The organism is Kitasatospora sp. NPDC097691 (assembly GCF_040302665.1).
Taxonomy (GTDB): Bacteria; Actinomycetota; Actinomycetes; order Streptomycetales; family Streptomycetaceae; genus Kitasatospora.
The window spans coordinates 1-57,671 of record NZ_JBEORY010000044.1; the positions used below are offsets into that span (position 1 = coordinate 1).

Sequence of the window (57,671 nt, forward strand, 5' to 3'; positions counted from 1 at the left end):
GAGAGGGTGATCGCGGCGTCGCGCAGCCAGGTGTAGCGGTAGTCCCAGTTGCGCTCGCCGCCGATGTCCTCGGGCAGCGAGGTGGTGGGGGCGGCGACGATGCCGCCGGTGGGGGCGTAGGTGAGGCCCTTGAGGGTGATCAGGGAGCGGACCACGGCCTCGCGGTAGGGGCCCTGGTAGGTGCACTGGTCGGCCCACTCGTGCCAGAAGTCGGCGGTGGCGTCGAGCAGCACCTCGGCGTCCGGGGTCCGGGGCGCGTCGAGGTGGGAGGCCTGCCAGGTGAGGGCGAAGGCGATCCGCTCGCCGGCGGTGACGGTGAAGTCGGCGTAGGTGGTGAGGTTGCGGCCGTAGGTCTCCGAGACGCCGTCCAGCCAGACGGAGTCGGGTCCGGCCATGGCGACGGTGCGGTGGGTGCCGTCGGCCTGCTCGACGCGGTGCACCCAGGGCACGATGCGGCCGTACGAGAAGCGCATCCGCAGCGCCGAGCGCATCCGGACGGTGCCGGCCACGCCCTCGACGATCCGGATCACCTGGGGGACGGCGTCCTTGCCGGCCAGCGGGCGCGGCGGCATGAAGTCGATCACCCGGACGGTGCCGCCCTGGGCGTCCCACTCCTGTTCGAGGATCAGCGAGTCGCCCCGGTAGCGGCGCCGGTCGGCGGGCACGGCGGGGGCGGCGGCGGTGGGCGGCGGCACCCGCAGGTCGGCGGTGTCGGCGATGCGGACCCGGCCCGCGGGGGTGGGGGCGGTGGCCGTGGCGGGGGCGGGGACCTCGGTCGGGACGGCTTCGGCGGGGCCGATCCGCCAGAAGCCGTGTTCATCGGTGCCCAGCAGGCCGGCGAACACGGCCGGCGAGTCGAAGCGGGGCAGGCAGAGCCAGTCCACTGCCCCGTCCCTGCTGACCAGGGCAGCGGTCTGCATGTCCCCGATGAGTGCGTAGTCCTCGATACGGCCGGCCACGTGGATCTCCAGTTCGCAATGTGGTCAGGGCATCGGCGAGACGAGGGAGCGGTCTGCGGGGCCGGAGGTCCACCCCGGGACGTCCGGTCTGCCGGGGGGTGGTGGCAGGCCTTGCTGGAGTGTCCGCGCGGGGCTTTTCGGGCCCCTGGAGTGGGTGGGGAGGAGCTGCAAATACGGGGAGGTCCGGTCGCGCATCGGGGACCGGGAGTGTCCTGACCCTCCCACGCCCTCCGCGTGCTCGTGCTGTCGGCGATGCGTCCGAGCAGCTTACGACGGACGAAAGGGGCGAAGCACGCGGGCGCCGCTCGGTGTGGCGCCGCAATTCGGCGGAAATGCCGTGCATCGCGGGGGCGCGGCGCAGGATGGTCCGGAAGGATCACCTCCGGGTGGTCCTCGCGGAGGAGTCGCCATGACCCGGACGGATACCGTCGGCTGGCCCGGTCCGGCGGGTCGTGCGACCGGTGTGACACGTGCGGCGGATGATGCGCCGGTGGTGCGCCCGGCGTGCGCCCCCGGTGCGGTGCGCGCGGCCCGAACGGCGTCCGGGTCGGGTCACTGTTACCCTGGTATCCCGTGGACCGGCGGGATCAAACGCCCCGGACCAGCCGAACCGGCGACTCTTCGAGCGCGGTGCCCCGCACCCGCCACCGTCGCCCGGCGAACCCCGAGCCTCCCGCCCACGTCTCCTTCGACACGCGACCCACGGGAGCCCCCTCTTGGCACAGCCCCATTCCGGCAAGGCAGCAAACGGCCGAGCCGTGACGACCAAGCACCTCTTCGTCACCGGGGGTGTCGCCTCTTCGCTCGGCAAGGGGCTCACCGCCTCCAGCCTCGGAGCCCTGCTCAAGGCCCGCGGCCTGCGCGTCACGATGCAGAAGCTCGACCCGTACCTCAACGTGGACCCGGGCACCATGAACCCGTTCCAGCACGGTGAGGTGTTCGTCACCGACGACGGCGCCGAGACCGACCTGGACATCGGCCACTACGAGCGGTTCCTGGACACCAACCTGCACGGCTCGGCGAACGTCACCACCGGCCAGGTGTACTCGACCGTCATCGCCAAGGAGCGCCGCGGCGAGTACCTGGGCGACACCGTCCAGGTCATCCCGCACATCACCAACGAGATCAAGTCCCGGATCCGCCGCATGGCGACCGAGGACGTCGACGTCGTGATCACCGAGGTCGGCGGCACCGTCGGCGACATCGAGTCGCTGCCGTTCCTGGAGGCCGTCCGCCAGGTCCGCCACGAGGTCGGCCGGGACAACGTGTTCTTCGTGCACGTCTCCCTGCTGCCCTACATCGGCCCCTCGGGCGAGCTCAAGACCAAGCCCACCCAGCACTCCGTCGCCGCGCTGCGCAACATCGGCATCCAGCCGGACGCCATCGTGCTGCGCGCCGACCGCGAGGTCCCGCAGGCCATCAAGCGCAAGATCTCGCTGATGTGCGACGTGGACGAGGAGGCCGTGGTCGCGGCCATCGACGCCAAGTCGATCTACGACATCCCGAAGGTGCTGCACGGCGAGGGCCTGGACGCCTACGTGGTGCGCCGCCTGGACCTGCCGTTCCGCGACGTGGACTGGACCACCTGGGACGACCTGCTGCGCCGCGTCCACGAGCCGCAGCACATCGTCAAGGTCGCCCTGGTCGGCAAGTACATCGACCTGCCCGACGCCTACCTGTCGGTGACCGAGGCCCTGCGCGCCGGCGGCTTCGCCAACAACGCCCGGGTCGAGATCAAGTGGGTCACCTCCGACGACTGCGAGACGCCCGAGGGCGCCCGCGAGCAGCTGGGCGACGTGGACGCGATCTGCATCCCCGGCGGCTTCGGCGACCGCGGCGTCAACGGCAAGGTCGGCGCCATCACCTTCGCCCGTGAGAACAAGGTCCCGCTGCTCGGCCTGTGCCTGGGTCTGCAGTGCGTGGTCATCGAGGCCGCCCGCAACCTGGCCGGCCTGCCCGAGGCCAACTCCACCGAGTTCGACGCCGCCGCCAAGCACCCGGTCGTCTCCACCATGGCCGAGCAGCTGGCCATCGTCGACGGCAAGGGCGACCTGGGCGGCACCATGCGCCTGGGCCTCTACCCGGCCAAGCTCGCCGACGGCTCCATCGTCCGCGAGGTCTACGGCGGCGAGCAGTACGTCGAGGAGCGCCACCGCCACCGCTACGAGGTCAACAACGCCTACCGTGCGGACCTGGAGAAGACCGGCCTGCAGTTCTCCGGCCTCTCGCCCAAGGGCGACCTGGTCGAGTACGTCGAGTACCCGCGCGAGGTGCACCCCTACCTGGTGGCCACCCAGGCCCACCCGGAGCTGAAGTCCCGCCCGACCCGCCCGCACCCGCTGTTCGCGGGCCTGGTCAAGGCGGCCATCGAGATCAAGACCGCGGCCTCCGAGTAGTTTTCCTCTCCTCGGCCTCGGTCGTTCACCGGACGGCGGCCCCGCGATTCCCGCGGGGCCGCCGTCCGGCGTTAGATTGTGTCGTACTGACGAAAAGGGGAGAGCGATGGACGAGCAGAGCGACCGGGTGATCGCCGACGTGGCCGAGGAGTGGGAGGTCCGGGCGAGCGGGACGCCGTTCCAGGGCAAGGTCACCGGCGTGCGCAGCGAGGAGGTCCGGATGCCCGACGGCAGCTGGGCCCGCCGCGACTACCAGACCCACCCCGGCTCGGTCTCCGTGCTCGCCCTGGACGACGAGCAGCGCGTGCTGATCCTGCGCCAGTACCGCCACCCCGTGCGCCAGCGGCTGTGGGAGCTGCCGGCCGGCCTGCTCGACGTCCCCGGCGAGAACCCCTGGCACGCCGCGCAGCGCGAGCTGTACGAGGAGGCCCACTGCAAGGCCGGCACCTGGCGGGTCCTCGCCGACTACTACACCTCCCCGGGCGGCACCGACGAGGCGCTGCGGATGTTCCTGGCCACCGACCTCGCGGCGGCCGAGGGCGAGCGCTACGCCGCCGAGGGCGAGGAGCAGGAGATCGAGGTCGCCTGGGTGCCGGTGCCGGAACTGATCAGGCTGATCCAGGCCGGACGGCTGCACAACCCGACCCTGGTCACCGGCACCCTCGCCGTGCACGCCGCGCTCACCGGCCCGGACGGGCTGGACGCGCTGCGCCCGGCGGACTCGCCCTGGCCGGCCCGGCCCTTCGAGGCGTGAACGAACCTCCCGGCGAACCCTCCGACGAACATCCCGGCGAAGCTCCCGGTGGACCTCCTGGTTGATTCGCCCGGGTGATTCGCCGGTTCGTACGACCGGATGTCACCTCGGCTCAGCCGGACGGTCGAACTACGCTTCGCAGACAGGGCGCCCGTCCCGGGCCGCCTCCGCTGAGCACCGGGCACCGCGTCCGGATGCCGAGCGCCGGATGCCCAGCTCCGGATGCCGAGCGCGGGATGACGTCGGGAGTGGCACGGGTGGCGAGGAAGACGGCGACGATGGACCCCGGCCCCGACGTGCCCGCCGGGGCCGTCCCCGGCCTGGACCGACTCCCGGCCGGGCCCACGCTGTTCGTCGGGCGGCGCGCCGAGCTCGCCGCGCTGCGGGCGGCCGCCACCCGTCCGGTGAGCGGCCGCTGCCCGGTCCTGGTCCTGGCCGGGCGCCCGGGCTCCGGGCGGACCGCACTGGCCGCACGCTTCGCCCGCACCGCGGCCGCCGACTACCCGGACGGCGTGCTGTTCGCCCGGCTGTCCGCCCCCGACGGCGGTCGGGTCCCGCCCGCGCGGGCCGCCCGGCTGCTGCTGGAACAGCTCGACCCGGAATCGGCCGTACCGCTGCCCGGGGCGGTCGAGGACGGACGGGACGAGCCGGGCTGCGTCGCGCTGCGCGAGGCGCTGGCGGGGCTGCGGGTGCTGCTCGTGCTGGACGACGTGCGGGACGCCGGGCAGGTGTGGCCGCTCCTCGCCGACGAGCCCGGCTGCCTGGTGCTGGCCACCACCGCCGGGCCGCTCACCGGGATCGAGGACATCGACCCGGTGATCCTCGGCGGGCTGGACCGGACGGCCTCCGGCGAGCTGCTGGCCGACCTGGTCGGCGGCACCCGGATCTCCTGCGACCCGGTCGGCGCGGCCGACCTCGCGGAGGCCTGCGCCGCCCGGCCGGCCGCGCTGCGGCTGATGGCGGGGTGGCTGCGGGGGAACGCGAAGACCGCGGTCACCGACGCGGCACTGGAGCTCAACCGGGTGGTGGGCGAGGAGATGGGGACGGCCACGGGGGCCAAGGGCGCCGCGGACGACGCCGCGAAGGCGGGGGCGGAGCAGGCGAAGCCGCCGACGAACGCCCGGAGGGACGCGTCGGGGAACTCGTCAGGGAACTCGTCACGAAGCACCGCGCGGAACGCGTCGCGGAGCACCTCCCGGAACGCGTCGGGAAACGCGCACAAGAAGAAAGAGGAGGACGGGGTCGCGCCGGGCGTCGAGGCGGCCGCCCCCGGTGTCGGGCCGGCGGGTGACCGGGCGGCCTGGGTGAGGCCCGGCCCGGAGCCGGCCGAGCCGGTGCCCGTTCCCGACAACGACCCGCTGCTCGGCGCGTTCACCCTGCTGTACCGCGGGCTACCGGCCGCCCAGGCGCGGATGCTGCGCACCCTCACCCTGGCCCCGGCGCAGACCGCCGACCCGCGCACCGCCTCCGCCCTGGTCGGCTGCCCGGTGCCGGACGCGGCCGTGACCCTGGCCGCGCTCGCCGAGCGGGAGCTGCTCGGCGCCGAGGCGCCGGCCGCCGACGGCACCCCCCGTTACCGGGTGCCCGGGCGCCTCTACCCCCGGCTGGTCCGGCTGCGCGAGCAGGAGGACCGGCCCGCCGAGACCGAGCTCGCCCGGGCCCGGCTGCTGGAGCGGCTGGTCCGGCTCACCGAGTCGGCCCGCGCGCTGCTCGACCCGGAGGGCGGCCCCGCTCCCGACCCGCTGCCGGCTCCGTTGCGGCTGCACTCGCCCGAGCACGCCCGCGAGTGGCTGCTCGGAGAGCGGGAGCTGCTGCTCGGCGCGGTGGCCGACGCGATCGGCCAGGGCGATCTGGACGGCTCGGCCGGGCGACTGGTCACCGCGCTGCTGCGGGCACTCCCGCTGACCGGCGCCCCCGCCCCCGCGGACCTCTACCGGCTGCACGAACTGGTGCTGACCGTCGCCGAGCGCAACGGCCGGCCCCGCCGGGCCTCGGCCGCCCTGCTCAACCTGGGCGACCTGCAGGTCGCGGCGGGCCGCTGGGAGCAGGCGGCCGCGCACTACCGGGCCGCCCTGGAGCACGCCCGGAAGGCCGACGACGAACCGCTCTGCGCGCGCGCCCTGGAGGGCGCGGCCGGCTGCCACCGGGCGCTCGGTGACGCGGTGCGCGCCGCCGACTGGTACGGGCGGGCGCTCGGGCTGCGCCAGTCGCTCGGGGACCACGCGGCCGAGGCCCGGCTGCTGGCCCGGGTCGCCGAGGCGCACACCGCCCAGCGCCGATTCGACGAGGCGGACCGCGAGTACCGGGCGGCCCTCGCGGTGCTGCGCCGGCTCGGCGACGAACGTGCCCGGGAGGCCGTCGGGGCGGCCCTCGCGGACCTGCGGGAACGCGTGGACGCCGGGTTGTGACGGGCGTTTCAGAGGTATTGTCGAAGATGCCCGGTTGAGGCGTCTTTGGTAGGTAAGTCGCAGGGGAAGCCTACGAACCTGCCAATGTGTGCGGGAAAATTATTCACTTTGGAAGGCTGACACGCCGACTGGGCTTCATTACACTCGGACCTAGTCGCGCAGCGATCCCCGCCCCGGGCTGCCCGGAGGCTTCCCCACGTGCGCGTCGCCCACCGGTCTTCTCCGGTCGGGACCCCCATGGCAAGAGGACGTGTTCAGTCGTGAAGGTCGGCATCCCCCGCGAGGTCAAGAACCACGAGTACCGCGTGGCCATCACGCCCGCCGGCGTGCATGAGCTGGTCCGCAACGGACACGAGGTCTACATCGAGGACAACGCCGGTCTCGGCTCCTCGATCCCGAACGAGGAGTACGTGGCCGCCGGCGCCACCATCCTCCCCACCGCCGACGAGGTGTGGGCCACCGCGGACCTGCTGCTGAAGGTCAAGGAGCCCATCGCCTCCGAGTACCACCGGCTGCGCAAGGGCCAGACCGTCTTCACGTACCTGCACCTGGCGGCCGACCGGGCCGGCACCGACGCGCTGATCGCCTCGGGCACCACCGCCATCGCGTACGAGACCGTGCAGCTGGCCAACGGCGCGCTGCCGCTGCTCGCCCCGATGTCCGAGGTCGCGGGCCGCCTGGCCCCGCAGGTCGGCTCGTACCACCTGATGCGTCCGGCCGGCGGCCGCGGCGTGCTGCCGGGCGGCGTGCCCGGCACCCACCCGGCCAAGGCCGTCGTCATCGGCGGTGGCGTCTCCGGCTGGCACGCGGCCACCATCGCCATCGGCATGGGCTACGAGGTGACCCTGCTGGACCGCGACATCAACAAGCTGCGCGAGGCCGACCGCATCTTCGGCACGAAGATCAAGGCCATCATGTCCAACTCCTTCGAGCTGGAGAAGGCCGTCATCGAGGCCGACCTGGTCATCGGCGCCGTGCTGATCCCGGGCGCCAAGGCCCCGAAGCTCGTCACCAACGAGCTGGTCTCCCGCATGAAGCCGGGCTCCGTGCTCGTCGACATCGCCATCGACCAGGGCGGCTGCTTCGAGGACTCGCACCCGACCACGCACGCCGAGCCGACCTTCGAGGTCCACAACTCGGTCTTCTACTGCGTGGCCAACATGCCGGGCGCCGTCCCGAACACCTCCACCTACGCGCTGACCAACGCCACCCTGCCGTACGTGGTCGAGCTGGCGAACCGCGGTTGGAAGGAGGCGCTGCGCCGTGACCCGGCGCTCGCCAAGGGCCTGAACGTGCACGAGGGCCAGATCACCTTCCCGGCCGTGGCCGAGGCCTTCGGCCTGGAGTCGGTCTCCCTGGAGAGCGTGCTCGCCTGAAAGCCCTGACCGCACTGCGGTCGTTCGCCCCCGACCCGATCCCTTCGGGTCGGGGGCTTCGCCGTGCCCGTGAACAGCGGATCGACCGGGTAGGTCGCTCTGTCGTCAATTTCCGTCGGTCGTGTCACCCGCCCGCAGAAACGTCGGGGTCGATGACCCACTCATCCCTTGACAGCAGCCCGCCCGATAGTCGACACATCCTGCCCACTACCGTGGATTGTGTTGCTGCGAACGCCTTGAACGGCCTAGAGTCGCAAACCGTCGGCATGCTGCCACGCTGACGAATCGACATAGAGTCCTGGATGCCCAAGGAGGTAAGACGACTTGTGAATGAGTCGACAATTGCTCCCGGGGGTGGTCAGCCAGGACTGGCGGAGCACACCGCCGGCCAGCCGAGTGTGGAGCCCGGGGCCCGGCAGCCCTCCGTGGGTTCGGCCGAGGTCGGCTCGGTCGCGCTCCGCACCTTCGAAGCACGCCAGAACACAGCGCAGGTGACCACGGTGACCGATCACGACGCCGACTTGGCGGCCTACGGCCTGGCCTACGGCGACTTCGCCTACGGCGCCTACGACGACCCGGACGCCGAGTACGAGCCGGACCCGGAGTACGCCGCCACGCTGGCCCCCGACGCCGCGCGCCAGCGCCGCGAGCGGGTGGGCCCGACCGGCCGTCCGCTGCCGTACTTCCCGATCCCCGCGCCGGTCGCCGAGCACGGCCCCGCCCAGATCATCGCCATGTGCAACCAGAAGGGCGGCGTCGGCAAGACCACGTCGACCATCAACCTGGGTGCGGCGCTGGCCGAGTACGGCCGCCGGGTGCTGCTCGTCGACTTCGACCCGCAGGGCGCGCTCTCGGTCGGCCTCGGCGTCAACCCGATGGAGCTCGACGTCACCGTCTACAACCTGCTCATGGAGCGGGGCCTGACGGCCGATGAGGTGCTGCTGAAGACCGCGGTCCCGGGCATGGACCTGCTGCCGTCCAACATCGACCTCTCCGCCGCCGAGGTGCAGCTGGTCAGCGAGGTGGCCCGGGAGTCCGCGCTGGCGCGCGCCCTGAAGCCGCTGCTGCCCGACTACGACTACGTCATCATCGACTGCCAGCCCTCGCTGGGCCTGCTGACGGTCAATGCGCTGACGGCCGCTCACAGCGTGATCGTCCCGCTGGAGTGCGAGTTCTTCGCGCTGCGCGGTGTCGCGCTGCTGACCGAGACCATCGAGAAGGTGTGCGAGCGGCTCAACCCCGAGCTGCGCCTGGACGGCATCCTCGCGACCATGTACGACTCGCGCACCGTGCACAGCCGCGAGGTGCTGGCGCGCGTCGTCGAGGCGTTCGGCGAGCACGTCTTCCACACCGTCATCGGGCGGACCGTGCGCTTCCCGGAGACCACCGTCGCCGGCGAGCCCATCACCACGTACGCCACCAACTCGGTCGGTGCCGCCGCCTACCGCCAGCTCGCCAGGGAGGTGCTCGACCGGTGCCGCCCCGCCGAGTGAGTCTCCCGGGTGCCGACGAGCTGTTCCGGACCACCGGCGGGATGGCGCTGTCGCCGTCCCTCGCGTCGCGTCCGGCCGCCGAGGCATCCAGACCGGAGACCGCGCGGACCGTCAACGGCTCGGACGGCGCCGAGGGCGCCGAGTCCGCTCAGGGGGCCCAGGGTCTTCAGGGCCACCAGGGTGCTCAGGGCTCCCAGGGCTCCCAGACCGACCGGCAGCTGACGCCGGAGCAGCAGTCGTCCGGCGTCGTGCCGGCGCCCGCGCAGCCGCCCGTCCAGCGGCCGGGCGGGGCCCAGGTCGCGCCGGGTGCCCAGACCGTCGGCCAGACCGTTCCGGGAGGCCGAGGCGCCGCCGCCGCTCCGGGGGCGCGGGCGCACGCGGGTGCCGCCGAGGAGCAGGCCGGTGCCGCCGGGCGCGCCCGGCCGCGCGGTCGCGCGCCGCGCCGCCCCAGTGGGCGCGAGCGGCACGACGAGAAGATCACCGTGTACGTGTCCGCCGAGGAGCTCATGGACCTGGAGCACACCCGGCTGGTGCTGCGCGGCGAGCACGGCCTGGCCGTGGACCGCGGACGGATCGTCCGGGAGGCCATCGCGGTCGTCCTGGCGGACCTGGAGCAGCGCGGCGAGGCCTCCATCCTGGTCCGGCGCCTGCGCGGACGGTAGGGCGCGGCGGGGCCGGCGGGGCGGTGGGACCGGTGGGACCGGTGGGCCGGCGGAGTCGGCGGGATCGGCCGGGCCGGGGAGCCAGGTGGGCCGTGTGGGCCGTGTGCGCCGTGTGAACCGTAGGGTCGGCGGAGCCGCGGGGCCGACAGGTCGGCTGGAGAGCCCGGCAGGGGCGCCGAAGGGCCTTGGGGCCGGCGCCGTAGGCCCGCCGTTGGGCGGCCGGGCGCCGAGGACTCTTCACCGGGGGCATGGGGCTGCTGCCTCGGGGCCGGGGCCCTGGTCGGGTGCCGAGGGTTATGAGGCGCGCTCATGGGGGTCGCTCGCGCCCCCGGGGCGAGGGCCGCGGGCCGGGTTCCGAGAGTCATGAGTCGGATTCATGGGGCTGTCGCGTGCGTCGCGGCTGAGGCCTGTTGGCCGGGTGCCGAGCGCCATGAGGTGCGCTCACGGCGCTCTCGGGTGGCTTGCCCTCGGGTTGAGCGTTGCTGATCGGGCACTGGGGGCATGAGCCGGGCTCATGGGGCTCGGGTGCCCATGGGGGTGCGGGGTGAGGGTCGTCGATCGGGCCCTGCGGGGCATGAGTGGTGCTCATGGCGCTCATGAGGTCGCCGGCTCGGGTGTCGAGGGCCATGAGTCGGGCTCATGGGCGGCTGCCCGGGGTGGGGCGCGGTTCGCTGGGGTCGTGGCGGCCGCCGACGGGCTGTTCTCGGGGCTGTGAGCCCGTGGCCGGGGTCGGGGTGGGTGGCGAGCCTGTGCGCGGGGCTGAGGGCCGTGGGCGGGCCGTCGAGCGGCGTGTCGGGGGCCCGGGGGCGGAGCGTGGGGTTGGGGCGGGTGAAGATGGACCGTCATGCCGAGCACCGCCGAACCAGCTGAAACCGCCGTGAGCGCGACCGAGGACGGGTCGCGGGGCGGCTTCCGGGTGCGGCTGGACAACTTCGAGGGCCCCTTCGACCTCCTGCTCAGCCTCATCGCCAAGCACAAGATGGACGTCACCGAGGTGGCGCTGGCGACCGTCACCGACGAGTTCATGGCGCACATCCGGGCGATGGGCCCGGACTGGGACCTGGACGCGGCGACCGAGTTCCTGGTGGTGGCCGCCACCCTGCTCGACCTCAAGGCCGCCCGCCTGCTGCCCGCGGCGGAGGTCGAGGACGCGGAGGACCTGGCCCTGCTGGAGGCCCGTGACCTGCTGTTCGCCCGGCTGCTGCAGTACCGGGCGTACAAGCGCGCGGCGGCGCTGTTCGGCGAGCGGTGGGCCGCCGAGCTGCTGCGGCGCCCGCGGACGGTCGGGCTGGAGCCCCGGCATGCGGAGCTGCTGCCGGAGGTGGTCATCACCATCGGTCCGCAGCGCCTTGCCGAGCTGGCGGCCAAGGCGATGGAGCCCAAGCCGAAGCCGGTCGTGTACGTGGACCACATCCACACCCCGCCGGTCAGCGTGCGTGAGCAGGCCGGGCTGGTGGTCGGGCTGCTCACCGAGCTGGGCGAGGCGTCGTTCCGGCAGCTGGTGGAGGACGCGCCGGACACCCTGGTCGTGGTCGCCCGCTTCCTGGCGCTGCTGGAGCTGTACCGGGAGCGGGTGCTCGACTTCGAGCAGCCGGAGGCGCTCGGTGAGCTGCGGGTGCGGTGGGTGGCGGAGGAGGGCCGGGTCGCGGTCGAGGTGACGGACGAGTTCGACCGGCCGGCCGGAGAGGCCTCGGGCGAGGCGGAGGAGGACGAGCGGCGATGAGCGGCGGGAACGAGGGCGGGCGGCCGGTGCGGCGCCCACTGGGGCTGCCGGGGCAGCCGCGGGCCGGGGAGTGGCTGGAGCCGGCCTTCGAGCTGCTGCCGGACCCGGTGGAGTCCGCGAAACCGGTGGAGTCCGCGAAACCGGTGGAGTCCGCGAAGTCGGTGGAGTCCGCGAGGTCGGTGGAGTCCGCGGAACCCGTTGAGCCCGTGGCGGCCGCGCCGGAGGCCCGGGTGGTGCACCAGAAGTCGGCTCCGTCGACTTCCGGCGCCGGGGTCCGGGCCGATGCCGGGCTGCGGGCCGAGCTGGAGGCGGTCCTGATGGTCGTCGACGAGCCGGTGCCGGAGGAGCGGCTGGCCGGGGTGCTGGAGCGGCCGCGGGCCGAGGTGGCCGCGGCGCTGCGCGAGCTGTCCGCCGAGTACGCCGCCCAGGGCCGCGGCTTCGACCTGCGGTCGGTGGCCGGCGGCTGGCGGTTCTACACCCGCGAGACCTGCTCCGCGGCCGTCGACCGCTTCCTCCTGGACGGCCAGCAGGCCCGGCTCACCCAGGCCGCGCTGGAGACCCTGGCAGTGGTCGCCTACCGGCAGCCGGTGTCCAGATCGCGGGTTTCCGCCGTCCGTGGTGTGAACTGTGACGGCGTGATGCGTACCCTGGTACAGCGAGGACTGGTGGAAGAGGCCGGATCCGAGCCCGAAACAGGTGCGATCCTGTATCGGACGACGAACTACTTCCTGGAACGGATGGGGCTCCGCGGCCTGGATGAGCTGCCGGAGCTCGCTCCCTTCCTGCCCGAGGTCGACGACGTGGAAGCGGAGTCCCTGGAGGGCACGATGATCGCGGAGGCGGTCGCCGCCGCTGCCGCGCAGGCCGCGGACGGCAGTGGCGAGGCCGGTCGGGCCGGGCCCGATCGGTAGGGGGCGGTGAGGTCGGCCGAAACGACCGCACATCCCAGACGGAACGACGTACGGACACTTTGATGCGTAGCAGTGGCAACGGCAGGAACAGCAGCGGCGGCGAGAGCGGTCGCGGCGGACAGGGCGGGGGCCGGGGCGGCGGCTCCTACGGCGGCAGCAGCGGCGGCGGCCGCGGCGGCTCGGGCGCGCGCGGGGGTTCGTACGGCGGTGGCTCCTACGGGGGCGGCGGCCGTGGCGGCTCGGGCTCGGGCTCGGCTTCGGGCTCGCGCGGCGGCTCCGGTTCGTACGGGCGCGACGGCCGACGGGACGACCGGCGGGACGACCGTCGGGACGACCGGCGCGACGACCGCCGGTACCCGGACCGTCCGCTGCGGCCCGAGGAGCGCAGGTACGACCGCCCCGAGTACGGCGGCGGCCCGAACGCCACCCCCGCCCGCGGCGGCTACGCCGGCCGGCGCCCCGGCCCGGCCCCGCGCCCGCGCCGTGAGGGCCAGGGCGCCCCGGGCGACCCGCGCCGCCAGCCGCAGCGCTCGCGCGAGCTGCAGGCCAAGATCGAGGACGCCGTCCTCGCCCGGCACGACAAGCCGGCCGTCAAGCTGCCCAAGACCTTCGGCGAGCCCGAGGGCGAGCGCCTGCAGAAGGTGCTGGCCCGGGCCGGCGTCGGCAGCCGGCGCGCCTGCGAGGAGCTGATCGAGCAGGGGCGGGTCGAGGTCAACGGCAAGCGCGTCACCGAGCAGGGCAAGCGGGTCGACCCGCAGAACGACGAGATCAAGGTGGACGGCCTGACCGTCGCCACCCAGTCCTACCTGTTCTTCGCGCTGAACAAGCCGGCCGGCGTGGTCTCCACGATGGAGGACCCGGACGGGCGCCAGTGCCTGGGCGACTACGTGACCAACCGGGAGACCCGGCTGTTCCACGTCGGCCGCCTGGACACCGAGACCGAGGGCATCATCCTGCTCACCAACCACGGCGAGCTGGCCCACCGCCTCACCCACCCGCGCTACGGCGTGACCAAGACCTACCTGGCCGCCATCCAGGGCCCGATCCCGCGCGACCTGGGCAAGCAGCTGGCCCAGGGCGTGGAGCTGGAGGACGGCTACGCCCGTGCCGACAGCTTCAAGGTGATCTCCAACGTCGGCAAGAACTACCTGGTCGAGGTGACCCTGCACGAGGGCCGCAAGCACATCGTCCGCCGGATGCTGGCCGAGGCCGGCTTCCCGGTCGAGAAGCTGGTGCGCACGCACTTCGGTCCGATCGCCCTGGGCGACCAGAAGTCGGGCTGGCTGCGCCGCCTGACCAACCCCGAGGTCGGCCAGCTGATGCGCGAGGTCGGCCTGTAGGCCGTCGCGTTCGCCCGCCTCTGAGGGCCCTCGGTCGCCGTGGTGCGACCGGGGGCCCTCTGCCGTGCGGGGTGCGGCGCCCGGCGGGGTGTGGCGACGGGCGGGGTGTGCGGGTCGTGTGAGCCGGGACGCAACCGCTGGTCACGGCCTTGTCAGCGTCATGATCCGTGGCAGAGGATGGCCACCGGGCCACCACCCCGTCGTGTGGCGGGACTGTGCCAGCACGGCGCGCCGGTGGGCGGAGCAGGGGCGAACAGGGGGAGACGGCGTCGTGTCCGATGCACCACTGGGGCGGGCCAGCGGACAGGCCCTCGGCACACTGGGACTGGCCGAGCCGGACGGGCAGGTGTACGCGGCGCTGGTGGCCAATCCGCAGTCCACCGCGGAGGAGCTGGCGGAGAGCTGCGGCCTGACGCTCCAGCAGGCCGTGCGCGCCCTGGACCGGCTGGCGCAGCAGGGCATGGCCACCCGCGCGCCGGTGGACCGGCAGCGCTTCCTGGCGGTCGCCCCGGACGTCGCGATCGGCACCCTGATCGGCCACCGGGAGTCCGAGCTGCGGCAGGCCAGGGCCGAGATGCACCGGCTGATGGACGCCTTCCGGGAGGCCTCGCGCTACACCGACCCGGCGCACTCGGTGGAGGTGCTGACCGGCGGTGAGGCGATCGCCCAGCGGCTGGAGCACATCACCGAGACCAGCCAGTACCAGGTGCGCGGCTTCGACCGCCCGCCGTACATCCAGGACCCGGTGGCACCGATGCCGCTGCAACGCCGGCGGCTGCGCGAGGGCGTGAAGTTCCGGACGATCTACGACCGGGAGGCGGTGGCCTGGCCCGGGCGGCTGGAGAAGAACATCCTGGTCGGGGTCGCGGACGGCGAGGAGGCGCGGGTCCGGCCGACGCTGCCGATGAAGATGATCATCTCGGACGACCGGATGGCGATCATCCCGATCAGCGTCGGCGACGCCGTGCTGGACGCCGCGTACGTGATCCACCCCTCGGCGCTGCTCCAGGCGCTGGACACGCTGTTCGAGGCGGAGTGGGAGCGGGCCGTCCAACTGCAGGCCGCGATCGGCGCCGGGGACGCGTCGCCGGTGCCGGAGGCCGACCACCGCAAGCTGCTGGGCCTGCTGGCGGCCGGGCTCACCGACGAGTCGATCGCCCGCTCGCTCGGCTGGAGCGCCCGGACCACCCAGCGCCGGCTGCAGAGCCTGATGCGCTCGCTGGGCGCCACCACCCGCTTCCAGGCCGGCATGGCGGCCCGGGAGCGGGGGTGGCTCTGAGCCCGGATCCCGGGGGCCGGGTCCGGGGGGCCGGGTCCGGTTTCGGGGCCCGGTCCGGCACCAGGGCTGGGGCTGGGGCGGGGCGGGGCTGGGGCTGGGCTCCGGGGTTCAGCTCCAGGGGGTGAGGGAGGACCAGCGACCGTCCGGGCCCCGTTCGACCTTCTGCAGGCCGACCACGGCGGAGCGGTTCAGCCGCCCGTAGATGTGCGGGAAGAGCACATCGGGGGTGGCCCCGGGCGGCGGGGCGCCGTGCGGGGCCTCCCACTTGACCATCGGCTCCACCAGCGACTCCTCGATCAGCAGCACCATCAGCGGGTCGGGAGTGTCGGCGAAGAAGGCGTTGGCGACCGCGAGTGCCGTCTGCTCGTCCGCCGAGCAGTGGATGAACCCGTCGGTGAGCAGCGAGGCGGTGGCGTACGGGCGGCCGGGGTCGGCCAGCCAGTCGTCCAGGGGGGCGAGGTGGAGGATCATGTTTCCTTTTCTACCCGTTGTCTCCGGGTTTGTTCCTGAGCGGTCGTCACCCGCCGGGCGGTGGTCCGGCAACCGTCGGGGTCGGAGGTCGCGGCACCTGCCGGGTTCGAGGTCGCGGCATCCGCCGGGGTGGAGGTCGCGGCACCTGCCGGACGGGGGTCAGAGTCCGGCCACCTTGGCGGAGGCGGAGATCTCGTACACCAGGGTGAGCGTGCGGCGGGCGCCCGGGCCGAGCGGGACGTCCCAGCGGACGATGCCCTCGGCGTCGAAGGCGTCCGGTGCCGGGGTGCACTCCTCCTTGCGCAGCCGGACCTCGACCGCCGACACCTCGGAGACCGGCACCCTTTCGCGCACCGTGACGATCCGATCGTCGTGCTCCTCCGGGCCGGAGAAGCGGGACAGGTGCAGCCGGACCGTGCGGGTGGTGGTCTGGCGGCCGGTGAGGCCGGCGGTGGCCTGGCGCTCCTCGGTCTCGCGGACCACCCGGTAGCCGTCCGAACTGCCGAAGGCGAGCTCGGCGTCGGCGCCGGTGGCGGTGAAGCGCAGCTCGCCCCGGCCGGTGAAGCCGCTGCCGCGGACCAGCTCGACCGGGCCTGCCAGCAGTGGGTGCCCGGCCGCGTTGCGGAACGTGACGACCTGGGTGACCAGCGGTGACAGCTCCGGGGCGCAGGCGTACTCGCTGCTCGCCGGGCCGGTGAAGGCGCCGAGCGGCACCCGGTGCGCCCGGCCGTCCGAGGGCACGGTCGCGAGGGCGGGCGCGGGCAGCACCCGGACCTCGCCGCCGTCGTCCACGCCGGGGACGCCGGTGCTCGGCCCGAGCTCGCTGATCGCCTCCTCGCGCAGTTCGACCTCGACCGTGCGGCGCTCCTCGTCGGTGCGCTCGCGCAGTACCAGGACGTCCTCGGCGACGGCCGGCGGGTCGGTGGCGAGCGCGGAGCGGGCGGTGGAGAAGGTCAGCCGGACGTTCGTCCAGTCCTCGCCGGTGCGCTGCCAGACCACCGCCTCCGACTCCAGCTGCAGGCCGCCGTCGCCCAGGGTCGCGCGGTAGGACGGGCGCCAGAGCGCGCACGGCACCAGGTGGGAGACGGTCAGCCCGGCCGGGCCGGCCTGCGCCGCCTCGACGGTCAGGTCCAGGTGGGCGGTCAGCTCGGCCGGGTCCTCCTCGGCCTCGTCCAGGGCGATCATGGCCTGTGAGCGCTCCTGCTCCAGGCGGCGCAGCCGGGAGTGGGTGGTGCGCAGTTCCTCGCCGTAGCGCTCGCGCTCGGCGTCCACCCGGTCCAGCTCGCGGGACCAGCGGCTGCGTTCGAGCTCTCCGACGCCGGCGCCCTCGCCGATCTCGCGCAGGAGGTCGGCGGAGAGCTGGGCGAGCAGGGCCAGCCGGGCCTCCAGCCGCGCGCGGGTCTGGTCGGCCAGCCGGCTCTCGGCGTCCAGCCGGTGGAGTCGGTGGCGCAGTTCCGAGTCGTTCGGGCCGGGCGGCAGCGGGGCGCGCGGGGCCCAGGCGCGAACCAGCCGGGCCTCCAGGACGCGCACGCCGGGGGTGGCGGACTCGGCACGCAGGGTGCGGTCGACGGCGAGGGCGGTGAGCGGGCCGAGGCGCAGCCGCTGGACGCCCGCGGTGAGGTCGACCGTCGTCGTGCGCTCGATCTGGCTGCGGTCCTCCAGGCAGGTGACGGCGGTGACGGGGAGGGCCTTCGTTCCCCGGGCGGTGCCTCCGGCCGGCTTCCCGGCCGCCTTCCCGGTCCTTTCCCCGATCAGTTCCCTGGTCGTTTCCCCGGTGGTGTCTCCGGTCATGGTCAGTTCCTCCGGTTTCCGCCGACGATGGCCTTTCCGGCCGGGATCTTGATCAGGTAGCCGCCGTCCAGCTCGGTGCTGCCGCCCGGTGGCAGGTCGACCCGCCAGAGCCGGGTGCTGGGCGGGCACTCCGGCGTGGAGACGGTCGGGGCGTGCCAGTCGGCCCGCTCCTCGATCCGGACCTCGGCATCGGAGGTGACCGGCACGCGCTCGCGGACCTCCACCGTGACGGCGCGGCCGAGCCGGTTCGCCAGCCGGACGTGCACCCGGTGGTCGAGCACGGTGCTGTTGCCCTTCAGCATGCCCGTGGTGGACTCGCGCAGCTCGGTGCGGCGCGCCACCTCGATGCTCTCGGTGACGCCGATGCCCAGGCGCCGCACTCCGCCGGGCGCCAGGGTGGGCAGGGCGGCGGTGAGCAGGAACTCGTCGTCCACCGTGACCTCGACCGGGCCGGCCAGGACGGCGCGGTCGGTGCCGTTGGCGAGCACCAGGGTCGCGTACACCTTCTCCTCGACGGCGGGGACGGTGACGTACTCGGGACGGACGGTGAGCGGGATCTCGTCCACGGTGACGGTGTGCCAGGTGCCGTCGGACGGGATGTCGGCGGGGGCGGCGGCGTCGAAGCGGTGGTCGAACGAGCCGGCCGACTCGCGGGGCGGGACGGCGTGGCGGGGGAGGACGAGACGGCGGATCTGCTCGCCCGGGTTGCCGCCGGGCAGGACCCGGTCCAGCTCCTCGTGCTCGACCCGCTCGGGGCGGGGGTGCAGGGCGCCGCGCCGGGCGGTGGGCTCGTCGGGGCCGGCCAGGACGAGGTCGGGGTAGTCGAGCAGGGTGGCGTCCGGGGCGAAGCCGGTGGCCCGGGGCGGGGCGGCGAGGCTGCCGCGGCGCAGCCTGCGGGAGCGGCGGGCCTCCGCCGGGGGAGGCCCGCCCGGGGCCTGCGGGAGTGGGGCGGCGGCGGGAACGGCGGCGGGGGCGGCGAGTGCGGGTGGCGGAGGGCCGCCGTAGCCGGCGAAGCCGCCGGGGGCGGGCGGGGGCATCGGCGCGGGCGTCGGCGTGTACGTCGGCGCGGGCATCGGCTCGTCGACGCTCAGGGTGCCGCCGCCGTACGGGCCGGAGCGTGCGGGCGGGGCGTCCGCCGACGCGGCGAAGGCCTCGGGGTGGGGGCCGGAGGGTCGGGCTCCGCCGATCCGGGCCGCGACCGATCCCGGGCCGGTGAGGTGGGCGGCCCGGGGCGGGACCGGGGGCGGGACCGCGGCCGCGTCGTAGCCGGTGAAGAGGTCGGACAGGCCGGCCGGGGGCTCGCGCCAGCCGGAGGGCGGCGGGGCGGGCTGGCTGCGGCCGATCCGCAGCGAGGCGAGCCGGGGCAGGTCGGTGCGGCGGTCGAGGTCGGCGGTGGAGAGGGCGAGGTGCACGCCCGTCCAGTCCTCGCCGGTGCGCTGGGCGACGGCGGCGCGCAGGACGAGGTGGCCGGTGTCGGAGCCGGTGCGGTGGGACAGGCGGTAGGTGGGCACCCAGCGGGCGGCGGGGACGCCGTACTCCAGTTCGAGGTGGAGGGTGGCGGTGTCGCTGTCGGCAGCGCTGTCGGCGGTGGCGGCGCCGTCCGTGGTGATGGTGAGCAGGACGGTGGCGGCGGTCGCGACCGGTGCGGCCCGGTCGGCGGTGGACGCACGCTCCAGCCGGTCGGCCGCCGAGTCGCGCTCGTGGTCGGCGAGTTCGATCTCCCGGTTGAGCTCCTCGGCGCGCTGCTGGAGCCGGGCCAGCCGCTCGTCGACGAAATCGGCGAGCTCCAGCCAGGCGTCCGCGGGCGTACGGCGCAGCGGTTCCTCGGGTCGGTGCTGGGGCGGCACGGCGCGCAGGGCGGCGGTGTCGGCGATCGCGGAGAGGACCAGTCTGCGGCGCTCGGCGAGCATGCTGCGGCGCTCGGTGGCCTCGTCCAACTCCCTTTGCAGATCGGGGACTTCCGTTGGTTCACGAAGTTCGGCGACCTGCTCCAACCGGGCCTCGGTGACCGCCGCGCCGGCCGGTCCGGAGAGCACCCGGGCACGCAGCGAGCGACCGTCCAGGGACAGCGGCAGACCGGTCAGCCGCAGCCGCCCGCCGCGCGGAACGGGCACGCTGGCCCGGCGGCGGCACACCGCGCCCTCCGCGTACACCACCACGGAGTCGAGGACCGACGGGTGGGCCGGTGCGGCCGGCGGTTTCGTCTGCCCGGTCCGGCTGCTGTGCTGATCGTCCATGCGCAACCCCTTCGTTCGCGTGTTGCCTGCCGTGTGCCGTGTGCCGTGTGCCGTGTGCCGTGTGCGCGGTGTGCCGCGTGGCCTGTGCCGAGTGTCGATCGTCGCGGCCGGCTGCTCTCCTGCTTGTCGGCTTCTTCCCCCGGGCGGCCAGTCTGCCCGGCTTCGGTACGGGCGTCGCCGGATTTCCCGGTACGGCGTGTGCACTGGATGGGACGGGGGCGGGGCCGTCGCGGTTGCCGGTGCCGGGAGCTGCCGGGAACTGCCCCCGTGGTTGCCGGGTGGCAGGTGGGGACTTCGGCGCGGCGGATGAGGGAGGATGGGGCGCGGGTGCTCCCGGACGGTCCCGGCACCTGTCGAGAATCGTGATCGAGGAGAGCGACCCGCCATGCGCACTGCCGTCGTCGTCGGCACCGGACTGATCGGCACCTCCGCCGCGCTCGCCCTGACCGCTCGTGGCCTGACCGTCCATCTGGAGGACGCCGACCCGGACGCCGCCCGCACCGCGGAGTCCCTCGGCGCGGGCACCACCGAACCGGTCGACGGCCCGGTGGACCTGGCGATCATCGCCGTCCCGCCCGCGCTGGTCGGCAAGGTGCTCGCCGACTGCCAGCGCCGCAACCTGGCGCACTGGTACACCGACGTCGCCAGCGTGAAGGCCGGCCCCGGCAGCGAGATCGCCGCGCTCGGCTGCGACACCGTCCACTACATCGGCAGCCACCCGATGGCCGGCCGCGAGCGCTCCGGCCCGCTGGCCGCCCGCGCCGACATCTTCGAGGGCCGCCCCTGGGTGCTCACCCCGACCGCCGACACCGACACCGAGACGCTCAACGCCGCGCTGGAGCTGGTCGCGCTCTGCGGCGCGATGCCGATCGTGATGGACGCCGCTGAGCACGACCGGGCCGTCGCCCTCGTCTCGCACGCCCCGCAGCTGGTGTCCTCGCTGGTCGCGGCCCGGCTGGAGAACGCCGACGACACCGCCATAAGGCTCTCCGGCCAGGGCGTGCGCGACGTCACCAGGATCGCCGCGTCCAACCCCGGCATGTGGGTCGACATCCTCTCCGCCAACGCGGGCGCGGTCGCCGACATCCTGGAGGAGGTCGCCCTCGACCTCGGCCAGACGGTCACCGCGCTGCGCGCGATGGAGGCGGCCGAGGAGGGCGAGCGGCGGGCGGGCGTGGCCGGGATCGCGGCGGTCATGCGGCGCGGCAACGCCGGCCAGGCCCGGATCCCCGGCAAGCACGGTGCGCCGCCCACCCGGTACGAGACCGTCGCGGTCGTCCTCGGCGACCAGCCGGGCGAGCTGGGCCGACTGTTCGGGGAGGTCGGCGACGCCGGGGTCAACATCGAGGACGTCGTCATCGAGCACTCGACCGGGCAGCAGGTCGGCTTCGTCCAGCTGTCGGTGGCGCCGACGGCGGTCAAGCGGCTGGTGAAGGCGCTGCGGGCGAGTGGGTGGAGCGTCCGGGACTGAGGGGCTGAGGGGATCCGGGGCTGAGGGGCTGAGGGGCTCCGGGGGCCCTGGGGGCTCTGGGGGTTCCAGGGCATCCGGGGGTCCGGGGGTCCGGGGGCTGGGGACTCGGGGGCGAGGGCTTTCGGGGGTCGGGGCTCGAGGGGTTCGACAGGGTGTGTCCGGGGGCCGGGCAGGGGCGGGGCAGGCGGCGGAGTCCGTGACGGCGGCGGTCCATTAACCTTGAGGGAGACAATCCCCGGCCGTCCGCCTGCGCAGGCTTCGGCTCCCATGCTCAGAGAGAGGTTCGCCCCGTGGACACTGCCGACCGAGCGCACGCCCCGGTCGTCGTCGCCATCGACGGACCCTCCGGCTCCGGCAAGTCGACCGTCTCGCGGGCGGTCGCCGCCCGGCTGGGTCTGAGCTTCCTGGACACCGGCGCCATGTACCGGGCGATGACCTGGTGGATGCTGGCCAACGAGGTCGACGTCGACGACCCGGAGGCGGTCGCCGTCGCATGCGGCAAGCCGGTGATCGTGTCGGGCACGGACGCCGACGGCCCCACCATCACGGTGGACGGCCAGGACGTCTCCGGCCCGATCCGCGGCCCCGAGGTGACGGCACAGGTCAGCGCCGTGGCCGCGGTGCCGGCGGTGCGGGCCCGGCTGGTGGAGCTGCAGCGCGGCTGCGCCGAGGTCGCGGAGCGCGGCATCGTCGCCGAGGGCCGGGACATGGGGACCGTGGTGTTCCCGGACGCCACCGTCAAGGTCTTCCTGACCGCCTCCGAGGAGGCCCGGGCCGAGCGCCGGGCCGCCGAGCTGCGCGCCAAGGGCGTCGACGAGGCGACCATCACCGCGATGGCCGCCGATCTCGCCCGCCGGGACGCCGCCGACTCCTCCCGGGAGACGGCCCCGCTGGCCCAGGCCGCGGACGCGGTCCTGGTGGACACCAGCGACCTCACGCTGGAGCAGGTGATCGACCGGATCGCCGGGCTGGTGGAGGAGCGGGCCGGGCTGTCCTCGGTCTGACCCGGCTGCGGGTCGGGTCGGCTGATTGTCGGGCGGACCCGTACCGGGCCGGCCGCTGCAGGGTTTGACCATTACCGAGTGAGCCGCGGGCCGTCGAGGCGCCGCGGAGACAACCATCGCGCTGCCCCGAGCGGGGCAGGTACGCACGGCACGCCCCTGGGAAGGGCCGGGCCGGGAAACGGAACAGACGAACATGACCGCAGAGCACACCACCGCCGATCACGGCGGACTGGACGCCGCCGACTACGCCGAGTTCATGGCCCTCGCCGCCGAGGAGGGCTTCGACATCGACGGCGTCGACGTCCTGGACGGCGCCGAGCTCGTCCGGCTGCCGGTGCTGGCCGTGGTCGGCCGCCCGAACGTCGGCAAGTCGACCCTGGTGAACCGCATCATCGGCCGCCGCGAGGCCGTCGTCGAGGACAAGCCGGGCGTCACCCGCGACCGGGTCACCTACGAGGCCAGCTGGAACGGCCGCCGCTTCAAGGTCGTCGACACCGGCGGCTGGGAGATCGACGTCCTCGGCATCGACGCCATGGTGGCCGCCCAGGCCGAGCTGGGCATCGAGCAGGCCGACGCGGTGCTGTTCGTCGTGGACGCCACGGTCGGCGCCACCGACACCGACGAGGCGCTGATCAAGATCATCCGCCGGGCGGGCAAGCCGACCGTCCTGTGCGCCAACAAGGTCGACGGCCCCTCGACCGAGGCCGAGGCCGCCTACCTGTGGTCGCTGGGCCTGGGCGAGCCGTACCCGGTCTCCGCCCTGCACGGCCGCGGCTCGGGTGACCTGCTGGACGCCGTCATGGACGCGCTGCCCGAGGCCCCGCCGCAGACCTTCGGCGACGCCGCCCCCGGCGGCCCGCGCCGGATCGCGCTGATCGGTCGGCCGAACGTCGGCAAGTCCAGCCTGCTGAACAAGGTCGCCGGCGAGGAGCGGGTCGTCGTCAACGAGCTGGCCGGCACCACCCGCGACCCGGTCGACGAGATGATCGACCTCGGCGGCAAGACCTGGAAGTTCGTGGACACCGCCGGTATCCGCCGTCGGGTCCACCTCACCGCCGGCGCCGACTTCTACGCCTCCCTGCGCACCTCCGCCGCGCTGGAGAAGGCCGAGGTCGCGGTCGTCCTGATCGACGCCAGCGAGACCCTCGCCGAGCAGGACACCCGCATCATCACGATGGCCGTCGAGGCCGGGCGCGCCGTCGTCGTCGCCTACAACAAGTGGGACCAGCTGGACGAGGAGCGCCGCTACTACCTGGAGCGCGAGATCGAGCGCGACCTCGTCCAGGTGCAGTGGGCCCCGCGGGTCAACGTCTCGGCCAAGACCGGCCGGCACATGGAGAAGCTCGTCCCGGCGATCGAGACCGCGCTGGAGGGCTGGGAGACCCGCATCCCGACCGCGCGCCTGAACGCCTTCCTCGGCGAGCTGGTGGCCGCCCACCCGCACCCGATCCGGGGCGGCAAGCAGCCTCGCATCCTGTTCGGCACCCAGGCGGGCATCCGGCCGCCGCGCTTCGTGCTCTTCGCCTCGGGCTTCCTGGAGGCCGGCTACCGGCGATTCATCGAGCGCCGGCTGCGTGAGGAGTTCGGGTTCGTGGGGACGCCGATCTCGATCTCGGTGCGGGTCCGGGAGAAGCGCAAGAAGAAGTAGACGTATGAAGTAGAAGCAGTAGAAGCAGTAGGAGTGGGAGCGGGAGTCGGGCGACAACCCGACTCCCGGCCGATGGGCCTCGTCACGGTGGTGGCGGGGCCCATCGGCGTTCCTGTGCCGGTGGGTGTTGGTGGGTGCCGGTGGGGGCGGTGTCTCAGTGGTGGTCGCCGTTGCGGCCCGGGGGGAGGGAGAGCATCTGTCGGTGGCGGCCGCCCGTGGACGGGGCGGTGGCGAGCCCGGTGGCCGTACCCATCACCGGAGAGGGTGCGGGCGGCGCGGGCGGTGCGGGCGCGGGTACGGACATCGCGTGCGGGACCGGGCCGAGGTACCCGGCGGCGACCCAGCCCTGGCCGTTGGTGAACTGGGGTGCAGCGCTTGTGGGTTGGGCCGGGGAGGGGGAAGCCTGAGCGGCGGATGGGGCGGCGTGGTCGAGGCCGGCGCCGGTGGGAGCGGTGGGGTCCGGGTGCTGGGCGTGGTGAGTGTGGGCTGAGTGACTTCCGGGGTGGTGGCCGGTGTGGGGCACGGCGTGGTGGTTGCTGCCGGTGTGGCCGTGGTGACCGTGCTGGTGGTTGCCGGTGTGGCCGCCGGCGTGACTGCCGGTGTGTCCGCCGTTGTGGCCCGAGCCCGAGTTCGTGCCGTGCGGCTGGGAGGACATGAAGTGGGGGAGGCCCGGCGCCTGGCCCGCGAGGGTGTGGAAGGCCTGGTGTTGGGGCGGGTACGAGCGCTGCTCGCCGAGCAGGGGGTAGCCGTCGCGGACCGCGAAGCCGGTGAACGCCAGGTCCTCCTCGCCCGATCGGTCGCCGGGCAGCGCGCGGAAGAGGCGCCGGTACTCGGAGTACAGCTCGTCGTAGATCGGCGTGGTGGAGTGCGGGTGCTCGGCGTCGTACGACGGGCGCATGCCCGGGATCGAGCGGGGGACGGTGGTGGAGCGGCCGGGGGACGCGGAGACGTCGTAGCTGTACACGTAGGGGCCAACGAGCGAGAGGGGGCGGGGATGCGGGGCGCTCATGCGGGGGCGGCCATGAGTGGCGCTCATGTACGGAGGTCATGAGCGACGCGCATGCGATGCGCAGGTCATGAGCGGCCCTCATGCGAGGCCCATGAGGGATGCTCATGCCGGGCCCATGAGCGAGGCTCATGGGCCGACCCCGTGAGCGGCGCTCATGAGCTCTGCGTCCCATGCGAGGCGTTCATCCAGGGGCCGGCAAGCGCGGGGCGTACCGGACGTGCAGGACGTTCAGGACGTTCGGGGGAGGGGCGTACGGGACGTACCGGGAGGAGCGGGCCCGCGCCGGAGGCGGCCCGGGGTGGAGGGGGAGGCCGCCGTCCGGCGCGCGGGGAGGGAGGGGCGGATCAGGTGCCGGCGAGCGGGAGGGAGGCGGCGACCACCTGGCCCAGCGCCACGGCCCGCTCCAGCGCCTGGCGCAGCAGGTCCTCGCGGGGCTGGCGGCCGACCATGCCGGCCGGGACGGCGTACATGGTCACCTCGGAGAGCTGGCTCGCCGCCATCCGCCAGGCGTCGGTGACCTGGAGCGGCTGGTGCGCCTGCCACCAGCCGGTGCTGCCGCCGGCCGCAGCGGGCTGCAGGATCGCGTGCAGCTTGCCCATCGCGACCAGGACCGACCAGCCGGGCAGCTGCTCCGGGGTCTCGTCCAGGTCGGTGACGGGCTGGAAGCCGGCGTCCTGGAGGAGGTCGAGGAACTCGTCCTCGCCCGAGGTGCTGCCCGGGCGGCCGACCGGGCCGGTGGGCTCGACCACCAGCGAGGCGTGGCCGACCTTGTCGTGCAGGACGAGCCCGCAGGTGATGCCGAGGATGGCGGCCTGGCCGGGGGCGGGCGACTGGGCCGCGGACCCGCCCGGGTTGGCCGGGCCAGGCTGCGGCGCGGTCGGCATGGGCGCGGTCGGCGCGGGGGCGGGGATGGCCAGGTCCGGGGCGCCGGTCTGGGCCTGGTGGATGCTGCGGACGGCGCCGACCAACTGCTCCTCGGCGACCGGCACCACCTGGGAGGGGATGCAGCGGGCGTGTGCGAAAGCGAGCACGGCGGTCTCGTCGCCGACGAAGAGCACGGTGCTGGTGGGCTCCACGTGCGTGTCGCCGGGGGTCCGGCAGGAGGTGCACTCGTAACTGTCGGGGGCGCGGTCGCCGCCCAGTAGGCGGTCGGCCTCGTCGTCGCCGATCTCGGACCGGACCTCGTCGCTGACGTCGAGCATGCGCGGCACAGGGTCTCCTCGGATGGATGCGGATGGGGCTTCGGGGGCGGACACGGGGAGGTCGACATGACCAACGGGCCCCTGTGTCAGGCGTCACGGGTGCCCCCCGAGGCTGACGGGAATTGCCCCGGATCCGACCGCGTGGCGTGTTCTCGCGGTCGCAATCTGTCGATGTGGGGGTCGGGACTGCCGGAATGAAGCCGTGAGGTGAGTCACCTGGTGGGGATGTTTGATCTAGGAATCAATGGTCAAATCTGACATTTCGGACACGATTGCCTTGGTCTTACCGCCGGTAACCCTTGGCTGAGCTGGGCAGACCGTTCAGGTTTTGAAATCCCCGTCGACCGGCTCGTAGCTTCTTGGTCGGCGCAACGAGCGCCACCCGGGTTCACCCCCGACGCACAGCCCCCCGGTCCGCCGGGCGTGGCAGGTGCCCGCCGACGCGATCGCTCGAACAGGTCGTCGGCGAGCGGCTGGGTGGCCGGGGCGGCAGCGGCACGTCCGACACGTGCACGGCCGCCCCACGGACGCGGCAAGCGAACGCGGCCCTCACAGGGCCTGGTTCCGCATGCCCGCCCGGGGCTGTCGAGAGGAACCCCATGACCTTCCGTAACGAGAACGCCGCTGCCACCACCTCCACCGCCACCAAGCGCAACCGCGTCCGGATGGCTGTCGTGGCGGGCGCCGCTGTCGCGGCCCTGCCGGTGGCCGGCCTCGTCACGGCCACCTCGGCCTCCGCCGCCTCCGTCTCCACCTGGGACGCCGTCGCCCAGTGCGAGAGCGGCGGCAACTGGGCCATCAACACCGGCAACGGTTTCTACGGCGGTCTGCAGTTCACCTCCAGCACCTGGGCCGCCTACGGTGGCACCGCCTACGCCTCGCAGGCCAACCTGGCCACCAAGGCGCAGCAGATCGCCGTCGCCGAGAAGGTCCTCGCCTCGCAGGGCCCGGGCGCGTGGCCCGTCTGCTCCGTCAAGGCCGGCCTGACCAAGGGCGGCGCCCCGGCTGCCGTCGACACCTCGGCGGCCGCCACCGCCGCCAAGCCCGCCGCCCCGGCCGCCAAGCCGGCGCAGGCCCCGAAGGCCGCCGTTCCCAAGGCCGACGCTGCGCCGAAGGTCGCCGCTCCGAAGGCTGCCCCGAAGGCCGACCAGGGCGCCAAGGCCTGGACCGGCTCGAACGACGCCAAGCCGGCCAAGGGCAACTACACCGTCAAGTCCGGTGACACCCTGAGCTCCATCGCTGCCGCGCAGGGCCTGGACTGGCACGACCTGTACAAGAACAACGCCAAGGTCATCGGTGGCAACCCGGACCTGATCTTCCCGGGTCAGACCCTGAGCATCTGAGCTGCCGAGCTGTTGAGCTGTTGAATCCCTGAGCTGTTGAGCTGCTGAACTCTTGGGGCTTCGAGGTCCTCAGGCTTCGAGGTCCCGAGGCTTCGTGAGTGGCTGACACCGCTTGTTCGGGCTCTCGTCGGCCCCGGCTTCCACGGCCGCTCCCCCCTCGCGCGGGTACTCCGCCGAGTGGGGGAGCGGCCGTCGGCGTTCCGTGGCGGGCGGCCCGCGGTGTGTCTAGGGTCGGCTGCCATGCCGCAATCGTGTGATGAGGGTACGGGTCGACGTCGGGCTGTGGTTCGGATCGGTGCTGCGGTGGCGCTGGTGCTGGCCGTCGCCACGGGCGGTGCGCGGGCCGGTGCGGCCGTCCGGGTCGCGGACCTGGTGTGGGACGAGCTGGCCGACTGCGAGAGTGGCGGCGACTGGCAGGCGAACACCGGCAACGGCTTCTACGGCGGCCTGCAGATCCGGTCGTCCACCTGGGAGGAGTCCGACGGCCTGCGCTTCGCCGACCGGCCGGACCACGCGAGTCGGCGGGAGCAGACGACCGTCGGCGAGGAGATCGTCCGGCGGCAGGGGTGGGGGGCCTGGCCGTCCTGCGCGAGGGAGTTGGGGCTGAGCGGGGGCGGGCCCGGCGGGCTCCTGACCGGGCCTGGCCGGACCCGGGCCTGACCGGGCCTGACCGGGTCCAGGTAAGCCCGGGCGGGTCCGGAACGGGGCGCGGGCTGGCCCTCGGTGGGTCCCGGGGCGCTCCCCGGCGGGGGTGGTGCGGGAGGATGGTGGGGTGATCCAGGGCGAGTTGTTCGGTGATCCGCCACGGGCTTCCGGCGATTCCGGGCCCGACGGGCGGGTGCGCGTCGAGCCGGCTCCCGGCGCCGTGCTGCTCCCCGGCTGGTTGGACCCCGACGCGCAGCTGCGCCTGATCGCCGCCTGCCGGGAGTGGGCCCGTCCGCCGGCCGGTCTGCACGCGGTGCGGATGCCCACCGGCGGGATGATGTCCGTACGGATGGTGAGCCTCGGATGGCACTGGTACCCGTACGGGTACCGGCGGATCGCCGAGGACGGCGCGCCCGTCAAGCCGTTCCCGTCCGAGCTGGGCCGTCTCGCCCGTCGGGCCGTCGCCGAGGCCTACGGGGACGTGCTGCCGGAGATCGCGGGCGCCGTGTCGTACGAGCCGGACATCGCGATCGTCAACCACTACCCGCACGGCGCCAGGATGGGCCTGCACCAGGACCGCGACGAGCGGACGGACGCGCCCGTGGTCTCGCTCTCGCTCGGGGACCGCTGCGTCTTCCGGCTCGGGAACACCGAGACCAGGACCCGGCCGTGGACCGACCTGGAGCTGCGCAGCGGGGACCTGCTGGTGTTCGGCGGCCCGGCCCGGTTCGCGTACCACGGGGTGGTGCGCACCCTGCCGGGCACGGCGGACCCGGAGCTGGGACTGGTGGGGCGACTCAACATCACGGTGCGGGAATCGGGGCTGGGAGCGTAGGGGCGGGCTGCCCGGAGGCTCGGCCGGACCCACCGCTTCCGTCATCCGTTCGTCGACTCGTCTACTCGTTCGAGTGAAACGGTGGCTCGGACACGGTGAGCGGGAATGACCCGGGGCGTCGGAGAATTCGAGTGAGCTGGAGAATTCGATCGGAGTCCGCATCCGGAGGGATCGGGGTCCGGAGAGGACACGCTCATGGGTACCCCCGTCGACGACCTTGTCGATCTGCTCGACCTGGAGCAGATCGAACTGAACATCTTCCGCGGACGCAGCCCCGAGGAGGCCCTGCAACGGACCTTCGGCGGCCAGGTCGCCGGGCAGGCGCTGGTGGCCGCGGGCCGCACGGTCGAGGACAAGCGCCCCGTCCACTCGCTGCACGCCTACTTCCTGCGCCCCGGTGTGCCCGGTCTGCCGATCGTCTACCAGGTCGACCGGATCCGGGACGGCCGCTCCTTCACCACCCGCCGGGTGCTCGGCATCCAGGGCGGCCGGTCGATCTTCGCGCTCACCGCCGACTTCCACAGACCCGAGGAGGGAGGCATCGAGCACCAGTACCCGATGCCGGACGTCGCCCCGCCCGAGGAGCTGCCCAGTGCACTGGAGGAGGTCGGTTCCCGGCTCGGCGAACTGCCCCCGTTCATCAGCCGCCGCCAGCCCTTCGACATCCGCTATGTCGACCGGCTGCGCTGGACCAAGGAGGAGCTGGCCGGCGTCGAGGCGCGCAGCGGCGTCTGGCTCCGCACCAACGGCCCGCTGCCGGACGACCCGCTGATCCACGTCTGCGCCCTCACCTACGCCAGCGACATGACGCTGCTGGACGCCGTCCGGGCCCCCGTCGAGCCGCTGTGGGGCGAGCGCCACTTCGACATGGCCTCCCTGGACCACGCGATGTGGTTCCACCAGCCGTTCCGGACGGACGACTGGCTGCTCTACCAGCAGGAGGCCCCGATCGCGCACGGCGCCCGCGGCCTGGCCCGCGGGCAGATCTTCGACCGGAACGGACACCTGGTGGTGTCCGTCGTGCAGGAGGGGCTGTTCCGACCGTTGAAGCGGCGAGACGGATAGGCATGGCGTGACCCGCGCTCGCACTCCGTGACCTGCTCCGTGGCCGCGCTCCGTGACCGTGCACCGTGATCCTTGGGTGCTTTCCGTGTTGTACGGCGTCGGTGCGATGCCGCCCCGTTGCGGTTTCGGCGGCTTCGGACCGGCGGGAATGATCCGCCCGAGCGGGCGGTGTTGTGGATGATCGAGAAGGGCGGCCCGAACAGCGGGCCGTCCCCGGACCGACCGGGAGGGTGGACCGATGACGGCGACCGCCGCAGAGGACTGGAAGCACTGGAGCGACGGGCGGGCGGCGTCCGTGAGCGCGCCGCACGGCCAGCTCGCACTCACCGGCACGCACTGGCTGGAGCCCGAGCCCGCCGAGATCCCCGGCCTGCCCGGGCACTGGTGGGCCGACACCGAGGGCGTCCGGGTCCGGGCGTCGGCGGGCGACGGCATCACCGTGACCGGCACGGACGGCCCGTTGGACGGTGAGGTGCTGCTGCGCCCGGACAGCGACCCGGCCGCCGACACCGCCGTCCTGGGCGACCTGCTGCTCGTGCCCATCGAGCGCGAGGGCGAGCTGGCCCTGCGGGTCTTCGACCCGGCCGCGCCGCGCCGGGCCGCCTTCGCGGGCATCTCCGCCCACCCCTACGCACCCGAGTGGGCCGTGCCCGCGGTCTTCACCCCGTTCGAGGACGAGACCCGGTCGGTCGTGGTCCCGAACGCGGACGGCAAGGAGCGCCCGCTGGCCGTCAACGGGCAGATCGCCTTCACCGTGGCCGGCGAGCACCGCACGCTGACCGTCAGCCAGTCGGGCAACCGCCTCAGCGGCGTGATCGCCGACGCGAGCAGCGGCATCGACACCTACCGCTTCCGCTTCATCACGCTGCCGGCGCCGGACGCCGACGGCCGTACGGTCCTCGACCTCAACCGGGCCTACCTGCCGCCCTGCGCCTTCTCCGACCACTTCATCTGCCCCTTCCCGCCGCCGGGCAACCGGCTGGACTTCGCGGTCGAGGCGGGGGAGAAGCAGGTGCTGAGCAGGTAACGGCAGCGCGGTTTCGGGTCGAGGGCCGCCCCGCTGTGGGGGCGGCCAGGGGCGGGGCGGAGCATGGGAACCATGTCGAACGATCAACATTCCACCTCCGCCGCGTCGCCCGGTGCCGCATCGCCCGGCCCCGCGTCGCCCGGCACCGTGGCTACCGGTGACCTGCCCGCCGACCCGGAGGCCACCGAAGCGCCGTGGTACCGGCGGGCGTTCGCCGACCTCAGCCCGCTGCGCGAGAACGCCGACTACCGCCGGGTCTGGTCCGGTCAGGCCGTCTCCTCCATAGGCCAACAGATGACGGCCGTCGCCGTCTCCGTCCAGGTCTACGACCTGACCGGCTCCGCCTTCGCGACCGGCCTGGTCGGCATCTTCTCCCTCGTCCCGCTGGTCGCCTTCGGCCTCTACGGCGGCGCGATCGCCGACACCGTCGACCGGCGCCGGCTGGGCCTGATCGGCTCGGGCGGCCTCGCGGTCGTCTCCGCGGTCCTGGCCGCGCAGGCCCTGGCCGGCCTCGGCCTGGTCGCCGTCCTCTACGCGGCCGTCGCCGTCCAGGCCGCGTTCTTCGCCCTCAGCTCGCCCGCCCGCTCCGCGATGATCCCCCGGCTGGTACCCAGCCACCAGCTCCCGGCCGCGAACGCCCTGAACACCGTCAGCATGAACCTCGGCCTCACCATCGGCCCGATGCTCGGCGGCGTCCTCATCGGCGCCTACGGACCCCAAGCGGCCTACCTGGTCGACACCGTGGCCTTCACCGGCACCCTCTACGCCATGTGGCGCCTGCCCGCCATGCGCCCGCTCGGCGAGCGCAAGGGCCGCGCCTCCGTCCTCGACGGCCTCCGCTTCCTGCGCGAGCAGCCCAACCTGCGCACCAGCTTCCTCGCCGACCTGGCCGCGATGGTCTTCGGCATGCCGCGCGCCCTCTTCCCCGCCATCGCGATCACCTTCTACGGCGGCGACGCCGGCACCGTCGGCCTGCTGGTCTCCGCCCCGGCCGTGGGCGCCCTGATCGGCGCGCTCTTCTCCGGCTGGGTCGGCCGCGTCCACCGCCAGGGCCTCGCCGTCCTCGCCGCCGTCGCCGCCTGGGGCCTGGCCATCGCCGCCTTCGGCGTCCTCCACAACCTCTGGCTCGGCCTCGTGCTGCTCGCGGTCGCGGGCTGCGCCGACACCGTCAGCATGATCTTCCGCAACACGATGATGCAGGTAGCCGCACCCGACGAGATGCGCGGCCGCCTCCAAGGGATCTTCATCGTCGTCGTGGCCGGCGGCCCCCGCCTCGGCGACTTCGAGTCCGGTACCGTCGCCGCCCTCACCAACCCCGCCACCTCCGTGATCAGCGGCGGCCTCGCCTGCGTCGCCGCCGTCCTCCTCCTCGCCGCCCGCCGCCCCGCCTTCCTCGCCTACGACGCCCGCCACCCGACTCCCTGACCCACCCACCCCCAAACCTGGCAGCGAGCACCCCCCGACGTGCTGTATTGTTTTCCACGTCGCCGGGACACCGGGGACAAGGTCGAGAAGCCCACAGCAGAGCCCCCCAGGCCCTCGCTGCAGGCACCGAGACCACGGGACGTGGCGCAGCTTGGTAGCGCACTTGACTGGGGGTCAAGGGGTCGCAGGTTCAAATCCTGTCGTCCCGACTGTGAAGTCGGTTGTGAGAGCGGGTACTTGGGGAACCAGGTGCCCGCTCTTGCTGGTTTTCGGGGCCCGTTTTTGGTCCCTGGGTGGTCCCAAAATGGTCCCCAGGTTTGGCCATGGGTGCGTTGCCACCCGTTGCTCCAGTGGCTGGTATGCGGATTGTTCTTCAATCTCAAGGTGAAGTGCGAGACCTCCTTGCCGTTTTGTTGGAGCGAGGCGTGGTGGCGCACTTGACCTTCGGTCAAGTGCGCCGGGCATCGGTCAAGTGGGTCAAACTGGTTCATATCGGGGTATTTCTAAGGCCTTTCTGGCGCCTACTGCTTGCTGTGGAGTGACTCGGGCTGCCTCGAAGCGACTTGGCAGTGGCCATTTCGAGGCGATGATGGTCACGGTGTGTTACCAGCGGCGGGTGATCTGGCCGTCGCATTGGAGCTTCTCGAGGTGATGAGTGAGGGCTTGGCCGGCTTCCAGGATCCGGAGCACGTCAGGGTGGAAGTAGCGCTGGGTGGTGGTGATGAGCCGGTGTCCCGCGATTTCCATGAGGATGTGCGGAAGGAATCCGGCGTCCGCCATCCAAGTGAGCCCCGTGTGGCGCAGATCGTGGCGTCGCAGGTGCTCGTAGCCGAGGTCGCTGGTGACCTCGTCCCAGTGCGTGGCGTCGCGCAGGACGGCGGTGCTGATGCGGCCGCCGCGCGGGCCAGTGTAGAGGCGGGCGTCGGAGTCGCCGCGGGTGGCCTGCAGTCGGCGGGCGATGAGCGGGTGTAGCGGCACGATGATCGGGATGAAGCGGGCGATCCGGCCTTTGGTGTGCTTGTCGACCAGACCGCCGGGCGCGGGGGTGGTCTGCCGGCGGCAGGTCAGAAGCCATTTGTCGGTGTCGACGTCGCGGGCCCGAACTCCAGAGACTTCTCCGATGCGGGTGGCGGTGCAGGCGCTGTGGACGACGTCGCCCCAGCCGCGGTATCAGTTGTACGAGGCTTCGATCAGGGCGTCGGCGAGTTCGATGAGGGCGTCCCAGTCGCGCAGTGCGAGGGTGCGGGGGTCTCGCAGTTCGTCCTCGGCCTGCTGGAACTGGTGCTGCCATCCGGTGATGTGGGCAGGGTTGCGGTCGAGGATGCCGTCCACGATGGCCTGCTCGAAGGTGCGGGAGAGCATGGCCAGGGTGTTCTTGATCGTGGAGCGGCTGCAGCCGTCAGCGATCCAGCCGAACACTGCGGCAGTGACGAGAGCGGTGGTGATCAGGCGGAGGGGGATGCGCCCGAGTTCGGGTTCGATCCGCAGGTGCCAGCCGGCGAGGTAAGGGGCGTGTGTGGTGGTTTCCAGGCCGGCCAGGATGGCCGAGAGGCGGAGGTTGACGTAGTCAGCCAGCGGCATGGAGGCCAGGGACGGGAGTGCGGGGCTGCCGGTGGCATCGGCCAGGACGGTCAGCCACTGGGTGACCAGCGTCGGGTCGAGTCCATTGTGGATGGCCCCTGCGAGGAAGCTGGCCCAGGCGTGCGTCTGGGTCGGGGTGACCTGGGTGGACGGCAAGCGGCGGCCGGTAAGCGGTGAAGTGTGGTGTTGCGAGCGCCGGGCGCTCGCCGGAGCCGGAAGGCTGGCGGCGGTGATCTCGCTGAACGGATCCAGGGAGGCCGATTCCCAAGGGTTTATTGAAGTATTCATGCACCATGATTGCGCCAAATCTCCTTGACTGCTTGATGCCGTCATGGTGTCATTGCTTTATGCTCTATGGTGTGCCTTCGCTGCAGGACATCGACCAGTCCGTCCTCGCGGAGATCGACGAGATGCGGGATCGGTTGCGTATCCATCTGCGCGCCTCACGTCGCTGGGAGGGGCAGCTGCGGCGCAACCTCACGGCGCGGGCGATCGCCGGATCGAACACGATCGAGGGCTATGCCGCGAGCGTGTCGGACGTCGAGGACATCATGGTGGGCGAGGCGCCGATCGATGCGAACGACACCGTCACGGCCGAGATCGAGGGCTATCGGCAGGCGATGACATACATCCAGCGCCTCGCCGAAGCGGGCGATGACTTCGCCTACAGCAAGGGCCTGCTCAACTCGCTGCACTTCATGATGCAGGGCCACCACCTGCTCAAGCGGCCCGGTTGGTGGCGTACCGGGCCGGTCTACGTCACTTCCGCCGAGGATCCGACCATCGCTGCCTACACCGCCCCTGATGCCCAACAGCTGGCGGGCCTGACCGGCGAGCTGGTGGAGTGGCTGAACGAGGGGAGCCTCGACGCACCGGGTCTGGTGCGCGCATCGATGGCGCACCTGAATCTGGTGTCGATCCACCCGTGGTCGGACGGCAACGGGCGGATGTCCCGCGCTCTGCACACCCTGGTCCTGGCCCGTGAGGGGATCATGGCGCCGGAGTTCTCCAGCATTGAGGAGTGGCTTGGCCGGGCCCGCAACACCTATCGCTACTACGACATCCTGGCCGAGGTCGGTGGCCCGGTCTGGACTCCGGACCGCGACACCTTGCCCTGGATCCGGTTCTGTCTGCGCGCCCACCACCAGCAGGCTCAGAGCGTCGAGCGCCAGGTGAACACCACCCGCGAGGTCTGGACCGCCCTTGACGAAGCCGTCGAGCAGCGCGGCTGGCCCGACCGCATGCTCTACGCCCTCTACCCCGCGGCCATGGGCAACCGCCTGCGCCGCGCCACCTACCAGGCCGACGCCGAGCTCAGCGAGCAGCAGGCCCAACGCGACATCCGCGAGCTCGTCCGTGCGGGCTGGCTTACCGCCAAGGGCGAGGCTCAGGGTCGCTACTACACGGCTGGCCCGGACCTCCCCGATGCGATCACTCGCGGGATCCGCGAGCCTCGCCCGCTGCGTGACCCCTACGCGTGAGGCGGCGGCCGCCCGGTGATTCGTGGGCTTCAGCGGTGTTGTCGGGAAATCCTCCGGGGCCTACGTGGGTACGGCCGTCTCGGCGCGGCCCTGGGGCCAACTGCTCGAGTGTCGCCGCCGATGGTGGCTGAGGTCTGTCGGCTCGCGTTCCGGTGCCGACAGATTGCTCGTCCGACCGCAGGTCTCGAGGCTCTCCCGTCCGGTGCAAAGCCTTTACCCCATGTAGGCGGGCTTGACCGCGACGAGTTGTCGCAGGGCTTCGCTGCGCAGGGCAGCGAAGCCGCGGGTTTCGGAGATCCAGCCTGTGATGAGCCGTTTGAACGCGGCCTCGGCCTCTGGCCGGCCTGGGCGCCAGTGATCGAAAGCGTTGCGCACGACTGAGGACACCGCCCAGCCGCCGTCCTCCCGGCGGCGCCACGACCAGGACGACTGGCGATCGTAGGCGTACCACGCGCGCCGCATTACCTTGGACCCATCTACTCCGAGACGCGCGATCTCGGGGCTGTCGGCGACGGCTGAAAACGGGCCGGTCGTGAACGCGGGCTCCGGTACCAGCCTGGCTGCTCCCAGCTGCGGGACGCCATCCGTTCGTGGGGAGAATTGGACGGTCGCTGTCATCTGGCGAGCGGTAGGACGGGTCTTGTTGGCCCGCCGCAGGATTCGCGCCACTCTGAGGCCTCTGCCCCGCGCCGCGGCTGGGCTTCCGGCAGTCGAACAAGACGAGCCTGCCCCTGGTCGAAGACTGTGCATGTGTCGACACACCTGTCGTGCACAGGATTCGAACGAGAGCGGGGACGCGCCGGCGGCAGGTCGGAGCCCGGGTGGGCGGGATCCGGTCGATGTGCACGATTGGCTTGTGCGGCGTCACATTCCGTTCGCATCCTTTCGTGGCGCGGTCCGTCGCGTGGGCCGGACGAGAGGTGAGACATGGGTGCTGCCGAAATCGACGTGATGGACCTGGCGACGCGGGCGTCCGAGGCGCTGGCTGTGGAAGTGGCACGGTCCGGGTGGGGCCTGGTCAAGGAGCGGATCTCCCGCTTCCTGAGGCGCGATGAACCCGAGGCCGTGGAGCGGCAGTTGGCGGACCTCGACGCTGCTGCCGAGAAGGGCCCGGACGGTGACGGAGCGCACGGCGCGCTCCGGGCACAGTGCTTCTGGCAGCTCGGGGCTTATCTGCAGCGCAACCCCGACGCGATCGAGGAACTGGAGCAGCTGCTCGCCGAGCTGGGGGACGGGAGTAGGAAGGCGGGCTCCGTGATGAACGCGAATGGCAACACCGGCAGTGTCGTCATCCAGGCAGGCGGCAACGTGAGCACGGGGACAGGTTCCATCACCGCCTCCACGCGGCCCAAGCGGTGACGGTGGAACAGCCCGTGGAGGAGCCGGGCCCTGACACGCCCGGAGCCCAGCGAGCCGATGGCAACCACCGGTCGGTGATCGTCCAGGCCCAGGCTGTTGGCGGGGCCAGCGTGCTCGCCGTGGTCAACATCCACGAGAAGGAACTGCTGCCGGTCCACCCCGTCGATCCGTCGGTGATCTCTGCGGTGCGGCAGGCATGGGTCAGGACGGGCCGCGACGGCACGGAGGTGCTCGCCGCAGAGCAGACCCGTGACGTGCTCCTGCGCGGAGGCGGTCTGGCGGTCGTTGGCGGAGAAGGCGGCGACGGGCGCTATGCCATCGCGGTCCGGTCCCTGGTCCTGCTGGAGAAGCCGCGCCGCAGCGAGGGAAGATCCTCGCTGCGGTTGTGGCAGATCACACCGGACTGGGATCCGCCGGACACCAGCCTGCTCCCGATCGAGGAGAACTGCGGATACCTGCTGGACGTCTCTGCCGAGATCGCCGACTGGCCGAAGGAGATGCCCTCGAAGCTGAGCGACTACGGCCGCCGTCTCGCGCAGGTCGGTTCCTGCCTGGTCGTGATCGCAGGCCGTGACGGCTGGCCCAGCATGGGCCCCGAATCCGCGGCGCTGGTGCGGGCACGGCCGCCAGCCCCTCTGGACCTGGTGAGATCGCACCTCGGGCTGTACCACCGCCGCCCGGAACTCCTCGAGCGGCTGCAGTCCGGACACGAGCCCCAGGAGCACGAGCAGGACCTCGCCCATCTCGTGACCGAGGGAATGCACCCGGCCGACGCCGCCGAACTCGCCCGGCTGCTCGCCGATGCGGCAGACAGTGAGGAGAGACTCGCGGCGGCTGTTGAACGGTTCACCGGCTGGAAGGACTACATCACCGGCTTCTTCGGGCGGACCGTCGAACGCCCGGAGGACCGCGCACTGCTCCTGGCCGCGGTACTCCTGGAAGGCGCCAGCCCCTCCCAGGTGCACCAGGCGGCCCGCGACCTGCTTGGGGACTCGGACAACAACAGCGTGCGCGACGCACTGTCGGGCCTGGACCTGGGAAGCCGCCTGCGCGAGGCAGGAGCCAATGTCAGCGACAACAAGGTCACCTTCACCCACCGGCCCGGCTACGGCTACGCGGTCCTCAAACACATCTGGACCGAACTCGCCAACACCCAAAGCCACATCAGGCAGTGGATCGCGCGGATCACGGCCACGGGCGAGACCGGCGCCGACCGACTCGCCACCATCGCCGACGTGCTGGCGAAGCTGGCGGCCGAGTACAACGACAACAGCGTCCTGCCCAGCCCCACGACCCGGGGCGGCGGCGCTCCGCCCGCACTCAGCCGCGGCGACGCCGCCGCCCTCATGCTGTCCTCCGCTGCCCGGCACCCGGTCCTCGGCGCGGGCGTGCGCAAACAGCTGCGCGAGAGCTGGGCGCCGAGCCGGGACCAAGAGGTCGCCAGGGTTGCCGCACTGGTGTGCCAGGGCGCCTTTGCCGCGGAGTTTCCCGGCCAGGCCCTGGTACGCCTTCGCCACGTCCTTGCCCGCGACGCGGAGGACCAGGCCAACGACGAGGCCGGACGGGCCATTCGCGCCCTGGTGAGCGAGCACGGCAAGCTCGCCGTGACCTGGGCGGCGGTCAACGACTGGATCGGACCGCCGGACAGCAGCAGTCCCGCCAGAGCCGGCCGCTCGCGCGCGGGCCGGCGCGCTTTCCTCGCCCTGGCGGACCTGACCACCGACCCGAACCCCACGGAGCTCCTGCTCGCCGCGGCCAGCCACGACGAGTCCGTCACCGACGAGATCGTCGCAGCCTGGAACGCCACTCTGCCCGACACGTCACTCGCACACACATGCGAGAACACCCTCACCGCCTGGGCCGAGGCAAGCATCGACGGAACCCTGCCAGCCGACCAGGTACTCGACCTCGTCGAGCGGGTCGTCAGCGGCCGCATCAGCCTCGACCCGGTCGCCGCCGTCGTCATCGGCCGCGAGGTCAACACCGAGTCGAAGGCCATGCGCGAGTTCCGCCGGCGCCTGATCAGCCGCCGCTTCCCCTCCGCCCGACCGGAGCCGTCGTGAGAGGCGACCAGCCGACCCGCGCACAGCGGCGGGAACTACGGCGCGCGGTGACCGCATTCCCGGCCGTGCTGCCCACTCAGTACCCGGACATCGCCTTCACCGCCGAGATCACCGCCACCACCTACCCCGACCAGCTGCCGGGCCACGACACAGCGGCCCTCGCGCGGCTGATCCGCACCACGCTCCGCCGCGCCGCCGTGGATGCCGCCGCCCGGCTGGACCCGGCCGACCTGCCGGGCGCCCAGGACGCGTTGGCCGAGCACCTGGCCGGTTGCCGCCCGCTGCCCGGAAACCCCGACGTCATCCTGCAGGCCCAGATCAGAACGGTCCTGGACCCTACGGCCACCGAGGCCACCGCCGTACTGATACGCGCCCGCCGCAGCCAGGCACTGGAGGACACCGTCTTCCTCCAGGCGGCCAGAGCCCGTGCTCACGCACTCGCCGACCCGGCGATCCTGGCCGCCGCCCTGACCATGCCTGACACGGGAACCTGGGCGGAGCACCTCAAAGACTTCAAGCTGACCGATGAGAGCGCCAGGACCAACTTCACCAAGGCCCTGACAAACCTGTCACAGCTGCTCTCGACCGCCCGCGCCCCGGCCACCGGCCCGGCCGATCTCCAGTTCCTGGAGATCCTGCGGACGTTCTTCTCCCGCTTCGACCAGTTGCACCAGCGGCGCATGCTCCTCGCCTTCACCTCCGACTACATGCGCAAAGCAGGCCACCGCGACCTCGCGGACGACCTCGACATGCTCGCCGGCCCGCCTGGCTCGCCTGGCTCGCCTGGCTCGCCTGGCCCGGCCGACCCGGCGGAAGGAATCGACCTGCCGGAACCGGCACGATGAGAACCACCGTCCTGCGCTGGGTGTTCGCCCCGCGAACCAGTTGGTGCGCTTGGCGCCTCACACGGGCGGCCAGCGGGCAGATCGACTTCGACACAGCCTGGCGGGCCGCCCGGGTCAGGCTGCACCCCGACGAGACCGAGTTCCGCACCCACGGCCACCGGCCTCCCAAGACGCCGCCGGATCCGTCCGCGCGGTCGGCTTTGCTGCGAGGCCGCGACTGACAGCACCCGCCGTTCCTGTGCGAGAGGTCCCGCAGACACCATCGTGTACGAGAGGTCGTCGAACTCATTGGCGATCACTCACTGCCAACCTCGTCGCGTAGACGGATCGGCCTCGTGCCGAGGAAGGGGGTGCCCCACCCGAGCGGGGCACCGACTACGGCGTTCGTCGGCCGGTGGGCAGCACCGATATGAGGTGCTGCCCACTGCGGCGTAGGCGGCCCGGAAACACCTCCAGACGGTGCAGGAAGCTGATGCCCGGCGTCGTGTCTGACCGGCATACATGCCGAGCTCTCTCCTCTATCGCTGCCGCACCCCAGAGGTTCAGAATCTCGAGCGACTAGTCACCCGCGCAGCCGACGCCCGCCTCGGTGTCGGCGGCAAGGCCGAGACCGGCGTCACGGTGATCGACTACAGCTGGCCGAACATCGCCGAGGAGATGTACGTCGGCCACCTGAGCTCGACGGTCATCGGGGACGCGCTCGTGCGCGCTCTCGAGCTCAGCGGGGAGACCTTCGCCCCGCTCAACCGCCTCTACACGACATCGCGCGCCAAGTTCCACAGCAACGCCGACTTCGTCACCCCGGGCCCGTACCGTCGTCTCCGAGAAGAGCCCCCAGCTTGCCACCGAGGAGATCGAGGGCCGGGCGAAGCAGGTCGGCATCGGCGCGGTCAAGTACGCCTACCTGTCGACCTCCCGCACCCGCGACGACATCTTCGACGCGGACCGTATGGTCTTCCTCAACGGACACCGGCACCTACCTCCAGTACGCCTACGCCCGCATCCAGTCCATTCTGCGCAAGGCCCCCGAAGGCGTCACCCCGACCGCCCACCAGGAGCAGGCCCTGGAGCCGGCCGAACGCGCCCTCGGCCTCCTCCTCGGCGAGCTCGGCGCCACCATCGACCTCGTCGCCGAGACCTCCGAACCCCCCCCGCCTCTGTGCCTACCTGCAAAGCCTCGCCGCGGCGTACACGACGTTCTACGAGCACTGCCCCGTCTTGAAAGCCCCTAGCCGCGAGGTCATGGAGACCCGCCTGCTGCTGTGCCGGCTCACTGGCCAGACCTTCCGCCAGGACATGGACCTCCTCGGCATCAGAACGCCCGAGCGTTTGTAGCTTCGGCGGACCACAGGGGTACACGTACCGGTCTCGAAGGCGGTCGTGCTGGCCGGTGAGCGCCCCCGGTGCCCGGGAACATCCCGAGGCACGCGGGAGGGCGCTCGTTCGAGGCCGTCGCGCTACACGCTCGCCCCGCGCCGGACCTCGTCGAGGACGGTCTCGAGGAGGCCGGGCACGTCCCGACCACCGAGGACGAGTTGACGGTCTAACAGACGGTTGCCCGACTCGCACGAGGTCTCGCTGACGAGCGCGCAGCCGTGGCACGCCGACAGGTTGAGGGAGGAGGAGCCCTGGTGGTCGCTCTCGATGCACACGGGGTCGTTCGAGCAGACGTCCGCGTCGTTGAGGGCGGCCAGCAGCAACGGGAGGAGCTTGTCGGGCGCGCCGAGGCGGACGAGTCCGCCGAGCGTTCCCTGGGCGTCACCCGCGGCGGTGTAGATCAGGATCCCGGCGGTGCGGTCCGGACGGTCGGAGTTGGCGTAGACCCGTTCCTGGAGCGCCGCCGACGCGTAGCCGCTGGCGAACGCGAGCCGGCGGACGAGCAGGTGGGCGATTGTGTGCAGGGCGATGAAGCGGGGCTCGGGTACGTCGAGCCGGTGAGCCCACTGGCTCGACGCGCGTCGGTCCACCAGGATCTCGGCCCGGTCGCGGACCTTCGGCAGGTTCTCCCATAGCGAGAGCCGCTCCTCGTCGAAACGGAGGAAGATCCCTTCACCGAACACCTCGACGGCCGGGTAGACCGGCATGCGTCGCCGGTCGGGGCCGAGGTCGGCGGGGATGAGGTCGGCCTCGGCGTCGTGGCGTCGGAAGCCCTTGAGGGCCCGTACCTCGCGGACGCGTCGGACCTGACCGACGCCGACGAGGTGGCTCGTCAGCGAGGAGGGCCACTTCGGGTCGGCGGGTACCTTCCAGCCGTCGACGACGAAGTCTCCTGCACCGTCGTCCCTTCCGGCTTCGAGTTTCCCGAGGAACGCGGCCCACTCGCCGTCCTTCAGGTCGAGGAGGGGGGTGTCCGCGGTGTCGTCGTCCCCGGCCGCGACGCGTAGGACCTCCTCCGCCGTCACCCCGACCTCGTCCGCGATCCATCCGGCCACCATCTCCGCCTGCGGACCGCCGTTGTCGGCGACCACCTTGTCGAAGTAGAGGTGGCCTCGGATGCGTTCCGTGACCTGTGCGGAGTGCGGCCGTTCCTCGGGGATGTCCAGGGCCGAGAGGCGTTCGGCGATGTAGTTGCCGGTGGCACCGCGTTGGACGGCGACGAGCCGGTGGTCGCAGGCGTCTCCGGGCTTCGGCTCCTCCCATGGCTGGGTGCCGTCGCAACGGATGTAGTCGCGGTGCAGGGAGTCCTCGCCGGTCAGATCGGAGAGTGGGCGGGAGCGCTTGCACGCGGTGCAGTGGACGCGGAGCGCGGCCAGGCCCTCACCGTGCCGCATCGAGCGGACGAACTTCAGCTCCGTGAACGCGCGGCAGTGCCGCACGGCCTCGGTGACGCCGCAGTCGGAGCCGCGGTGCGCCCACTTGAACCAGGGGATGTCCTGGATGTGGCTGCCCTTGCGGCACACGGCGACGTAGCGCATCGGTACGAGCGCGCCGCCGCAGTCGCACCTGTTGATCCAACGGCCGTTCTTCCGGCCGGTGACCTTGGAGAGTCGCGTGCACTGCTCGCAGAACCGCCAGGTGGGGAAACGCCAGTAGAGCAGATGGTCGGTGTCCTTGGCCGCCCGCCCGGCGTGAGCGGGTGCCTGGCGCAACACGCCGGCGCCCAGCCGCGCCAGCAGCCGGTCACAGCTGATCTCCGGGGCCCGCTTGCGGTCCCACCACGAGGTGTCGGGGGCGATCAGCGACTCCCCGAGCACGTCCACCACGGCCCCCACCCCGAAGGGCGTGATCGTCTCCGAGAGACGCAGGTCATGCAGGATTCGTTCCACGGTCGGCTCCTTCCGACGGCTCGCGTACCTGTACGGCGACGTTCGGTTCGACGGACCGCATCGAGTCGCCGACGAGCCATCCCTCCCTGTTCTGGTCGAATCGCTTCAGCAGCGCCCGGTCCTCGGACTTCTTGTACTCGTACAGCAGCGGGGCGTGGTCGTCACGGGCGCGATTCGCGCGGTGGTCCCACTCGTTCAGCAGTCGCCACACCTGCGCCTCGGTCTCCTCGACCTCGACGTCCTCCGAGCGGCCCACAAGGGCGACGAACGCCGAGACGATCCGCTCGACCGCCTCACGCATCCGGTCGTCGTCCAGATCGAGGCGGTCCGCGGTGTCGTTCGCGGCGAGGGACGGCAGCGAGTGCCGCAGCAGCGCCACGAGGGCGCCCGCCAACGACCGGTCGCGGGACGCCGTCGACCAGGGGGTGACGCTCGTCGGTTCGACGTTGCGGTAGAGCGTCTCGTGGAAACCGCGGAAGGACTCGAAGTGCGAACGGTCCCGTGCCCGGTTGGAGCGGAACAGCGTCGTCACGATGCCGTTGTTCTCCCCACGGCCGACCCGGCTGGTGGCCTGGATGTACTCCGAGGTCGTCTTCGGCTGGCCGACCATCAGCATCAGGGCCAGGCGGGGGATGTCGATTCCGACGGAGAGCATGTTGGAGGATAGGACGACGTCGACGGCGTCGTCGCTGACGTCGACGCTGCGGCCGAGTTCGCGCAGGTCGTTGGGCAGTTCCTCCGGACCCCGCCTACTGGTGAGCTCCAGCACCCGCTCCGCCCTGACCCGGCGCAGCGGCAGGGCCAACCGGTCCGAGCGCGGTTCGAGGCGCCCGTTGACGTCGTCGACCACCAGTGTCCCGGTGCGCCCGAGCTCGCGGAGGCTGTTGTGGTACATCACGGTCGTCCAGTACGAGTCGCGCGTCCCTCCCGAGTCGGGGGTCCGGGCGAGCACCTCCGGGATCTCGATCAGCGGCGCCGCCGCGGAGATGACCGCGGAGACCTGGGACAGGGACTGCGGCATCAGTCCGACGTAGAGGCGGCCCTCGCCGCTCTCGACGGGGCGGGAGAAGAACGTGCGGTCCCCGTCGAGTCCCGCCGGCGGATACAGGGCGACCTCGCGCCCGTACAGCCCTCGGACCTGCTCGGCGGAGGCGCGGATCGTGGCCGTCGAGGCGATGATCTTGGGCTGGGTGCCACCCCGGCTCAGGAGCAGCTGGATCACGGCGTCGAAGACGGCGACCGTCGTGCCGAGCGGGCCCGACAGTAGATGGAGCTCGTCCTGGATGATCATCGACGGCTGCAGGTACGGCCTACCGAGGCCGAGGAGGGCGCCCGCCGCGGTGTTGAACTGCAGGCGGGCGAACTTGTCGACGGTCGCCAGCAGGATCGTCGGCGGATCCTCGTAGAGGACCTCGTCGACCACGGCCACGGGGAGTCCTCGGTTGAACCGGCAGGCGCCGTCGGTGCAGTGGACGAGGACGTCGTTGCCGACGAGCCGGAAGCCGTACCGGGCCCGGTCCATGCTCCTGGATTCGGGTACGAGTGGGGCGCCGCACCACGGACACCCCTCGATCTGGAACTTGTTCGCCTCCTCGGGCTTCGCGGCCTTGTGGAGACGGTCGAGGGCGCCCTTGGCGTCGACCCTCGAACGGGGAGTGACCTCGTTGCCGACCCAGAGCCCGATGGAGAACCGGGCCATCCCCGCCGCCCGTGGGTCGTCGTGCCGCAGAAGCTCCATCGCGCAGACGAGCGAGGCCGCGCGCTGGAACTGCTGGGCCGTCAGGAGGCGGAGCGTGTAGCGGGTGATGACCGCGGTGCCGGCGCCCTTGGTCCCGTGGACGAGCCGGCGGCGGAAGATCTCGACCGCCGCGAGACCGAGGTAGGCCTCCGTCTTGCCGCCACCGGTGGGGAACCAGATCAGATCGACGAGTTCCCGGTCGTCGTGGGCCTCGTCGACGGTCGAGGCCAGAGCCACCAGCAGGAAGCCGAGCTGGAAGGGACGCCACCGGGGCTCCTCCACGTTCTCCGAGGCCCCCTCGCGTCTGATCGAAGCCTGGCGAATCTGCAGCCTCATCGCGGCCATGCCCAGGGCGAACGCGATCCTCAGCTTCTCCTGCCCCGGGTCTCGCAGAAGGTCGACGCCGTCCGCCATCCGGTCCGCGGCGGCGCGTGCCCGGTCGGTGATCGCCCGCGCGACCGGGGCGTCCGCGCCGAAGTCCTCGACGCGCCTCTGCTGCTCCGAGACCCAGTCGGAGAAGGACCGGACGAACGCGTCGAGCATCGGCACGACCTCCTCCGGTCGGGTGTCGATCCGTGACAGGTTCTCCAGCAGCAGTGCCCGGGCCGCCTCCGAGTCGACGTCGAACCCGACGGTCTCCACGGTGGGCACCACGAACGACGGCACGGGGGTCAGGAGGACGCGCGTGCACACACCGTCCTCGACCTTCCAGTCGGCCGCCATGCCGTGTCCCACCGCGTAGACCTTCTTGTCGCGGTAGCGAAGGCGCAGTTCCGCCGACTCGTCGTCCACGTCGAAGGACCGTGGGACGTCGTACTCCAGGATCCGGCCGCCGGGAGCCGGCATGGCGTGGAGCGCGACCTGGAAGAGCATCCGGGCGATGTCCTTCCGGTCGTTGTCCTGCGACTGCGACCGTACGCGTGCGTGGATCGTCACCAGATGGGCGTCTCCGTAGGGACGCCACCTCGAGCCGATCTCGAACTCGACGTCGCCCGCCCGGAGTGCGTGCGGGGCGAGCTTCTGGGCGAGCTCCAGCCCCTTGCGGGAGAACGGGCGGCGCCGCCAGCGGGGCGGACCGTCGTCCGCGATCGGCTCGTACGTGCCCCCGGAGAAGTCGCAGAGCACCGTGGACTGGTCCGTGACGAAGGAGATCGCCACGGACGATGGGCGCCAGTCCTCGGCGAGGGGCACGGACGCTCCGCCTTCCTCCACCTCTCCCAGGGGTACGTCCGCCTCGACGTCGTTCTCCGCGATCCGGGACGTGGACTCCGCTTCTGTGGCGGGAGGGCCTGACGGCGCCGGCGGGAACAGCATCCCGACGGCGTACTGCCGGTCCGGCAGGTTGAACACCACCTCGTCGTCGTCGCCGTCCGGTCCGACGTAGGCCGCTCGAAGGTGTTTCAGGGCGCTCCGCTGCGCCGCGGTCATGGTCATGCGGTCTCCAACCGGTGCTGGACGAGCTGCTGGAGGCGCCGCCTGTCGTCCTTGGACGCGACGACGTGCAACGAGACCCGGGCGCGGGTCACCGCGACGTAGAGCGCCGCCGTTCCGGCGTCGTCAAAGGTCGTGGGTAGGTCGCAGACGACGACGTGTTCCGCCTCAAGGCCCTTGGCGTATCGCGGGCTCATCACGACGAATCCGTCGTCCGTCCTGGCAGGAGCGGCACCGGAGGCGACGTCGACGATCCAGATGTCGTCCTTGCGGACTCCGTCGGCGACCAGCTTCCGGGCGACGGCTTCGGCCTCGTCGACGCTGGCGTCCCCGCCGGGTGTGTGCCACTGGACCTTCTCACCGTGCACGATGCCCGGGTCCCCGACGTCCGCGGCCAGGTACTCCTGGACCATGTGCACCATCGCCCGGGTGTTGCGGACGTTGAGGCTGAGGTCGAACAGGGAGGCCTCGGGTTTGACGAGTTCGAGGACGTCCTCGTCGTAGTTGCCGTCGACGTGTGCCTGGTTGTTCATGTCGAGGAACATGCGCCATCGGCCCACGGCCCGGCCGCCCGCTACGACCCGGTCGAGCGTGTCCATCGCCTCGGCGGTCATCAGGTCCTGCGCCTCGTCGACGAACACGGCGTCGTAGGTCTTGTCGGGCCCGAGTCGATGGAACGGGAGGATGTCGATGTCGAGGCCGACCACGTGGGGCGCGAAGAAACGCAGGAGCTCGGGGGAGTGGAAGGTGATCAGGACGGAGCGTCCCAGGTCCGCCTCCTGCTTGGCCGCCTCCGCGAGGACGAGTGACTTGCCCGTGCCGGCGCCGCCGAACACCATGATCCGGGGGTTGCGCGCCATCGAGGCGAGGACCCGGGCCTGGCCGGCGGTGGCGTGGTTCTGCTCCTCGATGACCGCACCGCGCTGGGCGTCGACGACGGGCATGCGCGTGAACTCCCCGAACAGGCGTGTGCGCAGCTCCTCTGGCCGGGCGAGCCTCCGGTTCCCCGGAGGCGCCGCCGACGCCTTCGCGATCGCGTCGAGGGCGGCCGCCACCCCCGAGACGGTCATGTCGTCCTTCGCCAGCCAGTGGGTCGGGCGCCACTCGATCGCGTGCGGGGGCGTGGGGATGTCGGGTGTGACGACGACGGCCTCGTGCGCGAACCAGCCGGCGCCCTCCTCCTGGAGGACGTCTCTCAGGGCGTACATGGCGGACTCGGCCTGCTTCATCGGAGGGTCGGACAACTTGTGCCAGTCGCCACGTCGGTCGACGCTGTACCACTTCCCGTCGTGTTTGCCGACCCCGCCCCCCTTCACCTCGACGACGATCACGACCTTCTTCCACAGGATGACGAAGTCCGCCTCCGCCCGCTGCTTGTAGGCGTGCGAGCGCAACCGCACCGAGTGGAAGGCGACGGCCTCGGGGTCGCCCTCCACGTCCCGCAGCAGACGGGCGAGCCGGAGCTCGGCGTCGCTTGCGGCATTGCGCTCGATGTCCTTCAGACCGGGTACAAGGATCACGCGCGCTGCTCCTGCCAGAGGTCCTCGTACTCGCGGTACCCGAGGAACGAGTTGACGTCTCCTCCGAAGTTATCGGCCATGTCCACGATCAGGCACATCTCCTTTCCACCGTTCCTCGGGCCGCGCAGGCCGCGGCCGGCCATCTGGATGTAGGCGTTGGGGCTGAAGGTCGGGCGGGCGATGTAGAGCGCCCGCACGCCCGGTGCGTCGAAGCCCTGGATCAACAGGTCGCAGTTGGCCAGGATGCGGATCTTCCGCTCCTTGAACCGTTCGATGATGTCGCGGCGCTCCTGTCGGCCGGTCTGTCCGCTCACCGAGGCCGCCTCGACACCGCGGTATCGCAGCGTCGCGGCGAGTACCTGGGCGGAGAGGACGCTCGGGGTGAACACGAGCACCGGCCAGTCCGGATCGCGGCTGATGATGTCCTCGACCAGGGTCTTCATGCGGACGTGGCTCTGGCCGATGCGGTCCAGAACGGCCGGACTGATGCGTCGCAGCCGTGTGGCCTCGTCACGCTCCTCGTCCTTGAGGACGACCTTGATGCCGTCGAGCACCTCGTGCTCGACCCGTGCCAGCACTCCGCGCGCGACGAGCTCCTCGTAGACGTTCCCCTCGAACGCCTTGAGCTTGTGCTTGCCGAACCGGCTGGCGAGAGCGGCGGTCCCCGTCGTGGACCTGCCCTTGAAGGGCGTCGCGGAGAGTCCCACCAGAGGCCGTTCCCAGCCGCGGCCGGCCACGCCGAGCCAGTTCAGGATCCGGGTGTAGCGCTCGGACTCGCCCGCTCGGTGCCCCTCGTCGACGATGACGGCCGAGGCCCTGCTCAACCACTCGTACTCGGCCGCGCCCAGGATGACGTCAAGCTTGGCGTCCGTCGCCACCACGACGCTGAACTCGGTGTCCGGCTGGTGTACGACGTTGTTCTCCCACAGACGCCCGATCGTCAGCGGACGCTCGTCACCGAGCCCCCGCCACACCGTGCTCCAGGTCTGGACGGCCTGCTCGCAGAGCTCCGACGACTGCGCGATCCACAGCACCGGGCCGCGGAGCCGGCCGTCGATGAAGAGCGTGAGCACGGTCTCCACCGCGACACGGGTCTTGCCCGCACCGGTGGGCAGTTCCACCATCGCCTTCCGATGGCGGCCGCCCTCCTCCCGAAGGGTGAGCACGTCGGCCAGCCGACGACTGATGTCGGCCTGGAAGTCGTGGAGGTCGTTGAGCTTCACGGCGCCCGGGACGACGAACTCGGCGGGCTGGCGTTCGGTCCGACGGCCGGCGTACTCGGCCGGAAACCCCATCCTCCGCAGCCAGGAGACGGTCAGGGCGCCACCGGCCCACGTCGTCGGAACGTCGGGGAAGCCCATGTCCCGGAACAACGGGACGAGCAGTCTGATCGAATCCGCGCCGTAGACCTTGAGGAAGAGGTCGGCGACGGAGGTGTCGTCGTCGACCAGACCCTGCGCCTCGAGCGCCTGCCACAGGCCCTTGGGCAAGGCGTCGCGCAGGTCGTCGGGGCCGATGTAGACGTCGAGCCGCTCCTCGTCGCTCGCGGCGGCGAGGGCCTCCTGACGGAGCAGTTCGAGTCTGTCGCCGACGCCGGTCTTGCGGACGTCCTCGAGCTCGGCGTTCGTCAGGCGCAGATCGAAGGCCTCGTTGACGATGTGCAGGAGGCGTCGTTCGTCCGTGTCCCCGCGTGCGACCAGATCGTGCCCGTCGAGGTGCCACTCGAGCGAGTCGTCCTCGACGCCGTCGTCCCTGGTCACCCGTTTGACCACCTGGACGGCCTTGGTGATCGTGGCGTCGACCAGCCGGTCGGCCGCGCGTGTGCCGCGGAGCCCGGTGAAGACGTCGAGCACCCGTTCGCTCTCCTGCACACCCTCGACGATCATCGAGAAGGCGAAACTGTCCTCGAACCGGCCGCAACCCGCCGACGCGACGAATTCGTCGGCCTGCTCCTCCGTCACCCTCAGATAGGGGCGCTGACGTGCGGCGAGGTAGTCCTCCTGTTCGTCCGTGACGGCGAGGTACACCGACGACGGGGAACGTCGCTCGATCACACGCCCCACCCTGGCGGGGATTCCGGGGGGTCGGGTACCGGGATAGGCGACGCGGCACGCCGTGAGGACGAAGTCGACGAGCACGGTGTCGCGGGTGTTGGGATCGAACAGCGGTGCGTCGAGCGCCTCCCTGAACACGTGGGCGGGTACCGCGTCGAGCTCGTCCGGTAGTTCCAGGACGTCGGCCACCCGCTGCGACCCCTTGAACAAGGGAAGCAGGCTCGCATACTGCACGAGGGACGGCGCCACCACGTCGGCGGGCGCGTGGAACCCCCGATTCGACTGCAGCAGCCCGGCCTGCTCCACCGCCCAACGGACCGGTGACCGGACGGCGTGCACCGCGCCCGTGTCGAGGTCCTCGCAGGTCCAGTCCGGGTCGCCCGCCTGAAGCAGCCCGGTCGTCCAGTCCGCGCGCGAGTGCTTCGACGCGTCCGCGTCGCGCAGCAGCAACAGGACGGAGAACGGACCCGGACCCTCACCGCGGAGGAAGTCGATGTTCTGGATCGGACGTTCGCCCGGGCCCCGCTGGGCGTTGAGCGTCTCCAGGACCCACTCCCGGTACCGCCCCAGGCACGGCTCGTCCTCGAGCGCGTAGTCCTTCACGGGGACCCGGACGACCCCGAGCCTGTGGGCGACCTCCGGCAGGCAGCGCTTGCGGTCCAACGACCTCCTCGTGTGGTCGTCGCCCAACGGCTCGTCGAGGTCGAGGACTTGGTGAGGCCAGGCCCAACCACCGTCGAGGGTGGGAACCTTGACCGTGGCCGGGTGAGCGGCGAGAGCCTTGAGCGCGACGGCGCCGGGGACGTCGAGGACGGCGGTCCAGAGCTTGACCAGCTCGTCGTCGCCCGATTCGGTCGACAGGGCGGCGAGGCGCGCGTTGAGGATCGCGAGCGGGTCCAGGTCCCGGAAACCGGTCCCTCTGAGGCCCGCCTCCACTCCCGGCTGTGCCAGGAAGCCGGCGGAGACGAACACCGCCCCCTCGATCTCGACTCCCTCCTCCTGGTGCAGGAAGACGGTGTTCCGATCGCCGATCGCGTGCATGCCGTCGGTGGTCGGGATCACCTTGGCCAGCTCGATGTCGGGCAGGTTCCGGTGCCCGAGCGCGAACTTGAACGCGTCCGCCGCGGACGCGTCGTCCGTTCCCTCGGCCCACTCGCGCAACCACGAGCGAAGTCCGCGCTTCCGCAACTCCGTCAGCGCCCGCTTCATGTCCCGGTCGTGATCGAGGAAGCTGCGGGGCTGCGACGCCACGAAAATCTGCCGAAGACGGGTGAACCGTTGCCGGGACGCGTAACAACGCCAGTGCGGAACGTCGTCGCCGGTGTTCGGGGAGTGGATCCAGGCCTGATGGTCGGTCTGGTCGACCTCGAGGGCGAAGTCCAGCGGAGTGAGTTCGGAGGTGTTCCGGAAGGTGCCCGTGGCGTCGGGGACGAGTGCGTGGGAGGCCGAGATCCCCGGCACGTGCACGCACAAATACTCGTCGCCGAAGGAGAGCTGTTCCCTTCCTCGCGCCGGCATGTAGTCGAAATGGGCCGCCTGGTCGTCGGGTGTGGCCACCTGCGGCAGTACGTCGACGAACATCTCCGCCAGCGTTCCGAGGATCTCCCGGTTGTAGTCGTTCTTGAGCAGCGTCGTCCGGTCGTCGTTCACGCTCCACGGGGCGTTGAAGAGCGCCGACGCCGAGGTCTGGTCCTGGAGCGGGAAGTAGGACCAGAATCGCCCGATGCGCTGCCTCGCGTGGCGCCTCGGAACGGCGACGGTGACCTTGACCTGATTGCGGGAGACGGCCTCCCCGACCTGCCGGCGGGCCTCCGGGGAGGGCGTGTGCATCCGGCTCTCGACGATCCATTCGTCGCCGTCGCCGTCGGGGTCCTCGATCCTGAAGACGCCTCCTCCCAGGTCCCGGGACGTGTGCGTCGTCTCGAACGAGTCCTGCCCGAGCACTCTGAGCCTCACCTCCCGCACGGCCCCGGCGAAGAGGAGGAACTCCGAGGAGAACTCCTCGATCTCCTCGCGGATCCTGCCGAGGCCGGACGCGTCCGAGAGCTTCACGACGGTGGACGCCCACGACGCGAGCCCCGCGAGAACGGGGTCTTCGGCGAACGCGGCGTCCGGGTCGAGGACGGTCGCGGTGCGCAGGACCGGATACCGTTTCACGGCAGCCGTGATCTTCGCGAGCTCGCCCCGGGCCACAGGCGAGTTGAACTCGAACGACACCGAACGGCTGAACACCTGAGGGGCGCTCGAGACCGCGAGGACGGACTTGAACCCGAGACCGAAACGCCCGATCTCGTCGCCCCGCTTGCCGCTGAGGTGTGCGTGGGTGATCGCGGTGAGCCCGTTCCTCGAGAACGGGCGACCGTCGTTGGCGCAGTAGAGGGTCCGGTTCTCCGTGTCGAGGACGATCTCGGCGCGGCCGGTGAACCCGCCTTCGTCCCCGCCCACGCCCGACATCGCGTCGGCGGCGTTCTGAACCAGTTCAAGGAGCGTGCGGGTCGCGTATCCCCCGACCCGGATGGACTCCTCGTGGTTCGCGTGCTCGGAGATGAGGTGCGGGTTCGCCCGGTAGGAGGCGACGGCTCTGGCGAACTGGGTCTCGACCTCCTCGACAAGACACGAGTCCGGGGTCCAGGACAGTCGTTCCGTCGTCACGGGTGCGTACTCCTCGCGTCCGGGTCTTCCGCGCTGCGGCCAGTCGTACATCCGCTCGGAGCAGTCTGAGACTTCCTGGAGCCACGCGATGTCGGGTGGGGAAACCTTCTGTGGGTGGGGTCGCCCGCGCCGCCCGCCAGGTGATTCCCGAAAGCGCGCGTCGGGAGTCCGACGACAGCACCGTCGGCCGGGGTTCGGGCTGTGTGCCGATCCTTCAGTCCGTCCCCCGCATGTCACCGCTTGCCGGCGGGACGTGCACGTCCCCCGCACATCCCCACTGCACAGGACTCTAGACCAACGGACCTGACGGGACGGCGGATCCGGGATCAGAGGCCGAACCGAGATCTTCCGATCAGTGAGGGCCTGACCCGTGAGCACGGTGGACCTGTTCGATCACCAGGCGGGCCGCCTCCTCGGCGGGGACGTGTTCCCAGATGCGGACGACAGTCCACCCGTGGTCCTGCAGCAGCCGAACCGTCTCGGCGTCGCGGGCTCTGTTCTTCTCCAGCTTCTCGACCCAGAAGTCCCGGTTCGTCACGGGCACGCTGCGATGCTCCGGGCAGTAGTGCCAGTAGCAGCCGTCCACGAAGACCGCGACCTTGGCCCTCGTGAAGACCACGTCGGCGGTCCGGCGCAGGGTGGGGACCGGCCGCGCGGACACCCGGTACCTGAGCCCGGCGCGATGCAGCAGCGACCGCAGGCGCAGCTCGGGCTTGGTGTCCCTGCCCGTGTTGGAGCGCATGGACGCCCGCGCCCCCAGGGATGAGGCCCACGAGTCCGGGGGGAGGGAGGCCTCGGTGAGCAGTCCGGCCTCCTGGGCCAGGTGCCAGCCCTCGCGCAGGTTGGCGGCTCGCGTGGGGTGATCCACCTCACCCAGGGAAACCGTCTTCGGCCGTCCGTCGGAGGACCACCTCAGGGCCGCCTTGACCCGCCCGGTCCGGGCGGACCTGTTCAGCACGACGCTCGCGGGCCGCAGTCGCCCCTCGCCCACGTCCACCAGACGGTGGTCGTGGCCGCCGGCGGCCCGGTCCTGTTCCTTCGAGCGCTGGGTCGTGCCCAGCCCCGGCTTCGGCCGCCATGAGCGGTCCGTCGAGCCCGGCTTCGACGACTCGCCGGGAGCTGCGACAGCCACCGATGATCCCCTACCCGTCGTGCGTGCGGTACGGAGTCGACGATACGGCCGTGGGCCGACGTCGGGGGTCCCGCCCGTCGGAACGGAGCGGAATCAGGGCCGGCGCGATGCCCGCCCTGCGTAGTAGAGTTTACGTTTGCCCTGTGTGTTGTTCCTAATAGGTCCGGCCGGCTAGAGTGCCCTGTATGGCCGACACCCCCTCCGCGATCAGCGCATTCGACCCGCCTCACAGCGGTAAGACCCCCCAAACCGGGGACTTCCGGGTGATCGATCTCTTCGCGGGTTGTGGAGGCTTGACCAAGGGATTCGTCGACGCCAGGCACCACGGGAAGTCGTTGTACCGCCCCATCGCCGCAGTGGAGCTCGACAAGGCCGCCGCGGCCACCTACGAGGCGAACTTCGGCGCTCACATCCATCAGGGCGACATCGCCGAGTGGGTGAAACGCGCGGCGGGGATCCCCAAGGCCGACGTGGTCCTCGGCGGTCCTCCGTGCCAGGGGTTCTCCAGGCTCGGCAACCAGGACCCCGACGACGAGCGCAACCAGCTGTGGCGCCACTACCTGACCGTCGTCGCCGCCGCCGAACCGAAGTTCTTCGTGATGGAGAACGTCGACGCGTTCCGGCGGTCCCCCGAGTTCGCCCTGCTCGTGAACGAGACCCGCACCGGGGGTCTCCTCGAGGACTACCTCATCCGGCACGAGCTGATCAACGCTGACGATCACGGTGTGCCGCAGCGCAGGAAGCGGACCATTCTCGTCGGGGCGCGAAAGGACCTCATCGTCCCGGGCAGGGGCAAGCGGCTCGACCAGCTGTCGGAGATGGAACTCGTCGCCCTCCTGATCCCCGCACCGACCGTCGGCCGGCCGCGCACCGTCTGGCAGACGATCTCGGAACTCGTCCTGAAGAAGCAGACCCCGCAACTGCCCACGCGGGGGTCGACGGTCAACGGCGTCCCGGGTCCGTACTCCATGGAGGAACTGCACCTCCGGCGAAGCGGCATCACCCAGAAGTCGCTGAAGCGCTACGCCTCCATCCCGGAGGGCGGGAACCGCTTCGACATCCCGTTCGAGCTGCTGTCCGCCTGCTGGAAGAAGCATAAGAGCGGCTCCGCCGACGTCATGGGCCGCATGTTCCGGGACAAGCCCTCCGTGACGATCCGGACCGAGTTCTTCAAGCCGGAGAAGGGTCGGTACCTCCACCCATGGCTTCACCGCCCCATCACCCACCTCGAGGCGGCCCTCCTGCAGAGCTTCCCCATGGACTTCAAGTGGTGCGGCAACCGTGACCAGATCGCCCGCCAGATCGGCAACGCCGTGCCCGTCGGTCTCGCCCGGGCCATCGCGGAGCATCTCGCGCCGCTTCTGGTGGCTCAGGCCGAACAGCTCCCCGCGCCCGCCCCGAAGCGGCGCCGTCGCGCCAAGGAACCGGTCCTCGTCGCCGCCTGACCGTCGGCCGCACTCGACCGCGACATTGGTACGCATGGGAACGATGCTCGCGTTGCTGTACGGTCGTCACGTCGTGGGGTCCGGCCGAACAGGGGTTACGTGCCGGACCGGGTGTGGGGCGGAAGGGGATCCGTGGACGAGTTCGACGCGCAGTACGAGCACTTCCGGGGCTTGATCAAGCTGCACACGCCGGAGCAGGCCCTGGCGATGCTCAAGCTGTTCCGGGTGGACGAGGACATCGTCAAGCGCATCGGCGAGTGCCATCAACGGGAGACCGTTGAGATCCGCGACAAGCGCCAGCCCGGCTCGGTCGTCCGTAACAACCGCGAGACCTGGTACGTCGGCCCCCAGGAGGGTGACCGCTGCTGGCCCGCGTTCCACGACCTGCTCGGGAGGCAGCCGTCCTGGCACGGTGACGGCCTCCGGGACCTCGACGCCGCGTCCACCAAGGTCGTCTCGATGCTCGACCACCCCAAGGAGAAGGAGTTCTCCACTCGCGGCCTCGTCGTGGGCTACGTACAGTCCGGCAAGACCACCAACTTCACCGCCCTGATCGCCAAGGCCGCGGACGCGGGATACAAGTTCTTCATCGTGCTCGCCGGCATCCACAACGGCCTCCGCCGGCAGACCCAGCTGCGGCTCGAACGACAGCTCCTCCAACCGGTGATCGACCAGTGGCACCCCCTCACCGGAGTCGAGGGCGACTTCGAACCGCCCGCCGGCAACCCCGCCGCGTTCTTCACCCACAAGAGCCAGCAACACGTCCTGTGCGTGGTGAAGAAGAACGTCCCTCGGCTCAGGAAGCTCAAGGACTGGCTGGAGAAGGCCCCCGAATACCTGAAGAACTGCCCCACGCTCATCATCGACGACGAGGCGGACCAGGCGAGCATCGCGTCGAAGCGCACCAACCCGCTGATCCGCGAGATCATCGACCTCTTCCCGCGGGGCGGATACGTCGGCTACACCGCCACCCCGTTCGCGAACCTCCTCATCGACCCGACGGCCAAGGACCTCTATCCGCGGGACTTCATCGTCAACCTGCCGAAGCCACGCGGTCACTTCGGCACGGAGGTGCTGTTCGGACGGGAGCCGCTGGACGGGGAGGACCCACAGGACGTACCCGACGGTTACGACATGATCCGAACCGTGCCGGAAGAGGAGGTCGCGCTCGTCCGGCCCGGCCGGGACGAGATCGACGGATTCAGCCCCGAGATCGACGGCTCCCTCCGCACCGCCGTCCTCTACTTCTGGCTCGCCACGGCGGCCCGACGCGTGCGTGGACGGGGCGTCCCTCACTCGACGATGCTCGTCCACACCAGCGTCAGCACCGTGGTCCACCAGAGCTTCGAGGAGCCGCTCAAGCGCTTCAGATCCATGATGACGGACATGATCGCCGCCGAGGAACCGGAACTCCTCGACGAACTGCGCGAGCTGTGGGACACGGAAACGGCCCGGGTGCCCGGGGCGGAGCTCGGCGAGCGGAATGTGCCCTTCGAGGACCTCCTCCCGAAGCTCCCCGGCGTTGTCGACGACTGCCGGATCATCCTCGACAACTCCAAAAGCCTCGAACGTCTCGACTACGAGACCGGCCCGATCGTCGCCATCGCCGTCGGCGGGAACACGCTCTCCCGCGGCCTGACCCTCGAAGGCCTCGCCGTCAGCTACTTCGTCCGAGGCGCCTCCACCTACGACACCCTGCTCCAGATGGGCCGGTGGTTCGGATTCCGCGACGGCTACGCCGACCTCCCCCGCATCTGGATGACCGACGAACTACGGGACTGGTTCCGCCACATCGCCACCGTGGAGTCGGAGATGAGGCGGGACATCGACTCCTACATGATCGAGGACAAGACCCCGCTGACCTTCGCCGTCCGGCTCCGCAACCACCCCGCGCTGCGCATCACCGCCGCAACCAAGATGCGGGACGCGGTCAAGGCCAGCGCCGCCTACGGGGGGCAGCGAGTGCAGACCCGCTACTTCCGCACCGCGGACGCGGAATGGCTGCGAGCCAATCGGAGGGCCGCCGGCGAGCTCGTCGAGCAGGCCCTCCGCGTCGGCGGGGCCCGTCACGAGGACCGTTCGGCCCAGGGCAGGCACCTGCTGCGCGACGTCCCCTACGACATGGTCCTCGACTTCCTCGGCCGCTACCGCTTCCACGAGAAGTCGATGGACTGCGACGCGGATCTGCTCCGTCGATACGTGGAGAGGCGACTCAAGGCGCCGGGCGGTGGGGCGTTGAAGCGGTGGAACGTCGCGATCATCGGCAAGCCGCTCACCGAGGATCCCGACGCGGCCTACGAGTTCGCCCCGGGCGTCGCCGTGGACCGGGTGATCCGTGCGAAGTTGGAGAGCACTCACGACGCCGCCGACATCAAGACCCTCATGAGCCGCCGGGACGCCGGCGTCGACCTCGACCTGAGCGGGTTCGAGGAGATCACCGAGAAGGCCCTGAAGGTGGCCCGCCAGACGCAGTGCCCCGAGACCGCACTGCTGACCCTCTACCCGATCGACCGGATCTCGCCCCCCACGAAGGAACGCCGCGTACCGCTGGACGCCGCCGACCACGTCATCGGGGTCGGTCTCGTCTTCCCCCTGCCCCGCGGCAAGGACAGCGAGGTCGAGTGGTACAG

The 57,671-nt window shown here is 71.7% G+C and carries 40 protein-coding genes, 1 tRNA gene and 2 pseudogenes (1 of these 43 running past the window's edge); 29 read left to right on the forward strand and 14 right to left on the reverse strand.

From position 1 onward, the window contains the following. The coding region (locus tag ABTY56_RS26285) for a glycoside hydrolase family 15 protein (RefSeq protein WP_350631638.1) at positions 1–959 on the reverse strand (959 nt) is incomplete at its 3' end. A gap of 758 nt (positions 960–1,717) precedes the next feature. Here ABTY56_RS26285 and pyrG point away from each other — a divergent pair. The 10 genes from pyrG (at position 1,718) to ABTY56_RS26335 (ending at position 15,301) form a co-directional block, all read left to right on the forward strand. Next, positions 1,718–3,355: a CTP synthase gene (pyrG, locus tag ABTY56_RS26290; RefSeq protein WP_350631639.1), complete on the forward strand. Its 1,638-nt coding sequence runs from the start codon at positions 1,718–1,720 to the stop codon at positions 3,353–3,355. 106 nt (positions 3,356–3,461) lie between these two features. Continuing rightward, the gene (locus tag ABTY56_RS26295; RefSeq protein WP_350631640.1) at positions 3,462–4,109 is read left to right on the forward strand and encodes an NUDIX domain-containing protein; all 648 of its coding nucleotides are present in this window, start codon (positions 3,462–3,464) and stop codon (positions 4,107–4,109) included. A 257-nt stretch (positions 4,110–4,366) separates the two neighbouring features. Beyond that, entirely contained in the window at positions 4,367–6,517 is a 2,151-nt protein-coding gene (locus tag ABTY56_RS26300) for a tetratricopeptide repeat protein (protein WP_350631641.1), read from the forward strand. A gap of 260 nt (positions 6,518–6,777) precedes the next feature. Beyond that, complete coding sequence (ald, locus tag ABTY56_RS26305) at positions 6,778–7,893, forward strand: alanine dehydrogenase (protein WP_350631642.1); 1,116 nt, start codon at positions 6,778–6,780, stop codon at positions 7,891–7,893. A gap of 425 nt (positions 7,894–8,318) precedes the next feature. Then, entirely contained in the window at positions 8,319–9,386 is a 1,068-nt protein-coding gene (locus ABTY56_RS26310) for a ParA family protein (protein WP_502893189.1), read from the forward strand. Further along, positions 9,383–10,048, forward strand: a complete 666-nt coding sequence (locus tag ABTY56_RS26315) for a hypothetical protein (protein WP_350631644.1) — start codon at positions 9,383–9,385, stop codon at positions 10,046–10,048. Before ABTY56_RS26310 ends, ABTY56_RS26315 begins: the two co-directional genes overlap by 4 nt. Before the next feature lie 844 nt (positions 10,049–10,892). Continuing rightward, entirely contained in the window at positions 10,893–11,771 is an 879-nt protein-coding gene (locus tag ABTY56_RS26320) for a segregation and condensation protein A (protein WP_350631645.1), read from the forward strand. A gap of 317 nt (positions 11,772–12,088) precedes the next feature. Further along, positions 12,089–12,682: an SMC-Scp complex subunit ScpB gene (scpB, locus tag ABTY56_RS26325; protein ID WP_502893190.1), complete on the forward strand. Its 594-nt coding sequence runs from the start codon at positions 12,089–12,091 to the stop codon at positions 12,680–12,682. 62 nt (positions 12,683–12,744) lie between these two features. Next, on the forward strand, positions 12,745–14,022 hold the full coding sequence (locus tag ABTY56_RS26330; RefSeq protein ID WP_350631646.1) for a pseudouridine synthase: 1,278 nt from the start codon (positions 12,745–12,747) through the stop codon (positions 14,020–14,022). 271 nt (positions 14,023–14,293) lie between these two features. Further along, entirely contained in the window at positions 14,294–15,301 is a 1,008-nt protein-coding gene (locus ABTY56_RS26335) for a helix-turn-helix domain-containing protein (protein ID WP_350631647.1), read from the forward strand. 108 nt (positions 15,302–15,409) lie between these two features. Here ABTY56_RS26335 and ABTY56_RS26340 read toward each other — a convergent pair whose 3' ends face one another. The 3 genes from ABTY56_RS26340 to ABTY56_RS26350 all read right to left on the reverse strand — a co-directional run bounded on the left by ABTY56_RS26340 (position 15,410) and on the right by ABTY56_RS26350 (position 19,800). Continuing rightward, the gene (locus ABTY56_RS26340) at positions 15,410–15,772 is read right to left on the reverse strand and encodes a DUF952 domain-containing protein (protein ID WP_350631648.1); all 363 of its coding nucleotides are present in this window, start codon (positions 15,770–15,772) and stop codon (positions 15,410–15,412) included. Positions 15,773–15,931: 159 nt separating this feature from the next. After that, positions 15,932–17,563, reverse strand: coding sequence for a mucoidy inhibitor MuiA family protein (locus tag ABTY56_RS26345; RefSeq protein WP_350631649.1), 1,632 nt, complete (start codon positions 17,561–17,563; stop codon positions 15,932–15,934). Positions 17,564–17,565: 2 nt separating this feature from the next. Beyond that, positions 17,566–19,800, reverse strand: coding sequence for a DUF4139 domain-containing protein (locus tag ABTY56_RS26350; protein ID WP_350631650.1), 2,235 nt, complete (start codon positions 19,798–19,800; stop codon positions 17,566–17,568). 385 nt (positions 19,801–20,185) lie between these two features. Here ABTY56_RS26350 and ABTY56_RS26355 point away from each other — a divergent pair, with 385 nt between their 5' ends. From ABTY56_RS26355 to der, 3 genes are all read left to right on the forward strand, one after another. Beyond that, positions 20,186–21,271 carry a prephenate dehydrogenase gene (locus ABTY56_RS26355; protein ID WP_350631651.1) on the forward strand — a complete coding sequence of 362 codons (1,086 nt, stop codon included), beginning with the start codon at positions 20,186–20,188 and terminating at the stop codon, positions 21,269–21,271. A 290-nt stretch (positions 21,272–21,561) separates the two neighbouring features. Continuing rightward, entirely contained in the window at positions 21,562–22,275 is a 714-nt protein-coding gene (cmk, locus tag ABTY56_RS26360) for a (d)CMP kinase (protein ID WP_350631652.1), read from the forward strand. Positions 22,276–22,468: 193 nt separating this feature from the next. Next, complete coding sequence (der, locus tag ABTY56_RS26365) at positions 22,469–23,923, forward strand: ribosome biogenesis GTPase Der (RefSeq protein WP_350631653.1); 1,455 nt, start codon at positions 22,469–22,471, stop codon at positions 23,921–23,923. Positions 23,924–24,077: 154 nt separating this feature from the next. Here der and ABTY56_RS26370 read toward each other — a convergent pair whose 3' ends face one another. Both ABTY56_RS26370 and ABTY56_RS26375 read right to left on the reverse strand, forming a co-directional pair. After that, the gene (locus ABTY56_RS26370; RefSeq protein WP_350631686.1) at positions 24,078–24,959 is read right to left on the reverse strand and encodes a hypothetical protein; all 882 of its coding nucleotides are present in this window, start codon (positions 24,957–24,959) and stop codon (positions 24,078–24,080) included. 317 nt (positions 24,960–25,276) lie between these two features. Beyond that, positions 25,277–26,143: a DUF8842 C-terminal domain-containing protein gene (locus ABTY56_RS26375; RefSeq protein ID WP_350631654.1), complete on the reverse strand. Its 867-nt coding sequence runs from the start codon at positions 26,141–26,143 to the stop codon at positions 25,277–25,279. Between the two features lie 590 nt (positions 26,144–26,733). Here ABTY56_RS26375 and ABTY56_RS26380 point away from each other — a divergent pair. The 7 genes from ABTY56_RS26380 to ABTY56_RS26410 all read left to right on the forward strand — a co-directional run bounded on the left by ABTY56_RS26380 (position 26,734) and on the right by ABTY56_RS26410 (position 32,683). Further along, a complete protein-coding gene (locus tag ABTY56_RS26380; RefSeq protein WP_350631655.1) occupies positions 26,734–27,477 on the forward strand; it encodes a transglycosylase family protein in 744 nt (247 codons plus the stop codon). A 303-nt stretch (positions 27,478–27,780) separates the two neighbouring features. Continuing rightward, positions 27,781–28,137: a transglycosylase family protein gene (locus tag ABTY56_RS26385; protein WP_350631656.1), complete on the forward strand. Its 357-nt coding sequence runs from the start codon at positions 27,781–27,783 to the stop codon at positions 28,135–28,137. A 178-nt stretch (positions 28,138–28,315) separates the two neighbouring features. After that, a complete protein-coding gene (locus ABTY56_RS26390) occupies positions 28,316–28,957 on the forward strand; it encodes an alpha-ketoglutarate-dependent dioxygenase AlkB family protein (RefSeq protein WP_350631657.1) in 642 nt (213 codons plus the stop codon). Between the two features lie 195 nt (positions 28,958–29,152). Continuing rightward, positions 29,153–30,022, forward strand: coding sequence for an acyl-CoA thioesterase (locus ABTY56_RS26395; protein WP_350631658.1), 870 nt, complete (start codon positions 29,153–29,155; stop codon positions 30,020–30,022). 238 nt (positions 30,023–30,260) lie between these two features. Beyond that, positions 30,261–31,049, forward strand: a complete 789-nt coding sequence (locus ABTY56_RS26400) for a DUF1684 domain-containing protein (RefSeq protein ID WP_350631659.1) — start codon at positions 30,261–30,263, stop codon at positions 31,047–31,049. 72 nt (positions 31,050–31,121) lie between these two features. Next, complete coding sequence (locus ABTY56_RS26405; protein ID WP_350631660.1) at positions 31,122–32,474, forward strand: MFS transporter; 1,353 nt, start codon at positions 31,122–31,124, stop codon at positions 32,472–32,474. Between the two features lie 135 nt (positions 32,475–32,609). Continuing rightward, positions 32,610–32,683, forward strand: a tRNA-Pro gene (locus ABTY56_RS26410). A 394-nt stretch (positions 32,684–33,077) separates the two neighbouring features. Here ABTY56_RS26410 and ABTY56_RS26415 read toward each other — a convergent pair. Continuing rightward, entirely contained in the window at positions 33,078–33,596 is a 519-nt protein-coding gene (locus ABTY56_RS26415) for a tyrosine-type recombinase/integrase (RefSeq protein ID WP_350631684.1), read from the reverse strand. A 48-nt stretch (positions 33,597–33,644) separates the two neighbouring features. After that, positions 33,645–34,211 (reverse strand): site-specific integrase, encoded by a 567-nt coding sequence (locus ABTY56_RS26420; RefSeq protein ID WP_350631661.1) that lies wholly within the window; start codon positions 34,209–34,211, stop codon positions 33,645–33,647. A 203-nt stretch (positions 34,212–34,414) separates the two neighbouring features. On the opposite strand from ABTY56_RS26420, the gene ABTY56_RS26425 reads away from it, so the two are divergent. Further along, positions 34,415–35,536 carry a Fic family protein gene (locus ABTY56_RS26425; protein ID WP_350631662.1) on the forward strand — a complete coding sequence of 374 codons (1,122 nt, stop codon included), beginning with the start codon at positions 34,415–34,417 and terminating at the stop codon, positions 35,534–35,536. A gap of 213 nt (positions 35,537–35,749) precedes the next feature. On the opposite strand, the gene ABTY56_RS26430 is transcribed toward ABTY56_RS26425, so the two are convergent. After that, a complete protein-coding gene (locus tag ABTY56_RS26430) occupies positions 35,750–36,154 on the reverse strand; it encodes a hypothetical protein (RefSeq protein ID WP_350631663.1) in 405 nt (134 codons plus the stop codon). Between the two features lie 309 nt (positions 36,155–36,463). Between ABTY56_RS26430 and ABTY56_RS26435 the strand changes: the two genes are divergently transcribed. From ABTY56_RS26435 to ABTY56_RS26460, 6 genes and pseudogenes are all read left to right on the forward strand, one after another. Then, positions 36,464–36,895: a hypothetical protein gene (locus ABTY56_RS26435; protein ID WP_350631664.1), complete on the forward strand. Its 432-nt coding sequence runs from the start codon at positions 36,464–36,466 to the stop codon at positions 36,893–36,895. A gap of 74 nt (positions 36,896–36,969) precedes the next feature. Beyond that, on the forward strand, positions 36,970–38,958 hold the full coding sequence (locus tag ABTY56_RS26440) for a hypothetical protein (protein WP_350631665.1): 1,989 nt from the start codon (positions 36,970–36,972) through the stop codon (positions 38,956–38,958). Between the two features lie 47 nt (positions 38,959–39,005). Beyond that, entirely contained in the window at positions 39,006–39,803 is a 798-nt protein-coding gene (locus tag ABTY56_RS26445; protein ID WP_350631666.1) for a hypothetical protein, read from the forward strand. Beyond that, complete coding sequence (locus tag ABTY56_RS26450; RefSeq protein ID WP_350631667.1) at positions 39,800–40,024, forward strand: hypothetical protein; 225 nt, start codon at positions 39,800–39,802, stop codon at positions 40,022–40,024. The genes ABTY56_RS26445 and ABTY56_RS26450 overlap by 4 nt, the downstream gene beginning before the upstream one ends. A 280-nt stretch (positions 40,025–40,304) precedes the next feature. Beyond that, positions 40,305–40,538, forward strand: a pseudogene (gene argS, locus ABTY56_RS26455) (arginine--tRNA ligase domain-containing protein); the annotation flags it as partial. Between the two features lie 67 nt (positions 40,539–40,605). Then, positions 40,606–41,138 (forward strand): annotated as a pseudogene (locus ABTY56_RS26460) (DALR anticodon-binding domain-containing protein); the annotation flags it as partial. Positions 41,139–41,260: 122 nt separating this feature from the next. Here ABTY56_RS26460 and drmB read toward each other — a convergent pair. The 5 genes from drmB to ABTY56_RS26485 form a co-directional block, all read right to left on the reverse strand. Continuing rightward, on the reverse strand, positions 41,261–43,069 hold the full coding sequence (drmB, locus tag ABTY56_RS26465; protein WP_350631668.1) for a DrmB family protein: 1,809 nt from the start codon (positions 43,067–43,069) through the stop codon (positions 41,261–41,263). Then, positions 43,050–46,241, reverse strand: coding sequence for a helicase-related protein (locus ABTY56_RS26470; protein WP_350631669.1), 3,192 nt, complete (start codon positions 46,239–46,241; stop codon positions 43,050–43,052). The genes drmB and ABTY56_RS26470 overlap by 20 nt, the downstream gene beginning before the upstream one ends. Next, positions 46,238–47,758 carry an NERD domain-containing protein gene (locus tag ABTY56_RS26475; RefSeq protein WP_350631670.1) on the reverse strand — a complete coding sequence of 507 codons (1,521 nt, stop codon included), beginning with the start codon at positions 47,756–47,758 and terminating at the stop codon, positions 46,238–46,240. Before ABTY56_RS26475 ends, ABTY56_RS26470 begins: the two co-directional genes overlap by 4 nt. After that, entirely contained in the window at positions 47,755–52,464 is a 4,710-nt protein-coding gene (locus tag ABTY56_RS26480) for a sacsin N-terminal ATP-binding-like domain-containing protein (RefSeq protein ID WP_350631671.1), read from the reverse strand. The genes ABTY56_RS26475 and ABTY56_RS26480 overlap by 4 nt, the downstream gene beginning before the upstream one ends. Before the next feature lie 352 nt (positions 52,465–52,816). Then, positions 52,817–53,596, reverse strand: coding sequence for a very short patch repair endonuclease (locus ABTY56_RS26485; protein WP_350631672.1), 780 nt, complete (start codon positions 53,594–53,596; stop codon positions 52,817–52,819). A gap of 263 nt (positions 53,597–53,859) precedes the next feature. Between ABTY56_RS26485 and ABTY56_RS26490 the strand changes: the two genes are divergently transcribed. Continuing rightward, on the forward strand, positions 53,860–55,041 hold the full coding sequence (locus ABTY56_RS26490) for a DNA cytosine methyltransferase (RefSeq protein ID WP_350631685.1): 1,182 nt from the start codon (positions 53,860–53,862) through the stop codon (positions 55,039–55,041). A 132-nt stretch (positions 55,042–55,173) separates the two neighbouring features. Beyond that, a protein-coding gene (locus ABTY56_RS26495; protein WP_350631673.1) for a Z1 domain-containing protein crosses the window boundary here: on the forward strand, positions 55,174–57,671 show its 5' portion. 91 nt of this gene lie beyond the right edge of the window; only the first 2,498 of its 2,589 coding nucleotides appear in the window; the start codon lies at positions 55,174–55,176; its stop codon lies off the right edge, out of view.

Bases quoted from the DNA above. Each gene is read 5' to 3' on its own strand.
- ABTY56_RS26295 (WP_350631640.1), top strand. From the start codon at position 3,462: ATGGACGAGCAGAGCGACCGGGTGATCGCCGACGTGGCCGAGGAGTGG.
- ABTY56_RS26320 (WP_350631645.1), top strand. From the start codon at position 10,893: ATGCCGAGCACCGCCGAACCAGCTGAAACCGCCGTGAGCGCGACCGAG.
- scpB (WP_502893190.1), top strand. From the start codon at position 12,089: ATGGTCGTCGACGAGCCGGTGCCGGAGGAGCGGCTGGCCGGGGTGCTG.
- ABTY56_RS26330 (WP_350631646.1), top strand. From the start codon at position 12,745: ATGCGTAGCAGTGGCAACGGCAGGAACAGCAGCGGCGGCGAGAGCGGT.
- ABTY56_RS26340 (WP_350631648.1), bottom strand. From the start codon at position 15,772: ATGATCCTCCACCTCGCCCCCCTGGACGACTGGCTGGCCGACCCCGGC.
- ABTY56_RS26345 (WP_350631649.1), bottom strand. From the start codon at position 17,563: ATGACCGGAGACACCACCGGGGAAACGACCAGGGAACTGATCGGGGAA.
- ABTY56_RS26350 (WP_350631650.1), bottom strand. From the start codon at position 19,800: ATGGACGATCAGCACAGCAGCCGGACCGGGCAGACGAAACCGCCGGCC.
- ABTY56_RS26355 (WP_350631651.1), top strand. From the start codon at position 20,186: ATGCGCACTGCCGTCGTCGTCGGCACCGGACTGATCGGCACCTCCGCC.
- der (WP_350631653.1), top strand. From the start codon at position 22,469: ATGACCGCAGAGCACACCACCGCCGATCACGGCGGACTGGACGCCGCC.
- ABTY56_RS26370 (WP_350631686.1), bottom strand. From the start codon at position 24,959: ATGAGCGCCACTCATGGCCGCCCCCGCATGAGCGCCCCGCATCCCCGC.
- ABTY56_RS26380 (WP_350631655.1), top strand. From the start codon at position 26,734: ATGACCTTCCGTAACGAGAACGCCGCTGCCACCACCTCCACCGCCACC.
- ABTY56_RS26395 (WP_350631658.1), top strand. From the start codon at position 29,153: ATGGGTACCCCCGTCGACGACCTTGTCGATCTGCTCGACCTGGAGCAG.
- ABTY56_RS26400 (WP_350631659.1), top strand. From the start codon at position 30,261: ATGACGGCGACCGCCGCAGAGGACTGGAAGCACTGGAGCGACGGGCGG.
- ABTY56_RS26405 (WP_350631660.1), top strand. From the start codon at position 31,122: ATGTCGAACGATCAACATTCCACCTCCGCCGCGTCGCCCGGTGCCGCA.
- ABTY56_RS26430 (WP_350631663.1), bottom strand. From the start codon at position 36,154: ATGACAGCGACCGTCCAATTCTCCCCACGAACGGATGGCGTCCCGCAG.
- ABTY56_RS26435 (WP_350631664.1), top strand. From the start codon at position 36,464: ATGGGTGCTGCCGAAATCGACGTGATGGACCTGGCGACGCGGGCGTCC.
- ABTY56_RS26450 (WP_350631667.1), top strand. From the start codon at position 39,800: ATGAGAACCACCGTCCTGCGCTGGGTGTTCGCCCCGCGAACCAGTTGG.
- ABTY56_RS26470 (WP_350631669.1), bottom strand. From the start codon at position 46,241: ATGACCATGACCGCGGCGCAGCGGAGCGCCCTGAAACACCTTCGAGCG.